Annotated in this window: 53 protein-coding genes and 3 tRNA genes (2 of these 56 cut by a window edge); 37 read left to right on the forward strand and 19 right to left on the reverse strand. The window is 65.9% G+C overall.

Annotated elements, in window-relative coordinates:
- The 9 genes from HG421_RS06840 to truD all read left to right on the forward strand — a co-directional run.
- A protein-coding gene (locus HG421_RS06840) for a hypothetical protein (protein ID WP_169705775.1) crosses the window boundary here: on the forward strand, positions 1-22 show its end. Its footprint begins 221 nt before the window's first position; 22 of the gene's 243 nt are visible here — the last part of the coding sequence; its start codon lies beyond the left edge, outside the window; the stop codon is at positions 20-22.
- Between the two features lie 172 nt (positions 23-194).
- Positions 195-1859 carry a CTP synthase gene (locus HG421_RS06845; RefSeq protein WP_169705776.1) on the forward strand — a complete coding sequence of 555 codons (1665 nt, stop codon included), beginning with the start codon at positions 195-197 and terminating at the stop codon, positions 1857-1859.
- A gap of 372 nt (positions 1860-2231) precedes the next feature.
- On the forward strand, positions 2232-3062 hold the full coding sequence (gene kdsA, locus HG421_RS06850; RefSeq protein ID WP_050911562.1) for a 3-deoxy-8-phosphooctulonate synthase: 831 nt from the start codon (positions 2232-2234) through the stop codon (positions 3060-3062).
- Positions 3059-3421 carry a hypothetical protein gene (locus HG421_RS06855; protein ID WP_211161792.1) on the forward strand — a complete coding sequence of 121 codons (363 nt, stop codon included), beginning with the start codon at positions 3059-3061 and terminating at the stop codon, positions 3419-3421. The genes kdsA and HG421_RS06855 overlap by 4 nt, the downstream gene beginning before the upstream one ends.
- A gap of 125 nt (positions 3422-3546) precedes the next feature.
- Complete coding sequence (gene eno / locus HG421_RS06860; RefSeq protein WP_169705777.1) at positions 3547-4839, forward strand: phosphopyruvate hydratase; 1293 nt, start codon at positions 3547-3549, stop codon at positions 4837-4839.
- A gap of 3 nt (positions 4840-4842) precedes the next feature.
- Complete coding sequence (ftsB, locus tag HG421_RS06865; protein WP_169705778.1) at positions 4843-5208, forward strand: cell division protein FtsB; 366 nt, start codon at positions 4843-4845, stop codon at positions 5206-5208.
- Entirely contained in the window at positions 5205-6005 is an 801-nt protein-coding gene (ispD, locus tag HG421_RS06870; protein ID WP_169705779.1) for a 2-C-methyl-D-erythritol 4-phosphate cytidylyltransferase, read from the forward strand. Before ftsB ends, ispD begins: the two co-directional genes overlap by 4 nt.
- A gap of 3 nt (positions 6006-6008) precedes the next feature.
- Positions 6009-6500: a 2-C-methyl-D-erythritol 2,4-cyclodiphosphate synthase gene (gene ispF / locus HG421_RS06875; RefSeq protein WP_169705780.1), complete on the forward strand. Its 492-nt coding sequence runs from the start codon at positions 6009-6011 to the stop codon at positions 6498-6500.
- Positions 6501-6602: 102 nt separating this feature from the next.
- Positions 6603-7712 carry a tRNA pseudouridine(13) synthase TruD gene (gene truD / locus HG421_RS06880; RefSeq protein WP_169705781.1) on the forward strand — a complete coding sequence of 370 codons (1110 nt, stop codon included), beginning with the start codon at positions 6603-6605 and terminating at the stop codon, positions 7710-7712.
- A gap of 111 nt (positions 7713-7823) precedes the next feature.
- Here truD and HG421_RS06885 read toward each other — a convergent pair whose 3' ends face one another.
- Positions 7824-8363 carry a Smr/MutS family protein gene (locus HG421_RS06885; protein WP_169705782.1) on the reverse strand — a complete coding sequence of 180 codons (540 nt, stop codon included), beginning with the start codon at positions 8361-8363 and terminating at the stop codon, positions 7824-7826.
- Positions 8364-8462: 99 nt separating this feature from the next.
- On the opposite strand from HG421_RS06885, the gene surE reads away from it, so the two are divergent.
- The 4 genes from surE to HG421_RS06905 are packed head-to-tail and all read left to right on the forward strand — an operon-like array spanning position 8463 to position 11325.
- Positions 8463-9242, forward strand: a complete 780-nt coding sequence (gene surE, locus HG421_RS06890) for a 5'/3'-nucleotidase SurE (protein ID WP_169705783.1) — start codon at positions 8463-8465, stop codon at positions 9240-9242.
- Entirely contained in the window at positions 9239-9916 is a 678-nt protein-coding gene (locus HG421_RS06895) for a protein-L-isoaspartate(D-aspartate) O-methyltransferase (RefSeq protein WP_169705784.1), read from the forward strand. The genes surE and HG421_RS06895 overlap by 4 nt, the downstream gene beginning before the upstream one ends.
- Positions 9917-9934: 18 nt before the next feature.
- A complete protein-coding gene (locus HG421_RS06900) occupies positions 9935-10549 on the forward strand; it encodes a YqaA family protein (RefSeq protein ID WP_169705785.1) in 615 nt (204 codons plus the stop codon).
- The gene (locus HG421_RS06905) at positions 10546-11325 is read left to right on the forward strand and encodes a peptidoglycan DD-metalloendopeptidase family protein (protein WP_169705786.1); all 780 of its coding nucleotides are present in this window, start codon (positions 10546-10548) and stop codon (positions 11323-11325) included. The genes HG421_RS06900 and HG421_RS06905 overlap by 4 nt, the downstream gene beginning before the upstream one ends.
- Positions 11326-11586: 261 nt before the next feature.
- Here the strand turns inward: HG421_RS06905 and HG421_RS06910 are convergent, their stop codons facing one another.
- Together HG421_RS06910 and yhbY are read right to left on the reverse strand one after the other, a co-directional pair.
- Positions 11587-11961: an Mth938-like domain-containing protein gene (locus HG421_RS06910; RefSeq protein WP_169705787.1), complete on the reverse strand. Its 375-nt coding sequence runs from the start codon at positions 11959-11961 to the stop codon at positions 11587-11589.
- Positions 11962-11977: 16 nt separating this feature from the next.
- The gene (gene yhbY, locus HG421_RS06915; protein ID WP_169705788.1) at positions 11978-12283 is read right to left on the reverse strand and encodes a ribosome assembly RNA-binding protein YhbY; all 306 of its coding nucleotides are present in this window, start codon (positions 12281-12283) and stop codon (positions 11978-11980) included.
- 65 nt (positions 12284-12348) lie between these two features.
- On the opposite strand from yhbY, the gene rlmE reads away from it, so the two are divergent.
- The 16 genes from rlmE to HG421_RS06995 all read left to right on the forward strand — a co-directional run bounded on the left by rlmE (position 12349) and on the right by HG421_RS06995 (position 32704).
- Positions 12349-12981, forward strand: coding sequence for a 23S rRNA (uridine(2552)-2'-O)-methyltransferase RlmE (gene rlmE / locus HG421_RS06920; RefSeq protein WP_057678235.1), 633 nt, complete (start codon positions 12349-12351; stop codon positions 12979-12981).
- A gap of 61 nt (positions 12982-13042) precedes the next feature.
- A complete protein-coding gene (ftsH, locus tag HG421_RS06925) occupies positions 13043-14983 on the forward strand; it encodes an ATP-dependent zinc metalloprotease FtsH (protein ID WP_169705789.1) in 1941 nt (646 codons plus the stop codon).
- A 357-nt stretch (positions 14984-15340) separates the two neighbouring features.
- Positions 15341-16243, forward strand: coding sequence for a dihydropteroate synthase (folP, locus tag HG421_RS06930; protein WP_169705790.1), 903 nt, complete (start codon positions 15341-15343; stop codon positions 16241-16243).
- Positions 16243-17226: a tRNA (adenosine(37)-N6)-dimethylallyltransferase MiaA gene (gene miaA, locus HG421_RS06935; RefSeq protein ID WP_169705791.1), complete on the forward strand. Its 984-nt coding sequence runs from the start codon at positions 16243-16245 to the stop codon at positions 17224-17226. The genes folP and miaA overlap by 1 nt, the downstream gene beginning before the upstream one ends.
- A 77-nt stretch (positions 17227-17303) precedes the next feature.
- On the forward strand, positions 17304-17582 hold the full coding sequence (hfq, locus tag HG421_RS06940) for an RNA chaperone Hfq (RefSeq protein ID WP_005915027.1): 279 nt from the start codon (positions 17304-17306) through the stop codon (positions 17580-17582).
- 11 nt (positions 17583-17593) lie between these two features.
- Positions 17594-18913, forward strand: a complete 1320-nt coding sequence (hflX, locus tag HG421_RS06945) for a ribosome rescue GTPase HflX (protein WP_169705792.1) — start codon at positions 17594-17596, stop codon at positions 18911-18913.
- Between the two features lie 78 nt (positions 18914-18991).
- On the forward strand, positions 18992-19486 hold the full coding sequence (locus tag HG421_RS06950) for a CinA family protein (RefSeq protein WP_169705793.1): 495 nt from the start codon (positions 18992-18994) through the stop codon (positions 19484-19486).
- 222 nt (positions 19487-19708) lie between these two features.
- A complete protein-coding gene (locus tag HG421_RS06955; RefSeq protein WP_169705794.1) occupies positions 19709-22258 on the forward strand; it encodes a TonB-dependent receptor in 2550 nt (849 codons plus the stop codon).
- A gap of 423 nt (positions 22259-22681) precedes the next feature.
- Positions 22682-24358 (forward strand): 2-polyprenylphenol 6-hydroxylase, encoded by a 1677-nt coding sequence (ubiB, locus tag HG421_RS06960; RefSeq protein WP_169705795.1) that lies wholly within the window; start codon positions 22682-22684, stop codon positions 24356-24358.
- Between the two features lie 87 nt (positions 24359-24445).
- A complete protein-coding gene (lexA, locus tag HG421_RS06965; protein ID WP_169708112.1) occupies positions 24446-25087 on the forward strand; it encodes a transcriptional repressor LexA in 642 nt (213 codons plus the stop codon).
- A gap of 172 nt (positions 25088-25259) precedes the next feature.
- Positions 25260-26294: a recombinase RecA gene (gene recA, locus HG421_RS06970; protein ID WP_169705796.1), complete on the forward strand. Its 1035-nt coding sequence runs from the start codon at positions 25260-25262 to the stop codon at positions 26292-26294.
- Between the two features lie 253 nt (positions 26295-26547).
- Positions 26548-27036 carry a recombination regulator RecX gene (recX, locus tag HG421_RS06975; RefSeq protein ID WP_169705797.1) on the forward strand — a complete coding sequence of 163 codons (489 nt, stop codon included), beginning with the start codon at positions 26548-26550 and terminating at the stop codon, positions 27034-27036.
- A gap of 101 nt (positions 27037-27137) precedes the next feature.
- A complete protein-coding gene (alaS, locus tag HG421_RS06980) occupies positions 27138-29786 on the forward strand; it encodes an alanine--tRNA ligase (protein ID WP_169705798.1) in 2649 nt (882 codons plus the stop codon).
- 139 nt (positions 29787-29925) lie between these two features.
- Positions 29926-30138 (forward strand): carbon storage regulator CsrA, encoded by a 213-nt coding sequence (gene csrA, locus HG421_RS06985; RefSeq protein ID WP_003481884.1) that lies wholly within the window; start codon positions 29926-29928, stop codon positions 30136-30138.
- Positions 30139-30221: 83 nt separating this feature from the next.
- Positions 30222-30314 (forward strand) — tRNA-Ser (locus HG421_RS06990).
- A 452-nt stretch (positions 30315-30766) separates the two neighbouring features.
- The gene (locus tag HG421_RS06995) at positions 30767-32704 is read left to right on the forward strand and encodes a methyl-accepting chemotaxis protein (protein ID WP_211161829.1); all 1938 of its coding nucleotides are present in this window, start codon (positions 30767-30769) and stop codon (positions 32702-32704) included.
- A 120-nt stretch (positions 32705-32824) separates the two neighbouring features.
- On the opposite strand, the gene HG421_RS07000 is transcribed toward HG421_RS06995, so the two are convergent.
- Positions 32825-33526 (reverse strand): pirin family protein, encoded by a 702-nt coding sequence (locus HG421_RS07000; RefSeq protein ID WP_169705800.1) that lies wholly within the window; start codon positions 33524-33526, stop codon positions 32825-32827.
- Between the two features lie 135 nt (positions 33527-33661).
- Between HG421_RS07000 and HG421_RS07005 the strand changes: the two genes are divergently transcribed.
- Together HG421_RS07005 and HG421_RS07010 are read left to right on the forward strand one after the other, a co-directional pair.
- Complete coding sequence (locus tag HG421_RS07005) at positions 33662-34606, forward strand: LysR family transcriptional regulator (protein ID WP_169705801.1); 945 nt, start codon at positions 33662-33664, stop codon at positions 34604-34606.
- Positions 34607-34650: 44 nt separating this feature from the next.
- Positions 34651-35643, forward strand: coding sequence for a DedA family protein/thiosulfate sulfurtransferase GlpE (locus tag HG421_RS07010; RefSeq protein ID WP_169705802.1), 993 nt, complete (start codon positions 34651-34653; stop codon positions 35641-35643).
- Between the two features lie 160 nt (positions 35644-35803).
- Here the strand turns inward: HG421_RS07010 and HG421_RS07015 are convergent.
- The 10 genes from HG421_RS07015 to HG421_RS07060 all read right to left on the reverse strand — a co-directional run bounded on the left by HG421_RS07015 (position 35804) and on the right by HG421_RS07060 (position 41972).
- A tRNA-Arg gene (locus tag HG421_RS07015) sits at positions 35804-35880 on the reverse strand.
- Between the two features lie 97 nt (positions 35881-35977).
- Positions 35978-36054 (reverse strand) — tRNA-Arg (locus tag HG421_RS07020).
- 40 nt (positions 36055-36094) lie between these two features.
- Entirely contained in the window at positions 36095-36976 is an 882-nt protein-coding gene (locus HG421_RS07025) for an alpha/beta hydrolase family protein (RefSeq protein ID WP_169705803.1), read from the reverse strand.
- On the reverse strand, positions 36973-37782 hold the full coding sequence (gene thiD / locus HG421_RS07030) for a bifunctional hydroxymethylpyrimidine kinase/phosphomethylpyrimidine kinase (RefSeq protein WP_169705804.1): 810 nt from the start codon (positions 37780-37782) through the stop codon (positions 36973-36975). Before thiD ends, HG421_RS07025 begins: the two co-directional genes overlap by 4 nt.
- A gap of 36 nt (positions 37783-37818) precedes the next feature.
- Complete coding sequence (locus HG421_RS07035) at positions 37819-38490, reverse strand: YoaK family protein (protein WP_169705805.1); 672 nt, start codon at positions 38488-38490, stop codon at positions 37819-37821.
- 6 nt (positions 38491-38496) lie between these two features.
- Positions 38497-38979, reverse strand: coding sequence for a hypothetical protein (locus tag HG421_RS07040; RefSeq protein ID WP_169705806.1), 483 nt, complete (start codon positions 38977-38979; stop codon positions 38497-38499).
- A complete protein-coding gene (locus tag HG421_RS07045; RefSeq protein ID WP_169705807.1) occupies positions 38979-40376 on the reverse strand; it encodes a PhoH family protein in 1398 nt (465 codons plus the stop codon). Before HG421_RS07045 ends, HG421_RS07040 begins: the two co-directional genes overlap by 1 nt.
- Before the next feature lie 82 nt (positions 40377-40458).
- On the reverse strand, positions 40459-40941 hold the full coding sequence (locus HG421_RS07050) for a peroxiredoxin (protein ID WP_169705808.1): 483 nt from the start codon (positions 40939-40941) through the stop codon (positions 40459-40461).
- 39 nt (positions 40942-40980) lie between these two features.
- Complete coding sequence (locus HG421_RS07055) at positions 40981-41331, reverse strand: ribonuclease E inhibitor RraB (RefSeq protein WP_169705809.1); 351 nt, start codon at positions 41329-41331, stop codon at positions 40981-40983.
- A gap of 14 nt (positions 41332-41345) precedes the next feature.
- Positions 41346-41972, reverse strand: coding sequence for a glycine cleavage system protein R (locus HG421_RS07060; RefSeq protein ID WP_011036914.1), 627 nt, complete (start codon positions 41970-41972; stop codon positions 41346-41348).
- A 93-nt stretch (positions 41973-42065) separates the two neighbouring features.
- On the opposite strand from HG421_RS07060, the gene dapA reads away from it, so the two are divergent.
- Together dapA and HG421_RS07070 are read left to right on the forward strand one after the other, a co-directional pair.
- Positions 42066-42974, forward strand: coding sequence for a 4-hydroxy-tetrahydrodipicolinate synthase (gene dapA, locus HG421_RS07065; RefSeq protein WP_169705810.1), 909 nt, complete (start codon positions 42066-42068; stop codon positions 42972-42974).
- Between the two features lie 16 nt (positions 42975-42990).
- A complete protein-coding gene (locus HG421_RS07070; protein ID WP_169705811.1) occupies positions 42991-43509 on the forward strand; it encodes a hypothetical protein in 519 nt (172 codons plus the stop codon).
- A 107-nt stretch (positions 43510-43616) separates the two neighbouring features.
- On the opposite strand, the gene fdxA is transcribed toward HG421_RS07070, so the two are convergent.
- The 5 genes from fdxA to HG421_RS07095 all read right to left on the reverse strand — a co-directional run bounded on the left by fdxA (position 43617) and on the right by HG421_RS07095 (position 47981).
- The gene (fdxA, locus tag HG421_RS07075) at positions 43617-43940 is read right to left on the reverse strand and encodes a ferredoxin FdxA (RefSeq protein ID WP_006453280.1); all 324 of its coding nucleotides are present in this window, start codon (positions 43938-43940) and stop codon (positions 43617-43619) included.
- A gap of 483 nt (positions 43941-44423) precedes the next feature.
- Entirely contained in the window at positions 44424-45302 is an 879-nt protein-coding gene (locus HG421_RS07080; protein ID WP_169705812.1) for a 2-dehydro-3-deoxygalactonokinase, read from the reverse strand.
- Positions 45299-46210, reverse strand: coding sequence for an SMP-30/gluconolactonase/LRE family protein (locus HG421_RS07085; protein ID WP_169705813.1), 912 nt, complete (start codon positions 46208-46210; stop codon positions 45299-45301). Before HG421_RS07085 ends, HG421_RS07080 begins: the two co-directional genes overlap by 4 nt.
- On the reverse strand, positions 46204-47352 hold the full coding sequence (gene dgoD / locus HG421_RS07090) for a galactonate dehydratase (protein WP_169705814.1): 1149 nt from the start codon (positions 47350-47352) through the stop codon (positions 46204-46206). Before dgoD ends, HG421_RS07085 begins: the two co-directional genes overlap by 7 nt.
- A complete protein-coding gene (locus tag HG421_RS07095; RefSeq protein WP_169705815.1) occupies positions 47349-47981 on the reverse strand; it encodes a 2-dehydro-3-deoxy-6-phosphogalactonate aldolase in 633 nt (210 codons plus the stop codon). The genes dgoD and HG421_RS07095 overlap by 4 nt, the downstream gene beginning before the upstream one ends.
- Before the next feature lie 415 nt (positions 47982-48396).
- Between HG421_RS07095 and HG421_RS07100 the strand changes: the two genes are divergently transcribed.
- From HG421_RS07100 to HG421_RS07115, 4 genes are all read left to right on the forward strand, one after another.
- Positions 48397-49368 carry a LysR family transcriptional regulator gene (locus HG421_RS07100; protein WP_169705816.1) on the forward strand — a complete coding sequence of 324 codons (972 nt, stop codon included), beginning with the start codon at positions 48397-48399 and terminating at the stop codon, positions 49366-49368.
- A 256-nt stretch (positions 49369-49624) separates the two neighbouring features.
- On the forward strand, positions 49625-52552 hold the full coding sequence (locus HG421_RS07105; protein ID WP_169705817.1) for a TonB-dependent receptor: 2928 nt from the start codon (positions 49625-49627) through the stop codon (positions 52550-52552).
- 333 nt (positions 52553-52885) lie between these two features.
- Entirely contained in the window at positions 52886-55609 is a 2724-nt protein-coding gene (locus HG421_RS07110) for a TonB-dependent receptor (protein WP_169705818.1), read from the forward strand.
- Positions 55610-55720: 111 nt separating this feature from the next.
- Positions 55721-57119 carry the 5' portion of a cellulase gene (locus tag HG421_RS07115; protein ID WP_169705819.1) on the forward strand. 860 nt of this gene lie beyond the right edge of the window, so 1399 of the gene's 2259 nt are visible here — the first part of the coding sequence; the start codon lies at positions 55721-55723; its stop codon lies off the right edge, out of view.

Raw genomic sequence — 57119 nt, forward strand, 5'->3', positions numbered from 1 at the left:
AGAGGAAAAGCCGGCGCGCTGAGCCTCGCGCACCGGCAGCTCGCAGCATGGACGCCCCGGCTCAGGCCGGGGCGTCTGCATTTGCGCATGGTTGCAGCCACTCTTGCCGCGCGGGATGACCTCGTCATCACGCAACCCTTGGGCATTGGCCCATCACCCGTTAAACTATGGCTTTCCGGGAGGCCTTGAGCCCCATGACTCCCCTGATTTTCGTAACAGGCGGTGTAGTGTCCTCGCTAGGCAAGGGCATCGCCGCTGCTTCGCTTGCGTCCATTCTTGAAGCGCGTGGCCTGAAAGTCACGATGATGAAGCTGGACCCGTACATCAACGTGGACCCGGGCACGATGAGCCCGTTCCAGCATGGCGAGGTCTACGTCACCGATGACGGTGCCGAAACCGACCTGGACCTTGGCCACTACGAGCGCTACGTGCGCACGCGGCTGTCGCGCAAGAACTCGGTCACCACCGGCCGGATCTACGAGAACGTGATCCGCAAGGAGCGCCGCGGCGACTACCTGGGCGCTACCGTGCAGGTGATTCCGCATATCACCGACGAGATCCGCCGCTGCATCGATGAGGCCACGGCCGGCTTCGACGTGGCGCTGATCGAGATCGGCGGCACCGTCGGCGACATCGAATCGCTGCCGTTCCTGGAGGCGATCCGCCAGGTGCGCACCGAGCGCGGCGCCGAGAAGGCCATGTTCATGCATCTCACCCTGGTGCCGTATATCGCGGCGGCCGGTGAGCTGAAGACCAAGCCCACCCAGCATTCGGTGAAGGAACTGCGCTCGATCGGTATCCAGCCGGACGTGCTGCTGTGCCGTTCCGAACAGGCGGTGCCGGATTCGGAGCGTCGCAAGATCGCGCTGTTCACCAATGTGTCCGAGCGCGCGGTGATCAGCTGCCCGGACATCGACGTGCTGTATGGCATGCCGCTGGAACTGCTGCGCCAGGGTCTGGACGAACTGGTCATCGACCAGTTCAAGTTGCGCGACAAGGTGGCCGCGGCCGATCTGTCCGAATGGGCGGCGGTGGTGGATGCGGTCAAGCACCCGCTGGATGAAGTCACCATTGCGGTGGTCGGCAAGTACGTCGACCACCAGGACGCGTACAAGTCGGTGGCCGAAGCGCTGCGTCACGGCGGATTGCGCCAGCGCACCAAGGTCAACTTGAAGTGGCTGGAAGCCCAGGACCTGGAAGGTAGCGACATGGCGGCCTTGCAGGACATCGACGGCATTCTGGTACCGGGCGGCTTCGGCGATCGTGGCTTCGAAGGCAAGGTGCTGACCTCCAAGTTTGCGCGTGAGCACAAGGTGCCGTACTTCGGCATCTGCTACGGCATGCAGGCGGCGGTAGTGGACTATGCGCGCCACGTGGCCGACCTGGACGCGGCCAACAGCACCGAGAACGATCGCCAGTCGCCGCATCCGGTGATCGGCCTGATCACCGAATGGCGCACCGCCACCGGCGAAGTCGAAAAGCGCGACGAAAAATCCGACCTGGGCGGCACCATGCGGCTGGGCCTGCAGGAGCAGCGGCTCAAGCCGGGCACGCTGGCACGCGAGGTCTATGGCAAGGACGTGGTGGCCGAGCGTCATCGTCACCGCTATGAGTTCAACAATCGCTACCGCACCCAGCTGGAAGACGCCGGTCTGGTGATTTCCGGCAAGTCGATGGACGACACGCTGGTGGAAGTGGTGGAACTGCCGCGCGATGCGCACCCGTGGTTCCTGGCCTGCCAGGCGCATCCGGAGTTCCTGTCCACGCCGCGCGACGGGCATCCGCTGTTCATCGGCTTCGTGCGCGCCGCGCGCGAGAAAAAGGCCGGCGGCAAGTTGCTCAAGGAAGCGCGTGCGTGAGTTGCTTCTCCCATCGGGACCTCGGTCCCCTTCATGGGGAGAAGGTGCCCCGAAGGGCGGATGAGGGGGCGCCGCAACGCACTGGAAGATGGCAGCCATGACGAACGCGTCGCTACGCGCCAGCCAAGGCAAACCATCATGCTTCAGCCGTGCTTCGCAACCGCACCCTCACCCCAACCCCTCTCCCGACGGGAGAGGGGCTCAGATCATGGCGACTCCCTTCTCCCGTCGGGAAGGTGGCGCGAAGCGCCGGATGAGGGTACGGGCGAAGCCTCATGTGCCCAAATCATTCAACTATTACGTGCCAGTCTTACCCTCACCCCAACCCCTCTCCCGATGGGAGAGGGGCTTCAATCGAAATAAGGTGACCTGATGAAACTGTGTGACTTTGAAGTCGGCCTCGACCAGCCGCTGTTCCTGATTGCAGGCCCGTGCGTGATCGAGTCGATGCAGTTGCAGCTCGATGTCGCCGGCAAGCTCAAGGAGATCACCGGCAAGCTCGGGATCAACTTCATCTTCAAGTCGAGCTTCGACAAGGCCAACCGCACCTCGGGCACCAGCTTTCGCGGCCCCGGCCTGGAAGAAGGCTTGAAGGTACTGGACGCGGTGAAGCAGCAGATCGGCGTGCCGGTGCTCACCGATGTGCACGAATACACCCCGATGAACGAAGTGGCCGCGGTGGTCGATGTGCTGCAGACCCCGGCGTTCCTGGTGCGCCAGACCGACTTCATCAAGAACGTCTGCGCCGCCGGCAAGCCGGTGAACATCAAGAAGGGCCAGTTCCTGGCGCCGTGGGACATGAAGCCGGTGGTGGACAAGGCCAAGTCCACCGGCAACGAGCAGATCATGGTCTGCGAGCGCGGCGCTTCGTTCGGCTACAACAACCTGGTCAGCGACATGCGCTCGTTGAGCGTGATGCGCGACACCGGTTGCCCGGTCGTGTTCGACGCCACCCATTCGGTGCAGTTGCCGGGCGGGCAGGGCAGCAGCTCCGGTGGCCAGCGCGAGTTCGTGCCGGTGCTGGCGCGCGCCGCCGTGGCAGTGGGTATTTCCGGGCTGTTTGCCGAAACCCATCCGGATCCGTCCAAGGCGCTGTCCGATGGTCCCAATGCGTGGCCGCTCGATCGCATGGAAGAACTGCTGGAAACGCTGATGGAACTGGATGCAGTGACCAAGAAGCACGGGTTCGCGCGCTTCGCATGAGGTCCGATCCGTCGGCGTTGGCGGCATCGCGGCGCCAACGCCGGCACTGGCGGCACTGGCCCTGGGGCTGGATGGCGCTAGCTCTGTCGCTCGCTGCATGGGCCTGCCTGGCCGTCATGGCCTTGCTGGTGACCGCCAGCATCGGCATGCCGGGCGACGGCAATCAGGCGATGCAGGCCACGCGCATTCCGATGTTTGTCACGCTGTTGGTGGGCGCGCTGGTGTCCGTGGGCGGTCTTGCGGCCAGCCCGGTCGCGTTCTCGCTGCGTCGCCAGCCTGGCGCTGCCGCCATGGGCTTGGCGTTGCTGATGCTCCTGCTCCTGCTGTTTTGCCTCTCGCTGCTGGGCCTGAAGGCCTAGCTGCACAGTCCTGCCGGCCAGGCACGCATCGAGCCCCTGCGATTTGGCAATGGCGCGGTGTGCAGCGATAATCCGGCAGCTTGTTTCCGGTGTACTTCCCCCCTTACTGGTAACCGAACGGACCTATGACCACTATCGCCAAGATCCTCGCCCGCGAAATCCTCGATTCCCGCGGCAATCCCACGCTGGAGGCGGAAGTCACGCTGGCAGACGGCTCGTTCGGTCGTGCGGCCGTCCCCTCGGGCGCCTCGACCGGCACCAAGGAAGCGGTGGAACTGCGCGATGGCGACAAGACCCGTTACCTGGGCAAGGGCGTGCGTCATGCAGTGGACAACGTCAACGGCACCATCGCCGAGACGCTGAAAAACTTCGACGCCGCCGACCAGCAGGGCCTGGACCGTCGCCTGATCGATCTGGACGGCACCGAGAACAAGGGCCGCCTGGGCGCCAATGCGCTGCTGGGCGTCTCGCTCGCCGCCGCGCATGCGGTGGCCGCCTCGCGCAAGCAGCCGTTGTGGCAGTACCTGTCCACCATTACCGAATCGGATGTGTCGCTGCCGGTGCCGATGATGAACATCATCAACGGTGGTGCGCATGCTGACAACAATGTCGATTTCCAGGAGTTCATGGTGCTGCCGGTTGGCTGCGGCTCGTTCTCCGAAGCGCTGCGCGCCGGCACCGAAATCTTCCATTCGCTCAAGTCGGTGCTCAAGGGCCATGGCCTGAGCACGGCGGTGGGCGACGAAGGCGGCTTTGCGCCGGACTTCCGCAGCAACGTCGAAGCGCTGGACACCATCCTCGAAGCGATCGGCAAGGCCGGCTACACCGCCGGTGAAGACATCCTGCTGGGCCTGGACGTGGCCTCCAGCGAGTTCTACGACAACGGCAAGTACAACCTGGTCGGCGAGAACAAGCGCCTGACCAGCGAGCAGTTCATCGACTTCCTGGCCGACTGGGTCGCGCAGTACCCGATCATCAGCATCGAAGACGGCCTGGCCGAAGACGACTGGGCTGGCTGGAAGCTGCTGACCGAGCGCGTCGGCAAGAAGGTGCAGCTGGTGGGCGACGATCTGTTCGTCACCAACCCGAAGATCTTCAAGCAGGGCATCGACTCGGGCACCGCCAATGCGATCCTGATCAAGGTCAACCAGATCGGCACGCTGACCGAAACGCTGGAAGCCATCGCCATGGCGCACGCAGCCAACTACGCCTCCATCGTCTCGCACCGTTCCGGCGAAACCGAAGACACCACCATCGCCGACATCGCCGTGGCCACCACCGCCACCCAGATCAAGACCGGCTCGCTGTGCCGCAGCGACCGCGTGGCCAAGTACAACCAGCTGCTGCGCATCGAGCAGGCGCTGGGCTCCGGCGCGCGTTACGCCGGCCGCGACGCGTTCGTTTCGATCAAGCGATAAGCCGTGCGCAACTGGCGCTGGCTACTGCTGGTGCTGGCGGTGCTGCTGGCTTGGCTGCAGTACCGCTTCTGGTTCGGGCCCGGGAATTCCGGCGAAGTCATGATGCTGGAAGCCCAGGTCGCGCATCAGACACAGGACAACGAAGGTCTGCGCCAACGCAACCAGGCGTTGGCAGCAGAGGTGAAGGATTTGAAGGATGGCGAGGCGGCAATCGAGGAACGCGCACGCAGCGAGCTGGGCATGATCAAGCCGGGCGAGACGTTCTATCGCGTGGTCGAGGATGCACCGCTGCCGTCGCCTGCAGCGGCCGAGGTTGCGGCTCCTGCGCAGCAAGCGCCGGCCTCCGACGACCCGGTGGATCACCCATGACCGGCTCGATCTGGGCCATCGTGCCTGCCGCCGGACGCGGCACCCGGTTTGGTGGGTCCACGCCCAAGCAATACCTGCACGCGGCCGGGCAGCCGCTGATGGCCTACACCCTGGCGGCACTGGCCGCACACCCGGCCGTGGCTGGCATCCTCGTGGCGATCGCTGCCGACGATGGCGATTGGCCGGGCTGGACGGCGGTGCAGTCCAAGCCGGTGCTGACCTGCCTCGGCGGTGCGACGCGCGCTGCCTCCGTGCTGGCCGGCTTGCTGGCATTGCCCGACAGCGCACGCGCGGACGATTTCGTGTTGGTGCATGATGCGGCGCGCCCGAATCTGGCATTGGCCGATCTGGACCGGTTGCTGGAAATCGGCCGCGGCGACCCGGTGGGCGCCATTCTGGCCGCACCGGTGCGCGACACGCTCAAGCGTGCCGGCGACGATGGCGGCATCGATGGCACCGAGCCACGCGAACGTCTATGGCGCGCGCTCACTCCGCAGCTGTTTCGCCGGCATCAACTGATCCGCGGCCTCACCGAGGCCTCGGCCGCCGGGGTGGACGTGACCGACGAGGCAATGGCGATGGAGCGGCTGGGATTGCGCCCCCTGCTGGTGGAAGGGGCCGAAGACAACTTCAAGGTCACCACGCCGGCGGATCTGGCGCGTTTCGAGTTCGAGCTGGTCAACCGGGACGCGGGACCCGGGACGCGGGACCCGGAAAGCGCACATCCGCAGTCCTCCGTTTTCGCCTCTGCTTTCCCGGGTCCCCGGTCCCGGGTCCCCGGTCCCGAAGAGATCTGACCCATGTCCTTCAATTTCCGCATCGGCCAGGGATACGACGTCCATGCGTTCGGCCCTGGCGACCACGTGATGCTAGGCGGCGTGCGCGTGGCGCATAGTCACGGCGTGCTTGCACACAGCGACGGCGACGTGGTGCTGCACGCGTTGTGCGACGCCATGCTGGGCGCGCTGGCGCTGGGCGACATCGGCCAGCATTTTCCGCCCAGCGATGCGCGCTGGAAGGATGCCGACAGTGCGCAATTCCTGCAGCATTGCGATCAGTTGCTGCGTGAGCGCGGCTGGCGGGTCGGCAATGCCGATATCACCGTGATCTGCGAACGGCCCAAGGTCGGCCCCCATGCGCTGGCGATGCGCGAACGTATTGCCGGTTTGCTGGCGATCGAACCCGATGCGGTCAGCATCAAGGCCACCACCAGCGAAAAGCTCGGCTTCACCGGTCGCGGCGAAGGCATTGCTGCACAGGCGGCGGTGCTGCTGGGCAAGATCGCTGCCTGATCCAATCCTGCCTGCCGGGCATGTCCGGCGGGCGAGGCGACATTCCGCGCCGAGCCATCGGCCCACAGCGCACGATGCGTCGGCGCGAAGGCGAACCACAGCATGAGCCAGACCCCTGTTCTTCCCCGCGCGCATGGCGCGGCCGTGTTGCGTGCCGCCATGCGCAGCACGCCGGACGACTTCCAGGTGGATGAGTTGCCGGCATTCGAGCCTTCCGGCGAAGGCGAACATCTGTTGCTCACCATCCGCAAGCGTGGCCAGAACACCGCTTATGTCGCCAAGGCGCTTGCGCGTTGGGCCGGTATCGCCGAAATGGGGGTGAGTTACGCCGGCCTGAAGGACCGCCACGCAGTCACCACGCAGCGTTTCAGCGTGCACCTGCCCAGGCGCGTGGCCCCGGATCTGGCCACGCTCGACGACGCGCAACTGCAGGTGATCGACCACACCTGGCACAACCGCAAGCTGCAACGCGGCGCATTGCTGGGCAACCGCTTCGTGCTGACCCTGCGCCAGGTGCAGGGCGAGCGCGAGGCCATCGAGCAACGCCTGCAGGCGATCGCGGCGCGCGGCATTCCCAACTGGTTCGGCGAACAGCGCTTCGGCCGCGACGGCGGCAACGTGGCCTCGGCGCTGGCGATGTTCGGCCATGTGCAGTACGCCGACGGCAGCCTGGCGCCGGCGCCGCCATCGAAACGGCGGCTGCGCAACGACCAGCGCTCGATCCTGCTGTCGGCGGCGCGCTCGGCGCTGTTCAATCGCGTGCTGGCCGCACGCGTGCAACAGGGCAGTTGGGACAGCGCGCTGGAGGGTGAGGCCTGGATGCTGGATGGCTCGCGCAGCGTATTCGGTCCCGAGCCGTGGAGCGAGGTGCTGGCCGAGCGGCTGGCACGGTTCGACATCCATCCCAGCGGCCCGTTGTGGGGCGCTGGCGAGCTGCGCTCCACCGGTCAGGCGGCCGCAGTGGAGCAGGGCGCGCTGGCGGATGCGCAATCGCAGGCGCTGCGGCAGGGCCTGGAGGCTGCAGGATTGAAGCAGGAACGCCGCGCATTGCGTTTGCGTCCGCAGGACCTTGGCTACCGCTGGCTGGACGCGCAGACGTTGCAGGTGGACTTCGCACTGCCGCCGGGCTGCTATGCCACCGCCGTGCTGTGGGAGTTGGGAGAAGTCAGCGACGAAGGCCGTGCCGCGCCGCAGTCGGGTTCCGACGCCTGAGCATCATTCGTTGTGGCAGCTGCCCTGACTAGCCGCCTCGGCCGCCACTGGGATTGTCGGTAACGCCTTTCGCAGCCAGGGCCGCTCCTACAGAGGGCCGCGATGCCGCGACTACGCGCGCGCCAACAACACCAGTAAAGCCCCGGTCCCGCCTTGCGTTGGCGGCGCGGAATGAAACGCCAGCACGTCGTTGCGCTGGCGTAGCAAGCGGTCCATCAGGTTCTTCAACACCGGCGCGCCATTGTCCGATTGCAGGCCCTTGCCATGGATGATGCGCACGCAGCCATGTTCGTGCGCATGCGCCTCGAGCAGGAACTGGCGCAGCAAGGCCTCGGCCTGGGCGGCGGTTGCGCCATGCAGATCCAGTTCGTCCTGCACCGAGAACTGCCCGCGCTTGAGGCGCTGGAACAGCCGGGCAGGCAGCGTGTCGCGCCGATAGCTGGCGATATCGCCGGATTCCAGCGGGCCGCTGTCGCGCAGCAGGCGGGCGAATTCGGTGTGCGCCTCTGCATCGTCGCGCTCGGCCATGCGCGCGCGCGGCTTCGGGCGCGGCTTGGCGTTGGCCGGCGGCGCGACCTCGCGGATCGGCTGGACCGCGCCAATGGCGGCGCGGAACAGCGCGCCGTCGTCTTCGTCTTCGGGATGCGACATGGGTACAGCGTACCCGTTCCAACCCCAGACGCACGCGAAGATCAAGCGCGAAGCACGTGGACGCATCCGGTATCATGGTCGGGTTTTCCGAGGAGTCCCATGCGCGTACTGGTTAGCAACGACGACGGTGTCGACGCCCCCGGCATCCAGATCCTGGCCGAGGCACTGCGTGGTGCCGGCCATGAAGTGATGGTGGTCGCGCCCGATCGCGACCGCTCCGGCGCCAGCAATTCGCTGACGCTGGACGTGCCGATCCGCACCCGCCGCATCGACGCGCAGACCTGCGCGGTGGCCGGCACGCCAACCGACTGCGTGCATCTGGCGCTGACCGGCATGCTGGATGACGAACCGGATATCGTGGTCTCCGGCATCAACAACTCCGCCAATCTGGGCGACGACGTGATCTATTCCGGCACCGTCTCCGCCGCGATGGAGGGCCGCTTCCTGGGCTTGCCTGCCGTGGCGGTGTCGCTGGTCACGCAGAATCACCAAGCGCACAACTACGAAACCGCCGCACGCGCAGCCGTGGAAATCGTTGCGCGGCTGAAGGCCGACCCGCTGCCGGCCGACACCATCCTCAACGTCAACGTGCCGGATCTGCCCTGGTCGGATGTGCTCGGTTTCGAGGTCACCCGGCTCGGCAACCGCCACCGCTCCGAACCCTGCGTGCCGCAGCGCGACCCGCGCGGCCGCACCGTGTACTGGATCGGCCCGGCCGGTCCCGAGCAGGATGCCGGCGCCGGCACCGACTTCCATGCCGTGCGCACCGGGCGGATTTCGATCACCCCGATCCATGTCGATCTCACCCGCTACCAGGCGCTGGAGACCGTGGCCGGCTGGGTCGGCGGTCTGACCGCGGCGCTGGACGGCCCGGCATGACGCCCAGGCTGCGCCTGCAACCGGAGTCGGTGGGGATCGGCATGACCTCGCAACGCGTGCGCGACCGCCTGGTCGAGCGCCTGCGCGAGGCTGGCATCCAGGACGAAGCCACGCTCAATGCGATGCGCACCGTGCCGCGGCATCTGTTCATCGATGAAGCGCTGGCCTCGCGCGCCTACGAAGACACCGCGCTGCCGATCGGCCATGGCCAGACCATTTCCCAGCCCTGGGTGGTGGCGCGCATGACCGAAGCGGTGCTGCAGGTGGCGCCGACCAAGGTGCTCGAAGTGGGCACCGGTTCCGGCTACCAGGGCGCGGTCCTCGCCGCCTTGGGGCTGGAGGTCTATACGGTCGAGCGCATCGGCGATCTGCTGCGGCAGGCGCGCAAGCGCTTCCGTCACCTGGGCATGAATGTGCGCAGCAAGCATGACGACGGCCGCATCGGCTGGCCCGAGCATGGCCCGTACGATGCCATCGTGGTGACCGCCGCCGCGCCGGCGCTGGTCGACGCGCTGGTCGATCAGCTCGCTGTCGGGGGGCGGCTGGTCGCCCCGGTCGGTGGTGCGTCCTCGCAGTCGCTGGTGCAACTCACCCGCGCTGCCGACGGTGCGATCGAGCAGAAGGTTCTGGCCCCGGTCACGTTCGTCCCGCTGTTGTCGGGCATGCTGGATTGACCCCATGAGAGTTCCACGATGAAGATTTTCGGGCCGTTGTACGACGTGGCCATCCGTTGGTCGCGCCATCGCCGCGCACCAGCGCTGCTGACCGGCCTCAGCTTCGTGGAGGGCTTCATCTTTCCGGTGCCGCCGGAAGTGATGCTGGCGCCGATGTCGCTGGCCGAGCCCAAGCGCTCGCTCTGGTTCGCCACCTTGAGCCTGATCGGCTCGCTGTGCGGCGCGCTGGTCGGCTACCTGCTGGGGCATTTCGCGTTTGCCGCGCTGCAGCCGCTGATCGAGTGGCTGGGCTGGAGCACGAAGATCCAGGCGCAGATCGAGATCCTGCGCGTGCTGGTGGCCGACTCACCCTGGAAGGCATTCTGGGCGTTGGTGCTGGTGGGCTTCACCCCGATTCCGCTGAAGATCTTCACCTGGGCCTCGGGCGTGGTCGGCGTGCCGATCCTGCCGTTCATCGCCAGCATGCTGGTGGGGCGCGGCAAGCGCGTGTACCTGGTGGGCGGCGCCATCCGCCTGGGCGGCGCACGTGCCGAGGCCGCCTTGCACAAGTGGATCGAGCCGCTGGGCTGGGTGGCGATGGCAGCGCTCGTGGCCGGCGCCGGCTGGCTGGTATGGAAGACAACGAACGGATGAGCAAGACGCAGATGAATTCGGTACGCAAGACAGCAGTCGTGCTCATGGTCGCCATCGGGTTGACCGCCTGCAGCAGTGCCACGGTGGTGCGTTCGCCCGGTGCTGGCGGCGGTTCTGCGTCGTCGCGCCCTGCGGCAGCGCCGCGTCCGTCGGTGCCACGCCCCGGTGCCACCGTCACCGTGCAGCGCGGCGACACCCTGTATGCGATCTCGCGCCGCACCAATATCACGGCCGCCGACCTGGCGGCCTGGAATGGCCTGTCGTCTCCCAACACGATCTATCCGGGCCAGACCCTCAAGCTGTATCCCGGCGGGGCAAGCAAGCTTGGCAGCAGTGCTCCGGCGGCCGGCGGTACCGTGGTCCCGGCGCGTCCGGCGGCACCGGTCGCCGCGCCGGTCAGCAGCGGTTTTTCATGGCGCTGGCCCGCCGATGGCGTGGTGGTCGGTACGTTCGTGAGCGGAGAAACCACCAAGCAGGGCGTGGATATCGCCGGCGCCAGCGGCCAGGCGGTGCGCGCCGCCGCCGACGGTGTGGTGGTGTACTCCGGTGCCGGCCTGGTCGGCTACGGCGAGCTGATCATCATCAAGCACAACGACCAGTGGCTGTCGGCCTACGGCCACAACCGCAAGCGCCTGCTCAACGAAGGCCAGAACGTCAAGGCCGGCCAGCAGATCGCCGAAATGGGCCGCAGCGGCGCCGCGCGCGACATGCTGCACTTCGAGATCCGCTACAACGGCAAGCCGGTGGATCCGTTGCTGTATTTGCCGAAAAAGTGAATTGGGAATGGGGAATGGGGAATGGGGAATCGCAACAGCGTTGGGCTGGTCGGTAATTTGAAGATCTGCGAATACTGCAGCTAAGCGATTGGTCGGGCGTGTACTTGACAGTAGGAGCTCAGTCCAGCTTGCTTTTCCCGATTCCCGATTCCCGATTCCCGATTCCCGATTCCCGATTCCCGATTCCCGATTCCCGATTCCCGATTCCCGATTCCCGATTCCCGATTCCCGATTCCCGATTCCCGAATCCCGAATCCCGAATCAGCCAGGCAAGATCATCGCCAACGCCACCCGGCGGCCTTCGCTGGCCAGCACGTTGTAGGTGCGGGCAGCGGCGGCGTTGGTCATCGCTTCCAGGCCGATGCCGCGGGTCAGGCAGGCCGCCATCACCTGGGCATTGGGAAATTGCTGGCGGTCGCCAGTGCCCAGCAGGATCACGGCCGGGGCCAGCGCCAGGATCGCATCCATATGGCTGGCCTGCAGATGCGCCAGGTCCTGCACTGGCCAGTGGTCGACCAGTTCGTCCGGCATCAGGACGAAGCTGTGGTGCAGGATCTGCTCGTTCACCTTGGCATGGCGGCCATCGGCCGCGCGCAAGGCATAGGTGTAATCGGGGTGTTCCTGACTCAAAGGCATGAAGTCACTCGCAGGTTCAGCCGCGTGGCAGCACGATCTGGCGCTTTTCCTTGCTGGGGCGGTACAGGATGGCGATGTGGCCGATCCGCTGCACCAGGGCGCTGCCGGTCTGTTCGACCAGTTCGGCGATCAATGCATCGCGGGTCTCACGGTCCTCGGAAGCCACCTTCACCTTGATCAGTTCGTGGCGCTCGAGCACGTCCTCGAGTTCGGCCACAAATGCCGGCGTGACCCCTTTGCCGCCGGTCTGCAGCAGGGCCTTGAGGCCGTGGGCCTGGCCGCGCAGGAAACGGTTCTGGGCGGAGGTGAGAACGATGGACATGCAGGATCGAAGGGCAGCAAAGGGTGTTCAGGGTATCATGGCGGCCCGTTCGGACCCCTTTGCCAATGCCTTCCCGCAGTAAAAGCAGCCAGCGCTGGCTCAAGGAACACTTCGCCGACCCTTACGTGAAGAAGGCCCAGGCCGAAGGCATGCGTTCGCGCGCGGCCTACAAGCTGGAAGAGCTGCTGCAGCGCGATCGCCTGCTCAAGCCCGGCATGGTGGTGGTGGACCTGGGTGCCGCACCGGGCGGCTGGTCACAGCAGGTGCGCAAGTCCATGGGCGACAGCGGCCGGGTGGTGGCGCTGGACATCCTGGACATGCCCGCCCTGGCCGGCGTGGAGTTCCTTCACGGCGACTTCAGGGAGCAGGCCGTCCTATCGCAGTTCGAAGCCATGCTGGGCGATGTGCCGGTGGACCTTGTGCTGTCGGATATGGCCCCCAATAAGAGTGGCATGGATGCGGTCGACCAACCGCGGATGATGCACCTGGCGGAACTGGCGATGGAATTTGCCGACACCCACCTCAAACCGGGCGGGGCGTTCCTGATCAAGTTGTTCCAGGGTGTGGGGTCCGACGACTACATTCGCGAGCTTCGCCGCCGCTATGACAAGGTGACGATCCGCAAGCCGGCGGCCTCGCGCAAGCGCTCCCCGGAAGTTTATGCGCTCGGTCAGGGCAAGCGTGTCCAGATCAAGTAAGCTGCCAATGACCACCGTGTTTCAAGAATTGAAAGAGTAGAGGGCACCGGAGCCAATGAGGATGAACGACTTGACCAAGAATCTGCTGCTATGGGTGGTCGTCGCGGTTGTGCTGATGGTCGTCTTCCAGAGCTTCTCGCCGCGGATGGCGGGCGGTGTCGGCGCCGACTCGATCACCTATACCCAGTTCCTGAAGGAAGTGGACTCCGGGCGCGTCAAGTCGGTGGATTACACCGATGAGACCAACCTGGCCGTCAACGCGATCCGCTTCAAGCGCACCGACGGCAGCGAAGCCACCGTCTACGGTCCGCGCGACGACAAGCTGGTCGACGTGCTGTACAGCAAGAACATCGAAATGACCCGGCAAAAGCCGTCCACCGGCCCCGGGTTCTGGTCGTTGGTGCTGAATTTTCTGCCGGTCATCCTGATCATCGGCTTCTGGCTGTTCATCATGCGCCAGATGCAGGGCGGTGGTGGCGGTGCCAAGGGTGCGATGAGCTTCGGCAAGTCGCGCGCCAAGCTGCAGGGCGAAGACCAGATCAAGATCACCTTTGCCGACGTTGCCGGTTGCGACGAAGCGAAGGAAGAAGTCGGCGAATTGGTGGACTTCCTGCGCGACCCGACCAAGTTCACCAAGCTGGGTGGCAAGATTCCGCGCGGCGTATTGATGGTGGGTCCGCCGGGTACCGGCAAGACCCTGCTCGCCAAGGCGATCGCCGGCGAGGCCAAGGTGCCGTTCTTCAGCATCTCCGGTTCCGACTTCGTCGAAATGTTCGTCGGCGTTGGTGCCAGCCGTGTGCGCGACATGTTCGAGCAGGCCAAGAAGCACGCGCCGTGCATCATCTTCATCGACGAAATCGATGCGGTGGGCCGTCATCGCGGTGCCGGTCTTGGTGGCGGCCATGACGAGCGCGAGCAGACCCTGAACCAGTTGCTGGTCGAGATGGACGGTTTCGAAGGCGGCGAAGGCGTGATCGTGATCGCGGCGACCAATCGCCCCGACGTGCTGGATCCGGCGCTGCTGCGTCCGGGCCGTTTCGATCGCCAGGTCGTGGTCGGCCTGCCGGACGTCAAGGGCCGCGAACAGATCCTGCGCGTGCACATGCGCAAGCTACCGCTGGCCGACGACGTGGTGCCGATGGTCATCGCCCGCGGTACCCCGGGCTTCTCCGGCGCCGATCTGGCCAACCTGTGCAACGAGGCGGCGCTGTTTGCCGCGCGCGGCGGCGAGAAGGAAGTCCGCATGGATCACTTCGACCGTGCCCGCGACAAGATCCTGATGGGCGCCGAGCGTCGCTCGATGGCCATGAGCGAAGACGAAAAGACCCTCACCGCGTATCACGAGGCGGGCCACGCCATCGTCGGCCGCCTGGTGCCGGAGCACGATCCGGTCTACAAGGTCACCATCATTCCGCGCGGCCGCGCGCTGGGCGTGACGATGTATCTGCCGGAAGGCGATCGCTACTCGATGAACCGCGTGGCAATCGAGTCTCAGCTGTGCTCGCTGTACGGCGGCCGCGTTGCCGAAGAGCTGATCTTCGGCGGCGACAAGGTCACCACCGGTGCGTCCAACGACATCGAGCGTGCTACCAAGATGGCGCGTAACATGGTCACCAAGTGGGGCCTGTCCGACGAGCTTGGCCCGGTGGCCTATGGCGAGGAGGAGGATGAGGTGTTCCTGGGCCGTTCGGTGACCCAGCACAAGAACGTCTCCGACGAGACCGCGCGCAAGATCGACGAAGTCGTGCGTTCGATCCTGGACAAGGCCTACAGCAAGACCAAGACCATCCTCACCGAAAATCTGGACAAGCTGCACGCGATGTCGCAGTTGTTGCTGCAATACGAGACCATCGACGTGCCGCAGATCGACGCCATCATGGAAGGCCGCGAGCCGCCGCCGCCGGCGGGTTGGGGCAAGTCCGACAAGGACGGTGGCAACAACAACGACAAGGGCAGCCCGCGTCCGTTGCCGCCGATCGCAGGCCCGGCCGAGCAGCTGTAGCTGCAAGCTGACCAGCATGAGGTAACAAGCGTCGGGGCCAGGAAGCGATTCCTGGCCCCGATGCGTTGCGGCGTCGGGCCGGGTTGGAGTGCCTGGCAAGGGCGGCGGCGGAGAAAGCCTTGCAGGCTGCGATCCGCATGCGATGCTCGTCCGGTTGGTCGACCCCAGAAGCGCAAGATGTCAGCCGCTGCGCGCTACGCGGCAATGGCTCGGCATTTGCGGCTCACCGCACCGCAGGTCGGCGGCCACGACGTGGCAAGGCTGCCATTTCCATCGATATCACCATCGATACACTGCAACGCGCGCAAGCACGCTACGCCCCCCATCTTTCCGTACAACCGATTCAGGAGCTTTCCGATGTTCGACACCGCCCTCAAGCTGGATTGCGCCGGTCGCAGCCTGCGGCTGGACGCGCCGCAGGTGATGGGCATCGTCAATGTCACGCCCGACTCGTTCTCGGATGGGGGCCAGCATGCGAGCTGCGATGCGGCCATTGCCCACGCGCTGCGACTGGTGGAGCAGGGCGCGGCGGTGCTGGATATCGGAGGCGAATCCACCCGTCCCGGGGCAGCGCCGGTGTCGCTGGAGGACGAACTGCAGCGCGTGATTCCAGTGATCCAGGCATTGGCGCAGCAGACGACGGTGCCGATCAGCATCGATACGTTCAAACCGGAGGTCATGCGTGCGGCCGTCGCGGCGGGCGCTGGCATGATCAACGATGTCTACGCGCTGCGGTCGCCGGGCGCGCTGCAGGCTGCGGCAGAGTTGCAGGTGCCGGTGGTGTTGATGCACGCGCGCAACGCGCCGCATGCGATGGAGCAGGCGCCGCACTACGACGACGTGGTGGGGGAGGTGCATCGGTTCCTCGCCGAGCGCATCTTCGCCGCGGAGATGGCCGGAATCGACAAGCGTCGGCTGGTGCTCGACCCGGGGTTCGGTTTTGACAAGACCACCGCGCACAACCTCACCCTGCTGGCGCAGTTGCAGCGCTTGCAGGAGTTCGGTTTGCCGGTGCTGGCGGGGCTGTCGCGCAAACGCAGCATCGGCGAATTGACCGGGCGCGAGGCGGCCGCAGAGCGGGTACACGGTTCGGTGGCAGCGCATCTGATCGCCGCCCAGCACAAGGCGCTGTTGTTGCGCGTGCACGACGTGGCCGCGACCGTGGATGCGCTGAAGGTCTGGAGCGCGGTCGCTGCGATCCCGGTGCCAAAGGTGTCGGCGCCGGTTGCGCCGACGATCCGCTGGCCGGACGAGGACTGATGCCAGCCGACCACCGCCCGCTGGCGATCGCGCTGATGGGCCCCACCGCCAGTGGCAAGACCGCGCTGGCGCTGGAGGTGGCGCAGCGCTGGAATGGCGAGATCGTCAGCGTCGATTCGGCACTGGTCTATCGCGGGCTGGATATCGGTGCGGCCAAGCCGGATGTGGCGATGCGCACGGCGGTGCCGCACCATCTGATCGACCTGCGCGATCCCTGGCAGACCTATTCGGCCGCCGAGTTCGCCAGCGATGCGCGGCGCGCGATCGACGACATCCTTGCGCGCGGCAAGCTGCCGATCCTGGCGGGCGGCACCGGCCTGTATTTCCGTGCGCTGCTGGAGGGGCTTTCGCAACTGCCCGAAGCCGACCCGGCGGTACGCGCGGTAATTGCAGCGCAGGCCGAGCAGTTCGGATGGGCCGCCCTGCATGCGCAGCTGGCGCAGATCGATCCCGTCGCCGCGTCGCGCATTCATGCCACCGACCCGCAGCGCATCCAGCGTGCGCTGGAGGTGTATCGCATCAGTGGCCGGCCCATCAGCTACTGGCAGGGCCTGCCGGCACCGCCGCGCTTGCCGGTGCGGGTGCTGAAGCTGATCCTGGCCCCGCGCGAACGGGCCGTGCTGCATGCGCGTATCGCGCAACGGCTGGAGCAGATGCTGGCGCAGGGGTTTCTCGGTGAGGTGGAAGCCCTGCGGGCGCTGCCGCAGATGCGTGCGGTGGCTGCACCGCTGGATCTGCCGGCAGTCCGCGCGGTGGGCTACCGCCAGGCCTGGGAGTATCTGGACGGTGCCGGCAGCCTGGCCGAGTTCCGCGACAAGGCGGTGCAGGCGACCCGGCAACTGGCCAAGCGGCAGCTCACCTGGCTCCGCGGCGAGCTCGACGCGCGCTGGTTCGACCCGGAGCGTGACCGAAATCAATTGGAGGGTGCACTTGTCGGCTTCCTCGCCCATCGTCCCCCTGTACGGCAGGCTTCAGGCGTGTAACATCCCGTTTCCGGGACCGGCTGGGGATGGCAGGTGTCGACCGGGACAATAAGAACAATAATGAAGAGGAGTTTTCGATGGCTAAGGGGCAATCTTTGCAGGACCCATTCCTCAATGCGCTGCGGCGCGAGCGGGTGCCGGTCTCTGTCTATCTGGTCAACGGCATCAAGCTGCAGGGCACGATCGAGTCGTTCGACCAGTTCGTGGTCCTGCTACGCAACACCGTGAGTCAGATGGTGTACAAGCACGCCATCTCCACGGTCGTGCCGGCGCGCAATGTGCGCGTGGGGCCTGGTGGTGGGTATGTGCAATCCAATGAAGGCAATCAGGCGGAAGATGACGACGTCGAGCAGTAATGGAGTAGTGCGTGTTTGATCGCTCACGCAAGGGTGAACACGCGTTGTTGATTCAGACCCACTCCGGTGGGCCTGCCGAAGAAGATGTGCTGGAGGAGTTCGCCGACCTTGCAAAGTCGGCGGGCGCCACGGTGGCGGCGACGCTCACCGCACGCATCGACAAACCCAGCCCGTCGACCCTGATCGGCAGTGGCAAGCTGGAAGAGGTCAAGGCGGCTGCCGAGGCCACCGGCGCGGATCTGGTGCTGGTCAACCACACCTTGTCGCCCGGCCAGGAACGCAACCTGGAGCGCTATCTGGAGCGGCGCGTGATCGACCGCACCGGGTTGATCCTGGATATCTTCGCGCAGCGAGCGCGCAGCCACGAAGGTAAGTTGCAGGTGGAACTGGCGCAGCTGCGGCATATGGCCACACGCCTGGTGCGCGGCTGGACCCACCTCGAGCGCCAGCGCGGTGGTGCGATCGGCCTGCGCGGCCCCGGTGAAACCCAGCTGGAAACCGACCGCCGCCTGCTGCAGAAGCGGGTGGAGCAGTTGCAGAAGCGACTGGAAAAGGTCGAGGTGCAGCGCAACCAGATGCGTCGCGCGCGGCTGCGTAGCGAGCTGCCGCGCATTGCGCTGGTTGGCTATACCAATGCCGGCAAGTCCACACTGTTCAATGCGTTGACCGGCGCCGATGCGTATGCGGCCGATCAGCTGTTCGCCACGCTCGATCCCACCGTGCGACGCATCGCACTGCCGGGCGGCAGCGCGGTCCTGGCCGATACGGTCGGCTTCGTGCGCGATCTGCCGCACGAACTGGTGGCCGCGTTCCGTTCGACCCTGTCCGAGGCACGCGAGGCCGATCTGCTGTTGCATATCGTCGACGCCGCCGACCCACTGCGCGAAGAGCGCATCCTGCAGGTGGACGAGGTATTGCATGCGGTGGGTGCCGGCGATCTCCCGCAGCTGCTGGTGTTCAACAAGATCGACAGGATCGAAGGCGCACAAGTGCGGCACGATGCCCAGGACGGCATTCCCGATCCGGCACGCCGCGAGCGCGTATGGATTTCCGCACGCGATGGCCGCGGGCTGGAAGCGCTACAACACGCGCTCGGCCAGCGCCTGGATCTGCGCCATGTGACCGGGCAACTGCGGCTGCCGCCCTCGGCCGGCCGCCTGCGCTCGAAGTTGCATCAGTTGGAAGTGGTGCGCGACGAGCAGGTCGATGAACAGGGCTGGCTGCTCGAGGTCGATCTGCCGATGGTCGAGGCCGAGCGTCTGGCCGCGGGCGACGATGGTGCGCCGCTGCGGGCAATGTTGCCGGACCGCCGCGAAGACTGGGAAACCTGATCGCTGCGCCCGGCTGGCAGGGAGACAGCACGCACAAATTCGGATAAAAGTGACCGCTGCCCATTCCTGATCCCCGCAATGACGTCTCCCACCGATCACGATCTGCTGCAGCTTGCCCATTCCCTGAGCACGCAGTTGCGCGCGGCGCGCGAGCGTCTGGTGACGGCGGAAAGCTGTACTGGTGGCTGGATCGCCAAGGCCATGACCGATATCGCCGGTTCCTCGGACTGGTTCGATTGCGGCATGGTGGCCTACAGCTACGAGGCGAAACAGGCCCTGTTGCGGGTGCGCCCGCAGACTCTGGAAGTGCATGGCGCAGTCAGTCGGGAAACGGTGATCGAAATGGTGTCCGGCGCCCTGGTCACCTCCGGTGGCAGCATCGCAGTGGCAGTGACCGGTATCGCCGGCCCGGGCGGTGGCAGCGAGGACAAGCCGGTGGGCACCGTGTGGATCGGCTGGAAGCGACGCGGCGGGTATGCATCGGCGCAACTGTTCCAGTTCGACGGCGACCGCGATGCCGTGCGTCGTCAGACGGTGGTGGCTGCGCTGCATGGATTGAGTGCGTTGCTGTAGGGCGGCCAGCAGAACGCGGCAAAGAGTCGTCGGAGTTGTCCGTCGCTGAGCCGGCCTGGTGCATGGCTCGCATGCGCATTGCGGTGCGGTCGGGTTCGCCATGCGCACGGCGCGTTCGGCTCCTTGCACTGCGCGTGCAGTGCAGTTGAATGATGATGGACCCTCATGCGCGCATGCAGTGCCAGTGGCACTGCCCTGGTCGCGCCTTCATCGGGGAACCTCATGAATCTGCAGCAGCAACCTCGCGCCGTGTTGGCGCTCGCCCTGTTCATGGCGCTGCCTGCGCCTTGCCTGCATGCACAGGCCGCCTCGTCCGCAGAGCAGTCCGCTACGCTGCCTTCCGAACCTGCCACCCTGGCGGCGCTGACGGTCACCGCGCAAAAACGCGAGGAAGCGCTACAGAACGTGCCGGTCGTGGTGTCGGTATTGCCCGAGCAACTGCTGCAGGACAGTGGCGTGCACGACATCAAGGAACTTCAGGTGCTGGTACCTGGCCTGATCGTGACCAGTTCGCAAAGCGCGGCGCAGACCACCGCGCGCATTCGCGGGATCGGCACGGTGGGCGACAACGCCGGGCTGGAATCGTCGGTGGGCGTGGTCATCGACGGCGTTGCGCGTGCGCGCAATGGCGTGGGTTTCGCCGATCTGGGGGAGCTGGAACGCATCGAGGTGCTGAAGGGGCCGCAAGGCACGGTGTTCGGCAAGAACACCTCGGCCGGGGTCATCAATGTGGTCACGCGCCGGCCCAGTTTCACCCGCAGCGCCGATGCCGAGCTGACGGCCGGCAACTATGGCGCGCTGGGGGTGGCCGGCGCGTTCAACGACGCCCTGAGCGAAACCGCTGCGTTGCGTGTCTACGCGGCCCGACGGCAGCGCGACGGCTTCGAGCAGGTGGTGACCGGGGCCGGCCCGCGCACGGCCACCGATGACGGCGACCAGAACCTGCGCACCGCACGCGTGCAGGTGTTGTGGGAGCCGAGCCCCGATCTGGAGATCAACCTGGCAGCCGATGCCACCACCCGCAAGGAAAACTGCTGCGTCACCGTCACCACCGAGCGCGGCCCCACCGCCGCCTTGATCGATGCGCTGGCGCCGGGCGGGCAGGGCACCAGCCCGCGCGCCGAGCCGCAACGCCGGCGTGCCTACAGCAACCGCGGCACGGCGCAGGACATTCACGACAAGGGCGTGTCGGCGCAGGTCGATTGGACCACGCCCTGGCTCGACGATGCGGTGCTGACCTCGATCACCGCACTGCGCGACTGGAAGTCGGTCAATGGCCTGGACTTCGACTATGGCGCGGCCGACATCTTGTATCGCGACGCGCGCGAGAACGAGATGCTCACCAAGTTCAGGACCTTCAGCCAGGAACTGCGCTTTGCCGGTTCCACCGAACGCGTGGACTGGCTGCTGGGCGCGTTCTATGCCGATGAAACCCTGCATCGCAACGAATCCTATCGCTTCGGTGATGCGTACGAACCGTACCTCTCCAGCGTCCTGCTGGCGCGCATCAATCCGGCCTTGGCCGCACGTGCCGATGCGCCGCGTTTTCTCGCCGATGCCACCGGCCTGCCGACGGGAACCCTGTTTCGCGGCCAGGGCAGTCAGGACCGCTTTCGGCAGGACGGCACCAGCGCGGCACTGTTCACCAACAACACCTGGCACGCCACCGACGCGCTGGATGTGGTGGTCGGCCTGCGCTACACCTACGAACACAAGGCGCTGCGATCGGCCTTCGCCAATCCAGACGCAAGCCCGGCCTGCGCCCGCTATTTCGCGCCGAACGGGCAGGTCGACCCGGCGGCGCTGCGGCGCATCGGCGCGGCGCTCACCGCACGTGGCGTGCCTGCCGCCGCCGTGCCGGCCATCGCGCCGCAGGTGATCGGTTTCACCTGCCTGCCCTGGGCCAACGTGGCCCATGCCGGACGCCTGACCGAACAGCGCCGCACCGAACGCGAGTGGTCCGGCACCGCCAAGCTGGCGTATCGCTGGAACGATGCGCTGATGACGTACGTGTCGGCAGCGCGTGGCTACAAGGCCGGTGGATTCAATCTGGATCGCGTGCAATCGTCCGACGGCCTGTCCAGCGGCGTGCAGGGCATCGTGCCGGTGGACGATACCTCGTTCCCGGGCGAGTTCGTCGACAGCTATGAACTCGGCGCGAAGAGCACCTGGCTGGGCGGCAACCTGCTGGTGAACGCAGCGCTGTTCTACCAGGAATTCAGCGATTTCCAGCTCAACAATTTCCTCGGCACCAGCTTCGTGGTGCGCTCCATTCCCACCGTGGTGTCGCGTGGCATCGACACCGACGTTCTCTGGCAGGGCGCGATACCCGGCCTGATGGTGCAAGGCGGGCTCAGCTATGCAGACACCACGTATGGCAACGACCCGTTGCCGGATGCAGAGCTGGCCTTGTTGCCCGGCAGCCGGCTGAGTTTTGCGCCGCGCTGGTCGGCCAATCTGTCGGCGACCTACGAACACGCGGTGGGCAACCGATTGACCGGTCGCGTCAATGTCGGCGCCAAATACACCTCCGAGTACAACGCCGGTTCGGATCTGGATCCGCAGAAGGCGCAACCGGGCTACACCTTGCTCAACGCACGCGTAGGCATCGGCGCCACCGACAAACGCTGGCTGCTGGAGGCATGGGCCGAAAATCTGGGCAACGAAACCTATCGGCAGATCGTGATCGACACCCCGCTGCAGGCTGGCTCGTGGAATGCATTTTTGGGTGCGCCGCGCACTTACGGGCTGACATTGCGCTTGCGTTATTGAGCAGGTGTGCCGCCTGTTCGCCACGCATGCACTGCAACTGCGTCAGCGTGTGGCCCACTCTGCGCTGAGGACGCATCGGGCCGGGGCGCGACATCGGCGGATGGATCGGCTACAAACACGGTCTCACTGCTGACGCTGCGTGCCGATGTTTCCGTTTTCTGCTGTCGTGAACACCGCCTCGCCTTCCCTGATTCCCTGTGACCGGTTAGGCGCGTCTGCGTCGCGTGGTTTAGATGCGACAGCGCGGCCTGTTGCGCGTCATGGCCTGGTCTTGGGGCTGCGCGACCCTGATGCATCTTCCAGGCCGCACGGGGGCGTTCATGGCATGTCGCGGTGGAGCTTGCTGATCGCGCGCCTCGCCCTGGTCGTGCAACCAGGCTGCGGGCAGCCTCGGGTCCATGCGCCCCAGCAGGCGGTGCGCTGATGTGGGAAGCGCTTGGCACGGTTCGTGATCTGGGGCGGCTGCAGGAAATCGCCTCCGTCCTGATCCGCTACGGGTTTGGCGATGTCGTGCGCCGCATCGGGCTGGCCGATGTGCTCGATCGCGCCGGCAGGTTGCTGCACTGGAACAACGTCGAAGGCCGCCTGCGCATGTCCGCCGCGCTGCGCGTGCGGCGCGCCCTGGAGGAACTCGGCCCTACCTTCGTCAAACTGGGGCAAGTGCTGGCCACGCGCGTAGACCTGCTGCCGCCGGACTGGATCGAGGAGCTCAGCGAACTGCAGAACGCGGTGCCGGCCTTGCCGTTCGATCAAATACGGCCGCAACTGGTCGCCGCGCTGGGGGCGGAACCGGAGAGCGTGTTCGCCCGGCTGGACGAGCAGCCCTTGGCGGCCGCGTCGCTGGCGCAGACCCACCGCGCCTGGTTGGCCGACGGCACGCCGGTGGTGCTGAAAATCCGCCGCCCCGGCATCGGCGACACCATCGACGCAGATCTGCGCCTGCTCGCGCGGCTGGCCGACATCGTCGAAACCCGCGCTCCGGACCTCAAACGCTATCGCCCAGCCGAAGTGGTGCAGCAATTCACCGTCTCGCTGCGGCGCGAGCTGGATTTCGCTGCCGAGGGCCGCAACGCCGAACGTATCGCTGCCAACTTCACGCACGATGCGCAGGTGGTGGTGCCGGCGGTGTATTGGGAGTGGACCTGCGACGCGCTCAACGTGCAGGAATTCATCGACGGCATTCCCGGCCGCGACATGCTGGCGGTGGATGCCGCAGGCCTGGATCGCCAGGCATTGGCGCGCACCGGAGCCGGCATCGTGCTGAAGATGGTGTTGCAGGACGGCTGCTTCCATGCCGACCCGCACCCGGGCAACATTTTCTATCTGCGCGACGGCCGCATCGCCATCATCGATTTCGGCATGGTCGGGCGGGTGTCCGAGCAGCGCCGTTTCCAGGTCGCGCAGTTGCTGCACGGCATGGTGAGCTACGACGCCGAAGCGGTCATCGATGTGTTGCTGGAATGGGCCGGCACCAGTGTGGACATCGACGAGGCGCGCCTGCAGCAGGACATCGGTGCATTCGTCGACGAGTACCGCGGCGTGCCGCTGAAGGAGTTGCGCATCGGCGCGATGCTCGGCGATGTCACCGCCATCCTGCGCGACCACGGGCTCACGCTGCCGTCGGATCTGGCGCTGATGATCAAGGCGTTTCTCACCCTCGAAGGCATGGGGCGCCAGCTCGACCCGGAGTTCGACATGGCCACCGAAGCGCGGCCGTATCTCGAACGCGCGGTGCTGCAACGCTACGCGCCCAGCGCCATGCTGCGACGCAGCCGCCGTACCGTGACCGGAGCAATCGATCTGATCGGCGACCTGCCGCGCGATCTCAAGCGCCTGATCCAGGCGGCGCGTCGCGGCAAACTGCAATTGCATGTGGAGACGCGCGCCCTGCGCGAGTTCGGCGAGCAGGTCGATCGCGCCGCCAATCGGCTCACCATGGGGATCGTGACCGCGGCCCTGGTGATCGGTTCGTCGATCGTGATGAACAGCGTTGGTGGCAGCGCCAGCCGCTGGCTGCTCGGCCTGGGCGTGGGCGGCTTCATCGGCGCCGGCCTGTGCGGCATCTGGATCCTGTTTTCGATCTGGCGCAGCCGGCGCTAGCCAGGGGTATCCGCTCGGCGTCGGGTTGAATGCGCAGAAGCAAGAAAGGGATTGCACACCGCCCTGTTAGTAGTAATACTACTAACCATGGACCTGACCGATACCCAGCACGCCATCCTCGCCCTGATCGCAGAGCGCATCGACGCCGATGGCGTCCCGCCCTCGCAGACGGAGATCGCCCGTGCGTTCGGCTTCAAGGGCGTACGCGCGGCGCAGTATCACCTCGAGGCCCTGGAGCAGGCCGGCGCGATCCGCCGTGTGCCGGGGCAGGCGCGCGGCATTCGCCTGGTCGGGCAGGGCGCGCAGGCGCGCACGTCGGCGGTGAGCGCACCGGAGCATGACGATGTGCTGCGGTTGCCGGTGCTGGGCCGCGTGGCGGCGGGCCTGCCGATCGGCGCCGACATCGGCTCGGACGACTTCGTGGTACTGGATCGGGTGTTCTTCTCGCCATCGCCGGACTATCTGCTCAAGGTGCAGGGCGATTCCATGCGCGATGAAGGTATCTTCAACGGCGACCTGATCGGCGTGCACCGCACCCGCGATGCGCGCTCCGGGCAGATCGTGGTGGCCCGGATCGATGAGGAGATCACGGTCAAGCTGCTGAAGATCGGCAAGGACCGCATCCGGTTGCTGCCGCGCAACCCGGACTATGCCCCGATCGAAGTGCAGCCAGATCAGGATTTCGCCATCGAAGGCCTGTATTGCGGGCTGCTGAGGCCCAATCGTTGAGGGCTGTGCCGATGCCTGCGCTGGTCGTTTCCCCAGCCGGCATCGCCGTCTTTTCCGCTGCCCTGGACTGGATCGCATCGTTAATCTGAGTGTGTCGCCTGCAGTCTCAGCCTGTGCGATACACCGCCGCTACATTGGCTCCACACCGAAATCACTGACAAGGATCACCCAGATGGATGAGAACAAGAAGCGCGCCCTTTCCGCCGCACTGAGCCAGATCGAAAAGCAATTCGGCAAGGGCTCGGTCATGCGCATGGGCGACCGCGTGATCGAGGCGGTCGAAGTCATTCCGACCGGCTCGCTGATGCTGGACATCGCACTGGGGATCGGCGGTCTGCCGAAGGGCCGCGTGGTGGAAATCTACGGCCCGGAATCCTCGGGCAAGACCACCCTGACCCTGCAGGCGATTGCCGAATGCCAGAAGAAGGGCGGCACTGCGGCCTTCATCGACGCCGAGCACGCGCTGGATCCGATCTACGCCGCCAAGTTGGGTGTCAACGTCGACGATCTGCTGCTGTCGCAACCGGATACCGGTGAGCAGGCGCTGGAAATCGCCGACATGCTGGTGCGCTCGGGCTCGATTGACATCGTGGTGGTCGACTCGGTTGCCGCGCTGACGCCGAAGGCGGAAATCGAAGGCGAGATGGGCGATCAGCTGCCGGGCCTGCAGGCCCGCCTGATGAGCCAGGCGCTGCGCAAGCTCACTGGCAACATCAAGCGCTCCAATACGCTGGTGGTATTCATCAACCAGTTGCGCATGAAGATCGGCGTCATGATGCCGGGTCAGAGCCCGGAAGTGACCACCGGCGGCAATGCCCTGAAGTTCTACGCCTCGGTCCGCCTGGACATCCGCCGCATCGGCGCGATCAAGAAGGGCGACGAGATCATCGGCAACCAGACCAAGATCAAGGTGGTCAAGAACAAGCTGGCGCCTCCGTTCAAGCAGGTCGTCACCGAAATCCTCTACGGCGAAGGCATCAGCCGCGAGGGCGAGCTGATCGACATGGGCGTGGAAGCCAAGCTGGTGGACAAGGCCGGTGCCTGGTACAGCTACGGCGACGAGCGTATCGGCCAGGGCAAGGACAACGCGCGTGGCTACCTGCGTGACAACCCGCAGGTGGCGGCCAAGCTCGAGGCCGAGCTGCGCGAGAAGTTCCAGCCCGCCGAGGCGCCGCGCGAAGAAGGCGACGACGCCGAGAAGGAATAAGCAGTCTTGGTGGCCGGGCACGCTGGCGACGGCTGGCGCGACCGGGGTGCTGCAACGCGTTGTTCTCCAGGAAGGAGTGGCGGCCTCAGCTGCTCTGCTTCTGACGGATGCGATTCGTTGATGTCGTTTCAGGTTTTTCTATCGCGGGAACGGCGGAGTCAGTGCCGTCGCGTCTGGCGGTAGATCTATCGAGGGCCAGGAGGGCAGGCGCCAGGGACGGCGCATTGATGCAGAAGTCGAGGGACACATCACGATGGACGAGCAAGAGCCCGCTCCCAAGCGGGGCCGCCGGTTCAAGGAGCAGACGCCGGTCCAACGCGCACTGGGGTTGCTGGTGCGGCGCGAGCACTCGCGCAAGGAATTGAATCGCAAGCTGCTGGCGCGCGGAATCGAGCCGGACGCCGCGCAGGCGGCCGTAGAACGCCTGGCGAGCGAGGGCTGGCAAGACGACACGCGTTTCGCCGCCTCGGTCGTGCGAAACAGGGCCAGTTCGGGCTATGGCCCTTTGCACATCCGTGCAGAACTCGGCACCCACGGCCTGGACAGCGAGGCCATCAGCGCCGCGATGGCGACGTTTGAGGGCGATTGGACCGAAAATGCGCGCGACCTGGTCCGCCGTCGGTTCGGCGAACAGGGGCCGGTGGATCTGCCTCAGCGGCGCAAGGCCGCCGATCTGCTGGCCCGGCGGGGTTTCGACGGCAATAGCATTCGCGGCGCCACGCGCTTCGACCTTGAGGACTGAGGGCGTCAGGCCTGCTACCCTTGGTGGTTTCAGGTTGTTCCGCTCCTCTGCGCCCACATCTCATTGGGTGACCGGGACTGCCGCCCGCCCAATGCCAGCACATGAACGCACCTGCCAAATTCAGCACTTCCCAGATCCGTAGCGACTTCCTTGCGTTCTTCGAGGGCAAGGGTCACACCATCGTGCCGTCCGCACCGCTGGTGCCGGGCAACGACCCGACCCTGCTGTTCACCAATTCGGGCATGGTCCAGTTCAAGGACGTCTTTCTTGGCGCCGAGAAGCGCAGCTATGTGCGGGCCGCGGACGTGCAGCGCTGCCTGCGTGCCGGCGGCAAGCACAACGACCTGGATTCGGTGGGTTACACCGCACGTCACCACACCTTCTTCGAGATGCTGGGCAACTGGTCGTTCGGCGATTACTTCAAGAAGGACGCCATCGCCTGGGCCTGGGAGCTGCTGACCCAGGTCTGGAAGCTGCCGGCCGACCGCTTGCTGGTCACCGTCTACCATACCGACGAAGAGGCCTTCGCGCTGTGGCGCGACATGATCGGCATTCCCGAAAGCCGCATCGTGCGCATCGGCGACAACAAGGGCGCGCCGTACGCCTCGGACAATTTCTGGCAGATGGCCGACACCGGCCCCTGCGGCCCCTGCACCGAGATCTTCTTCGATCATGGCGACCATATCGCCGGTGGCCCGCCGGGCTCTCCGGACGAAGATGGCGACCGTTTCATCGAGATCTGGAACCTGGTCTTCATGCAGTTCGATCGCCAGCCCGACGGCACCCTGGTGCCGTTGCCGGCGCCGTGCGTGGATACCGGCATGGGGCTGGAGCGGCTGGCCGCGATCCTGCAGCACGTCCACACCAACTACGAGATCGACCTGTTCCAGAGCCTGATCGGCAAGGCCAGTGCGCTGACCGGCGTCGGCGATCTGGAAAACAAGTCGCTGCGGGTCATTGCCGATCACATCCGCGCCTGTTCGTTCCTGATCGTCGATGGCGTGCTGCCGTCCAACGAAGGGCGAGGCTACGTGCTGCGCCGGATCATCCGGCGTGCGCTGCGGCATGGCTGGATGCTGGGCGTGCGCCAGCCGTTCTTCAGCAAGATGGTGCCCACCCTGGTCGAGCTGATGGGCGAAGCCTATCCCGAACTGGTGGTGGCCAAGGACACCGTCGCCCGCGCCCTGTTGGCCGAGGAGGAGCGCTTTGCCGAGACGCTGGACGCCGGCATGAAGATCTTCGACGACGTGGCCGCGCGGTCGCAGGACGTCATTCCGGGTGAAGATGCGTTCCGTCTCTACGATACCTATGGGTTTCCGGTTGATCTGACCGCCGATATCGCGCGCGAACGCGGCATGCGCGTGGATATGGAGGGCTTCGAATTCGCCATGGAGCGCCAGCGTGAAACCGCCCGTGCCGCAGGCAAGTTCGGTGGCGGCGTTGCGTTGCCGGCCGACCTGGTCGCCACCATGTCGCCGACCGTGTTCCTGGGTTACGAGGCGCATGACGCCGACACGCTCAAGGTCGTCGCGCTGCTCAAGCAGGGCCGGCCGGTCGAGCGTGCCGAGGCCGGCGACGAGGTCATCGTGTTCACCGATCGCACCCCGTTCTATGCCGAGTCCGGCGGTCAGGTCGGCGACAGCGGGCAATTGAGCAATACCGATGTGTCGATCGACGTCACCGACACCCAGAAGTTCGCCGGCCAGTTCCATGGCCACGTGGGGCGCATCACCGAAGGCGCGCTTGCGCTGGGCGATGTGCTGGCGGGCGGCATCGACGTACAGCGCCGTGGCAAGACCATTCTCAACCACTCGGCCACGCACCTGCTGCATGCTGCGTTGCGCGAGGTGCTGGGCACGCATGTGCAGCAGAAGGGTTCGTTGGTGGCGCCGGACCGGCTGCGTTTCGACTTCTCGCATTTCCAGCCGATCACGGCCGACGAACTGGCGGTGATCGAACGCAAGGTCAATGCTGAGGTGCGCACCAACCACAGCGTGGAAGTGCACAACATGGCCATGCAGGAAGCACTGGATTTCGGTGCGATGGCACTGTTCGGCGAGAAGTACGGCGAGCGCGTGCGCGTGCTGAAGATGGGCGGTTATTCGACCGAGCTGTGTGGCGGCACGCATGTGAGCCGCACCGGCGACATCGGTCTGTTCAAGATCACTTCCGAAGGCGGCGTGTCCTCGGGCGTGCGTCGCATCGAAGCGGTGACCGGGCAGGGTGCACTGGATTACGTTGCCGACCAGGAGCGGCGTTTGTCCGAGGCAGCCGGCCTGCTGGGCGGCAATGCCGGCGAAGTGGTCGACAAGGTGCGTGCGCTGACCGAGCGTCAGAAACGCCTGGAGCGTGAACTGGAATCGCTGAAGGCCAAGTTGGCCTCCGGCGCGACTGCCGATCTCGGCGCCGGTGCCGTCGATGTGGCCGGGGTCAAGGTCATTGCCGTGCGTCTGGAAGGATTCGATGCAAAGGCCTTGCGCGAAGCGATGGACCGCCTGAAGCAGCAACTGGGCGACTCGGTGATCGTGCTGGCCGGTGCATCGGCGGGCAAGGTCGCCCTGGTTGCCGGCGTGAATGGAAGCCCAACTGGCAAGGTGAAGGCAGGGGAACTCCTCGGCCATATCGCCAGTCAGATCGGGGGCAAGGGCGGTGGCCGTCCGGATCTCGCCCAGGGTGGTGGCGAGGACGGGCCCGCCCTTGCGACCGCTCTCGACGGTGTCCCCTCCTGGGTCAAGCAACACTTGGGCTGAACACTTGTCCTGCTATGCCTTGCTGGCTAGCAGGATGTCCCGCTACCATTTCTGGTCTATTCCCTTTACGTAGGGCGCGTCTCATTCAGGAGGCCGTCGATGCTGGTGGGAAACCCACCGGTTCCAGGAGATTTGCAAAATGTTGATCCTCACTCGCCGGGTAGGCGAAACCTTGATGATCGGCGACTCGGTCACTGTTACCGTGCTCGGCGTCAAGGGTAATCAGGTGCGTATTGGCATCACCGCACCGAAGGATGTTGCTGTGCACCGCGAAGAAATTTACCAGCGCATCCAGCGTGGGGACGAGCCGGTGGCTTCCGGCGCGCATCACGGCGACGATTCCTCGAATTGATCGTCATAGAGGGTTTACGTTAGCCCCTCTTACCCGGTATTCTTCGCGGCCTGCCACGGACATCGCGGCAGGACGCAAAAACTGGAGCGATGCCCGAGTGGCTGAAGGGGCTCCCCTGCTAAGGGAGTATAGGGTCAAAAGCTCTATCGAGGGTTCGAATCCCTCTCGCTCCGCCAGTGTTCCAGACGCCCGCAAATCATCGATTTGCGGGCGTTTTCATTTCAGGTGTTTGCTGTTCGATTCGGAATGCCGTCGGCAGCGACCTGATTTCGGAGGAACTGACAGTGCGTCCAGATGAGGCGGCGTTGCGCTGCGTTCTCGCGCGTTGATCAAACGACGAACTTGTCTGGGCGCGATGCAGCGCTCCAGCCTGGCCGCGTATTTGTCGCAGGCCGATGCGGGCCGGCGACGGGCTGCCCGGTGTGCGATAAGCCATCTGCTCTGCGCCATCGTCGTATGCGTTCTGTGCGATGCGGCGGGAGCATGAACTTCGCGCGTCGTGAGAAGCGGGTCTGAATCATGCGCTGATGCGTTGGGCGAACAGGATCAAGTTCTGTGCAGATGTGTCGCTAAGGACGTGACCCATCTTTCGGATTTCGTCGTGATGCGCCTACCGTTGCTTGGACGCCTGTTCTCTTCCTCGAGTCGCGGTCTGCAGCACAAGGCCAATGCGGTGGACCGGGTGATGGCGGTGATCGAATTCGATCTGGAGGGGCGCATCCTGGATGCGAACCAGAACTTCCTGTCGTTGATGGGATACCGGCTGGAGGAGGTGGTCGGCCAGCATCACCGCATGTTCGTGACCCCAAACGACCGCGACAGCGAAAGCTATCGCCAGTTCTGGGACGCGTTGCGCCGCGGCGACTTCAATGCCGGGCGCTTCTGCCGGCTGGACAAGCGCGGCCGCGAGGTCTGGATCAATGCCTCCTACAACCCCTTGCTCGATCGCGCGGGCAAGGCGTATTGCGTGGTGAAGTACGCCACCGACATCACCGAGCAGGTGCGCCAGACCGCCGATTTCGAAGGGCGGATCGACGCGATCGACAAGGTGATGGCCGTGATCGAGTTCTCGCTCGATGGCACGGTGCTCGATGCCAACCAGAATTTCCTGCAGGTCATGGGGTACCGGCTGGAGGAGATCCGCGGCAAGCACCATGGCATGTTCGTGGATGCGGTCACGCGTCAGTCCGCGACGTATCGCGCGTTCTGGGAATCGCTCGGGCGCGGCGCGTTCGACGCCGGCCGCTACAAGCGCGTCGGCAAGAATGGCCAGGACGTCTGGATCCAGGCCTCCTACAACCCGGTGCTCGACGAGCACGGGCGGCCATACAAGGTGGTCAAGTACGCCACCGACGTGACTCGCCAGGTGATCGAGTCGGCCGATGCGGATGGTCGCATCCAGGCCATCGACAAGGTGATGGGGGTGATCGAGTTCGATCTGGATGGCCGGGTGCTGACGGCCAACGACAACTTCCTGGCGATCCTGGGCTATACGCCGGAGGAGGCGATCGGCCAGCATCACGGGATCTTTGTCGATGCGGCCTTTCGCGCGTCGGAGGACTACCGGCATTTCTGGGCGAAACTGGCGCGTGGCCAGTTCGACGCCGGGCGTTACCGCCGCCTGCGCAAGGATGGCAGCCCGGTGTGGATCCAGGCGTCCTACAACCCGATCCTGGATGTCTCCGGGCGGCCGTACAAGGTGGTCAAGTACGCTACCGATGTGACCGATCAGGTGCGCTCGGCCGAGCGCATGCGCGACCTCATACGGCAGACCATGAGCATTGCGCAGAACGTGCAGCGCGAATCGCACCATATTTCCGTCAGCAACCAGGAGCTGGTCAAGCGCGCGTCTGCGCAGTCCGGCGCGGTGGCGCAGACTTCCAATACCATCGATCAGCTGGCCGCCACCGTGCGCACCAACTCCGAGAACGCCGGCTCGGCGCAGCGCATGGCCGAAGAGTCTGCGGCAGTGGCGCGACGCGGTGCCGATGTCATCGCCGGAGTGGTGCAGACCACCGCCGGCATTCGTTCGGCCACCGATCGGATCGGGCAGATCATCGAGGTCATCGACGGCATCGCCTTCCAGACCAATATCCTGGCGCTCAATGCGGCCGTGGAGGCCGCGCGTGCCGGCGAACAGGGGCGCGGGTTTGCGGTCGTGGCCACCGAAGTGCGCAGCCTGGCGCAGCGCTGCAGCGTCTCGGCCAGGGAGATCCGCTCGTTGATCGACAATGCGACCGACCAGGTGGGCGATGGCTCGCGGCTGGCCGAGCAGGCCGGTGTGGTAATGCAGGATCTGGTGACGTCGGTGCTGCGCGTCACCGCGACGGTGGAGCAGATCGCCGCTGCCAGCCATGAGCAGGCGCAGGATATTTCCACCGCCAACACTGCCTTGCAATCGATCGGCGTGCAGGCACGCGACCAGGCGCAGATGGTGGACGACCTGGCGCGCTCGGCGCGCGTGCTGGAGGCCGATGCCGATGCGTTGTTCGCGCTGGTCAACGGCGATGCCGGGGGCGCCGTGCCGGATGCCTTGGCGCAGCAGGTCCGCCCACAGGCTGCGTAACGCATCGCAGCCAGGCATGGCGCCGCCGCAACACAACAAGACGGCGCCTCACCGAAGCAAGGCGCCGCCTGTTTGCTACTTCCCCACCTGTCGGCGAGGGGGGCGTGCGCGTCTGTCCGGTTACTTGGGCAGGTCGAACACCAGCACTTCGGCATCGCGGGCGTCGGCCAGGACGATCTCCGGTTCGCCGATGACCTGCACCGCATCGCCGGCAGACAACGCCTGCCCGTTGACGGTGAGGCTGCCGCGGGCCACTTGCACGTAGCCGATGCGGCCTTCCGCCAGCGGTTGCTGCAGGCGGACGTTGCCATCGAGGATCGACGCATACAGCCGTGCATCCTGATGCAGGCGCAGCGAGCCATCGTCACCGCCTGGCGAGGCGATCAGGCGCAGCTGGTTGCGCTTGCTGTCGGTATCGAAGTGCTTTTCTTCGTAGCTCGGCTCGATCCCGGCGCGTTCGGGCATCACCCAGATCTGCAGGAAGTGCACCGGCTCGCTGGCCGAGTGATTGAACTCGCTATGGGTGACGCCGCTGCCGGCGCTCATGCGCTGCACATCGCCGTAGTGCAGGACCGACCCGGTGCCCATGCTGTCCTTGTGTTCCAGCGCACCGCCCAGGACGTAGGAAATGATCTCCATGTCGCGGTGGGCGTGCGTGCCGAAGCCTTCGCCCGGGGTCACCTTGTCTTCGTTGATCACCCGCAGCGGGCCGATGCCCATGTGGCGCGGGTCGTGGTAGCTGGCGAAGGAGAAGGTATGGCGTGAGGACAGCCAGCCATGCTCGGCGCGGCCACGGGTTTCGCTCTTGCGGACATTCAACATGCTGCTCTCCTTGGTAGATTCGAATTGGCGCCGGGGTGTGAATCGGTGTGCCAGCGGCTTGATGCGTAGTCTCCGCCTCTGCGCGAGGAAGAAAAAGCGAGTAGATTTGGCCGCTATCATCGAAAAAATCGAACAATGAAGATCAGCCTGGAAGCCTTGCAGATCCTGGACGCGATCGACCGCCGTGGGTCATTTGCCGCCGCCGCCAAGGTGTTGTTCAAGGTGCCCTCGACCATCTCCTACACGGTGGCCAAGCTGGAAGAGGATCTGGGCGTGCAGCTGTTCGAGCGCTTCGGGCCGAAGGCGACCCCCACCCAGGCCGGGCGCGAACTGCTGCGCGAAGGCCGCCACCTGCTGCGTGCGGCGCAGGAGCTGGAAGTGCGGGTGCGGCGGGTGGCCTCGGGCTGGGAATCGGACTTTGCGATCGGGCTGGATGCGATCCTGCCTGCGGCCCTGCTGCAGCCGCAGATCCTGGCCTTCTACCAGGTGGCCGACAGCACGCGGCTACGGGTGCTGAGCGAATCGCTATCAGGCGGTTGGGAGGCCTTGCTGGACCGGCGGGTGGACCTGATCGTGGCGGCAGGAGAGGGGCCAAGCGGCGGCGGCTATGTCGCCGAGCCGATCGGCAGCGTGCGGTTCGTGTTTGCCGTGGCGGCCGGCCATCCGTTGGCGGGCGCCCACCTGCCGGGGCCGGCCGAGCTGGCCGACCACCGCGCGATCGCGGTGGCCGATTCGGCGCGGCGGTTGCTGCCGCGTACCGTGGGCCTGTTGTCCGGGCGCGATGTGCTGACCGTGCCGGACATGCACACCAAGCTGCTGCTGCAACTGGCCGGTGTGGGTTATGGCTTCCTGCCCGAGCCGTACGCGCGCGGTGCGTTGCAGGATGGCCGCTTGCAGGAGGTGCCGGTGGAGACGCGCAAGGCCGATGAAACCTTTTACCTGGCATGGCGGCCGGGCGAGGAGGGCGAGGCCCTGAACTGGTGGCGCCAGGCGTTGCGTAGCGAGGGGCTGTTCGAGCGCTGGTCGCAGTCGCTGGCCGAAACGTATCGTTCCGTTGCCGCCGGGCAGTCGCGCGGCTAGGCAAGCGCGGATAATGCCCGCTTGCCGTCGCGCAGGATCCCCGCATGCAAGGCTTGATCGAACAGTACGGATTGGCACTGGTGTTCGCCAACGTGCTGGCGTTGTCGCTCGGGCTGCCGGTCCCGGCACTGCCGACCTTGGTGCTGGTGGGCGCAGGCTACGCGCTGGCGGGTGGCAGCGATGCCTGGCTGGCAGGCCTGGCGGCGTGGGGTGTGTCGGTGCTGGCAAGCCTGCTGGGTGATCTGGCCTGGTATCTGGCCGGCCGCCGCTTCGGCAACCGCACCTTGCAGTCGCTGTGCCGCCTGTCGTTGTCGCGCGACACCTGCATGAAGCAGACCGAGCGATTCTTCTCGCGCTGGGGCGTGCGCGTGCTGGCGGTGGCCAAGTTCGTGCCCGGGCTGTCGATGGTGTCGGTGCCGATGGCCGGTGCCAGCCAGGTGCGGCTGGCGGCGTTTGTGCGCTACGACGCGTTCGGCGCCGCGTTGTGGGCGCTGGCCGGCCTGAGCCTGGGGGCGCTGTTCGCCGATCAGGTGCAGGACGTGCTGGCGTTCCTGTCCGAGCTGGGGTCCGGTGCGGTGGTGGTGCTGGTGGCGCTGCTGGCCTGCTACGTCGGCTGGCGCTGGTGGCGGCGGCATACCTTGCTGCGGTCGCTGGAACAGGCGCGCATTGCGGTGGACGAACTGCTGCCGTTGCTGGACGGCGATGAGCAGCAGCGCCCCACGGTGCTGGACATTCGTGCGCCGGGGTACCGCGATCTGCAGCCGTACACGATTCCCGGCGCCGTGTTTGCCGACGAGCGACAGCTTGCGCAGATCCTTGCCAGCGTGCCGCGCGAACGTGCGGTGGTGATCTATTGCGCTTGCCCGGGCGAAGTGTCTGCCGCGTGGCTGGCCGGGCGCATGCGTGCGCGTGGTTATCGCGATGTGCGGCCGTTGCTGGGTGGTTTGGATGCATGGCACGCCGCCGGCTATCCGGTGACCTCGTTGCTGCCGGTGGTGGTGTCCGCAGACTTGGATGCGCGAGGGGCAACGGTCTGATCGCTGGTGCGTGTGTCTGAGTGGCGCGGCGATCAGCAACGGATCGTCGTGCGATCTGCGCGGGTGGTGCGATCGCCGACGACACTGCCGGCATCGGTAAATCAAGGTCAGGACGACAGGCAAAAAAAAAGACCAGCAAGCTGGTCGTTTTCTTCAAGATTGGTGCGCCCGGAGAGATTCGAACTCCCGACCGCCTGGTTCGTAGCCAGGTACTCTATCCAACTGAGCTACGGGCGCATATCTTGTTGTTGTCTTGCGCATCCGATGCAGTGCAAGCGGACGTTCAACTGAAAAACAGCGGGTCGATGCTGTCTTTTCGTACTTCTTCTGAAGATGGTGCGCCCGGAGAGATTCGAACTCCCGACCGCCTGGTTCGTAGCCAGGTACTCTATCCAACTGAGCTACGGGCGCCTCGTCAGGAGCGGAATTATGCGGATGCCCGCACGGGTCGTCAATCCCTTTGTGACATACACGCGTCGTCGACCGCGTCGCGCTGCGTGCCTCGCAGCGCCGCAGCCACTGCGGCGGGCGCTTTCATCCAGGCGAAATGATCGCTGCGCACGCCCAGTTGCGCATCGTCCAGCGGCTGCACATTGGCCGGTGCATGCGGCATCTTGCGCAGCAATGCCTGCAGCGCCGCAGGCGGGCCGAAGGGATCGCGGGCGAAGGTCACCGCCGTGATCGGCATGGTGAGCGCACCCAGCGCGCGTTCCAGATCCCACGCGGTGCCGGCCGCGCGATAGCGATTGCTGCGACCGACCCGGGCCCAGTCGGCGATCAGGCTGCGTGCCTCGGTGCCGGCAAAGCGCAGCGAGCGTCCGTGCAGCACGCCTTGCATGCGTGCCAGCCAGGGCAGGAGGCGATACGCCAATGGCAACCAGTAGCGCATGGGGCGCGGAAACTGTCGCCAGTACGGCGAGCCGCTGGCGACCAGCCATAGCTGCGCGACGCGCGCCGGCTGCAAGGCTGCATGGCAGCAGGCCAGCTGCCCGCCAAGGCTGTGGCCGCCGACGATGTGGGGATGCTGCGGATCGTGCAGCGCCATCAGCGCATGGCTGGCCGGAATATCCTCGGCCAGCAAGCTGCGAAAGCCCCAGTCGTGCTGGCGCGATGGGCGCAGCGTGCTGCTGCCGTTGCCGCGCCATTCGTGCAGATACACCGCGATGCCGGCAGACGCCAGCGCTGTTGCGAATGGCAGGTAATGCCGTGCTGCCACGCCCAGTGCCGGCAGCCACAGCAGCGAGGCGACCGGCTGCACCGGCGCGCAGCGCATCACCTGCCAGCGATGTCCATCTTCCGCGCTGACGCTCAAACTGTCGCTGTGCACGTTCATGCGCCGGGTGCGGCACCGACGTGGTCGAGCACCAGTACATCGCCGCGGCCTGGGCGCTGGCCGATGCGGATCGCGCGCGCCACGTAATCGATGCCCGCTTCGCAGGCATTGAGCAGCGACAGGCCCTGGCACAGCTGTGCGGCGATCGCCGCCGACAGGCTGCAGCCGGTGCCATGCGCATCCACCTGCAGGCGCGGATGCAGGAACACGTCCTGGGTGACGCCGTCATCGAAGCGGTCGATCACGCGCGCGCCTTCGAGCAGATGGCCCCCCTTGAGCAAGACCGCCTGTGCGCCGAGGTCGAGCAGGGCTGCGGTGGCATGCTCGGCCGCATCGGCATCGTCGATGCGGCGGCCGGTCAGCAGCTCGGCTTCCGGCGTATTGGGCGTGATCAGCGTTGCCAGCGGCAGCAGGCGGCTGCGTAGCGCGTCCAGCGCGGCGTCCTCGAGCAGGCGTGCGCCACTGGTGGACACCATCACCGGGTCCAGCACCACGAACGGCGGGCGATGCGCCTGGAGCAGGTCGGCCACGCAATGGATGACCTCGGCGTTGGCCAGCATGCCCAGCTTGACCGCCTGGATCTGGAAATCGTCGAAACAGGCCTGCACCTGCGCCTGCAGGAAGGCGACCGGCGGAATGTGCACCGCAGTCACTGCGCGGGTGTGTTGCGCGGTCAGCGCCGTGATGGCAGACAGGCCATGCACGCGATGCGCGGCGAAGGTCTTCAGATCGGCCTGGATACCGGCACCACCGCCGGAATCGGAGCCTGCGATGGTCAATGCGGACAGCGTGCTGGGCGTGGTCATGCGCCGATTCTGCACTCCTATCCGGAGATGTGCGCATCATCCTGTGCGCCAGCGACGCCATTGCAGGTAGCCGATATAGCCGGCACCGGTCAGGCCAGTGAGGCCGGCCGGCAGGTAGAGCGTGTCGTACCGCCAGCGCTGGAACAGCACAGTGCCGAGGATGCTGCCGCCGAGAAAGCCGCCGATGATCAACCCGCTCAGCGTCAGTCGCCGCACTTGCAGCGGGCGCCTGCGCAGCAGGTGCCCCAGGCCGATGCCCAGATCGGTGAACATGCCGCTCAAATGCGTGGTGCGGACCGCTGCGCCGCTGAAGGTGGTCGCCATCGCATTCTGCAGACCGCAGGCGCCTGCAGCGCACAGTACGCCGCCGACATGATGCAGCTTGAACAGCGCAATGGCGGCCAGCAACAGCAATGCCTCGATCAGCAGTGCCGCGCCGTAGCGCTGTCCAAGCCTCAAGGCATCGTCCTGGATGATCAGGCCGCTGAGCATGGCGCCTACGCAGAAGGCGATCAGGATGCCCCAGAGAAAGCCGGTGTCAGGCGCGCTGCCTCGCGCCAGGGCCACGCCGAGCAGGCTGGTGGTGCCGGTGAGGTGGCTGACCACCTGATGCTCCGAACCCAGGTAGCCGACCACATTGACCATGCCGGCCACGCCTGACAACGCCACCGCGCAGATCCAGACCCAGCGCGGCAGCAGCAGGCCCATCGCGCCTCAGAGGCTGGCGTTGATGGCGATTTCCGAAAACGCCCCGGTCTGCGGGTCGTACAGCGCGCCCCAGAACGCGCTGCCACCGTCGCAGACCCGGATCGCCTCCCGGGCCGGCTTGACCGGCGGATCATCGGGCAGCTTGAAGGCGTTGATGTAGATCAACTGCTGGCCCTGGATCACCACCCCCACGTACTGGCGGTCGTACTCGCGCGGTTCGGCAATGGTCGGGGTCAGCGCATCCTGGCGCGACTCCAGCAGTTCGATCTGCTGCTGGCTGGGCGCCCAGTAGCCGCTGATGCGTCCGGGCTGGCGGGCGGGGCTGTCGCGCGAGCAGGTGTCCAGCACCTGCTCGGCGATGCTCTGGCGGCTGATGATCCAGGACTGCCCGCTCTTGAGGTTGGTCGGCACCGTCGATGGTGCCTGGGTGGTCGCGCAGCCTGCCAGCGCGAGCACTGCAAGGACAGTGGCGCCGCGCAGGGTGCGCATCACAGCACCTCCGAAGCGAAGTCGGCCAGACGCGAGCGTTCGCCACGGCGCAGCGTGATGTGTGCGCTGTGCGGCCAGGCCTTGAAGCGGTCCACCGCGTAGGTCAGGCCGGAGGTGGTCTCGGTGAGGTAGGGCGTGTCGATCTGCTCGACGTTGCCCAGGCACACGATCTTGGTGCCGGGGCCGGCGCGGGTGATCAGCGTCTTCATCTGCTTCGGGGTGAGGTTCTGCGCCTCGTCCAGGATCAGATAGCGCGACAGGAAGGTGCGCCCGCGCATGAAGTTCATCGAGCGGATCTTGATGCGACTGGCAAGCAGGTCGTTGGTGGCCGCGCGGCCCCACGAGCCGCCTTCCTGGTTGTGGGTGAGCACTTCCAGGTTGTCGGTCAGCGCGCCCATCCACGGGGTCATCTTTTCTTCTTCGGTGCCGGGCAAAAAGCCGATGTCCTCGCCCACGCTGACGGTGGCGCGGGTCATGATGATTTCGCGGTAGCGCTGCTGGTCCATGGTCTGGGCCAGGCCGGCAGCCAGCGCCAGCAAGGTCTTGCCGGTGCCGGCGGTGCCCAGCAACGTGACGAAATCGATCTCCGGATCCATCAGCGCATTGAGCGCGAAATTCTGCTCGCGGTTGCGCGCGGCGATGCCCCACACCGCGTGCTGGGTGTGGCGGAAGTCGTCGACCAGGCACAGCGTGGCCTTGCCGCCGCCGACCCGCGCCACCCGCAGTTCCACCTCGTCGTCGCCGGGCAGGTACAGGTACTGATTGGGATACCAGTCCTCGTCCTCGGCCAGCACGATCTCGTAATGGGTGCGACCGCGCTCGTTCCAGCTGCGCAGGTCTTGGTTGTGCTTCTGCCAGAAATCTTCCGGCAGTTCGATCGCACCGGTGAACAGCAGGCTGAAATCGTCCAGCGCACGGTCGTTCTGGTAGTCCTCGGCGACCAGGCCGCTGATATAGGCCTTGATGCGCAGGTTGATGTCCTTGGACACCAGGATGACCGGCACATCCGGATTTTCTTCGCGCAGCGCCAGCACCGAGGCCAGGATCTTGTTGTCCGGGAGCATCGCGCCGAAGGTGCGGCCCGGATCGATCGGCTTGATCTGGAAAAACAGCCGGCCGATCGCGGCCTGGCCCTTGAGCTGGATGCCCTGCGGATGGCTCAGCAGGATGCCGGCCTGGATCTGCTCGGCGTTGGTGTTTTCCAGCAATTCGTCCAGGAAGCGGCTGACCTGGCGCGCGTTGCGGCTGACTTCGGAGGTGCCCTTCTTGGCGTTGTCCAGCTCCTCGATCACCTGCATCGGCAGGAACACATCGTGTTCCTCGAACTTGAACAGCGCGGTGGGATCGTGCATCAGCACGTTGGTGTCCAGCACGTAGATGCGCTTGCCTCGGGTCATTGGGTCTTCCAGGTGATGGAGCAGGGGCGAGCCATCACGCCTGCCGGGGCAGGGTGATGGAGGACGCGGGAAGCGAGGGGTGTCACTGCTTGGCGTGCGCCTTCAACGCGGCCAGCACGGCGTCGGCATGGCCGGCCACCTTGACCTTGCGCCATTGCTGCACGATGCGCCCCTCGGGCGAGAGCAGGAAGGTGCTGCGCTCGATGCCGAGCACCTGCTTGCCGTACATGTTCTTTTCCTTGATCACGTCGAAGGCGCGGCACAGGGCCTCGTCGCCATCGCTGACCAGCGGAAAGGCAAATCCCTGCTTGGCGCAGAAGGTGTCGTGCGACTTCACCGAGTCGCGCGAGACGCCCAGCACGGCGGCGCCGGCCTTCTTGAACTGTGGCAGCAATGCGTTGAAGTCCAGGCCTTCGGTGGTGCAGCCGGGAGTGCTGTCCTTGGGATAGAAGTAGATCACCAGCCACTTGCCGGCGTGGTCGCGCAGGCTGGTCTGGGTGCCGCCGGACAAGGCCAGCGGCAGGTCGAGGGTTGCGGCAGGAAGTTCGGTTGCAGCGTCGGTCATCGTTGCTCGGCCTGAAGGGGAGAGGCGGTCGGCGGCCGATCAGGCCGGTCCGACGTCCATCCCATCATAAGCAGCCACATGGAAGCGTTTGGCAAGTGCGTCGAACTGCGCATTGCGCTGATTCAGCGACTCCAGCGTGTGATGCTCGCGCTTGTCCACGTGCAGGAAATACGACTCCTCATCGTCGCCGTCGTCTTCGTCGCGTTCGCCGAGGAAGATGTCGATGACGCGATAGCCGTCCTGGGTCAGTTGCTCGGCGAGCTTCTGCAGTGGCTCCTGCGCAGGATCGGCGAAGAAATATTCCCAGCGCAGCGGGCCGTCCAGATTCCAGTCGGTCTCGGAGCGGATGTGGTCGAACATCTGTTTCAGCGCGGACATGGCGATGGCCATGGCGAACTCCTGCCTCAGAACTTCATCGGGTCCATGATCGCGTCGAGATTGAGGTGATCACAGAATTCCAGGAAATCATCGCGCAAGGCGGCGATGTGCATGTTGGCCGGCACGCCGATGGTCACCTGCGCCGAGAACATCTCCGCGCCGGTCTGCATCGCGCGGTAGCGGGTGCTCTGCAGGTTTTCGATGGTGATGCCCTGGCGGTCGAAGAAGTCGGCCAGCTGGAACAGGATGCCGGGCTTGTCGGCGGCGATGACCTCGACGATGTACGGCAGCAGGTTGGACTGCGCCTGCTTGGGGCCGGTGCGGTACCACACCAGCTTCAGGCCTTCTTCGCGTTCGAGGCGGGTCAGCATGGCTTCGAGCTTGGCGACCGAATCCCAGGAGCCGGTGGCCAGTGCGGTGACCGAGACGTCGCGCCCCACCGTGGCCAGGCGGGCGTCCACGAGATTGCAGCCGCTGTCGGCGATGCGGCGGGTGACGGGCAACAGGGGGGACTCCGGATGCGTCGTGTAGGCGTTGATCAGGAGGTGGTTTTCGGTCGGCGAAGGCCGGGGAGTCGAGTCGGTCAAAGGGGCTTCCGGCATTGCATCAGGCTGAATGGCCGCCCGGGCAGGCGCCCTGGCGGTGACCAGCATACTTGCCCGTGCTTTCGCGCCGCAAGTAACATGCAGGTGGTCTCAACCCGCGCCCGCGCGGGCCTCCCCACGTCACGTAAGAGCAGCAGAATCTTGTCCCTTTCCGGCATCATCACCGCGCTGGCGACCCCCTTCGGTCCCGACGGCGCACTCGACCTGGATGCCTGGCGGCGGCTGCTGGAGCAGCAGCTGCATGGCGGTGTGCAGGGAATCGTGGTCGCCGGCTCCACCGGCGAAGCCGCCGCCCTGAGCGACGACGAATACGACACGTTGCTGCGCGCAGCGGTGGCCCAGGTGGCCGGCCGCGTGCCGGTGCTGGCCGGTACCGGCCTGTCCGGTACCGCCAAGACCATCGCGCAGACGCGCCGGGCCGCGGCGCTGGGCGCGCAGTACGCGCTGGTGGTGACACCGCCGTACGTGCGCCCGACCCAGGCCGGGTTGAAAGCGCATTTCGAGGCGGTCGCCGATCAGGGCGGGCTGCCGGTGGTGCTGTACAACGTGCCCGGCCGTACCGGCTGCGACCTGCTGCCGGAGACGGTGGCCGAGCTGGTCGATCACCCCAACATCGTCGGCATCAAGGAAGCACGCAGCGAGTCCGAGCGGGTGGCCGCGCTCCTCGCACTGCGCAGCGACAGTTTCGTGGTGCTCAGTGGAGACGACGGCAGCGCCGCAGAGTCGATGTTGTCCGGCGCTGCCGGGCTGATTTCGGTGGCCTCCAATGCCTTGCCGTCCGCGTATCGGCGCCTGTGCGAGCTGGCGCGCAACGGCCAGCGCGAAGCGGCCCTGGCCTGGGACGCGCGACTGAGCGAGTACCACAGCTTCTGCGGGATCGAATCCAATCCCATCCCGGTCAAGGCGCTGTTGCAGCGCGCCGGGATCGGGCACGGCCTGCGCCTGCCGCTGCTGCCACTTTCTGCGGCGCACCAGCCCGCCGCCGACCGCCTTGCCGCCGACGCCGTTGCGTTGGAAGCGCTTTCCAGCCGCGAAATGCTCGCGGCCTGACCCAGGAGATTTATCGATGCGTCATTCCGTTTCCCCCGTCCGCGTGCTGTCGCTCGCGTTGCTGGCGACCGCCACTGTCGCTGCCACGAGCGGTTGCAGCTGGTTCCATAAGGGCGCGCGCGGCGACTATGCGCTGGCGCCGGAAGCCCGTCCGCTGGAAGTGCCGCCGGACCTGAACCTGCCCGACACCTCCGGTGCGATGAAGGTACCGACCCTGGCCTCCACCACGCAGCAGAACACCAACACGCCGCCGTCGGCGAGCGCCAACAGCGGTTTCACCGTGCCGGGCGAGCGCGACGAGGTATTCGCCAAGGTGGGCGCGGCACTGGCCGATATTCCGGGCCTGACCATCGCCAGCAAGGCGCAGATGCTGGGCTCCTACGACGTCAGCTACGAGGGTTCCAGCTTCCTGGTGCGCGTGGTCAAGGTCGAGGCGGGCAGCTATGTGTCGGCGGTGGATCCGCGCGGCATGCCGGCCACGGCGGCAGCGCCGGTGGCGGTGATCTCCTCGCTGAAGAGCAAGCTCGGCGGCTGAGTGGTTACAGCACGGCCGGACAGCAAAACGGGCGCTTCAGGCGCCCGTTCTGTTTTGCAGTGCTTGCGGTGGGGGGCTGGCGGAGTGCGCGCTCGCCGACGGCGGCCTCAGCGCTGCAGCAGCGGCAGCTTGTTCGGCTTGCCATCCCATTCGGCGGCATCGGGCAGCGGTTCCTGCCGCACGGTTAGCACCGGCCAGGCCTTGGCAAGCTCGGCATTGAGCGCAACGAAGCCTTCCTGGCCAGCCGGTACGTCGTCTTCCGGATAGATCGCGTTGGCCGGGCATTCCGGCTCGCACAGGGTGCAGTCGATGCACTCGTCCGGGTCGATGACCAGAAAGTTCGGGCCGACGTGGAAGCAATCCACCGGGCAGACCTCGACGCAGTCGGTGTATTTGCACTTGATGCAGTTTTCGGTGACAACAAAAGGCATGGCGGAATCCGGCGTTTAGCCTGTCAATTCTAAAGCAGTCGGGGGACGGCTGTGGAGTTGGTGATCTTTGGGAGTGGCACGCGATTTTTCGGTGCGGCAGCTGCGTACCGTCCTGCGCAGGTGGTGCCTGTCGGTTGGTGAGGTTGGCTGGCGGCGGTGTGCGCCTTGAGCGGTATTGGGTGAGTTCGTCGAGTTGGCTGTCTGCCGCCGTACCCTCGCCCCAACCCCCGCTCTGCGCCCCGGCCCGCGCCCGCGGCGCTGGCGCTCCAAGGCACACGCGCCAGTGGCGCGTAAGCCGTGCCTTCTCGCCCCGCAGGGAGAGGGGCCTTTATTCCTTCTCCCATCGGGAGAAGGTGGCGCGCTAGCGCCGGATGAGGGTACGGGCGAAGCCTCGTGCAGCTGGAAAACACGGTGGCTACCTCCGTACCCTCACCCCAACCCCTCTCCCGTAGGAGAGGGGCTTCTTGTTCCTGGTTTTTTCGGTCAGACCAGTCCGCGCTGCCTGGCCAGCGCGAACAACCCTGCCGCTGCCAGGTCTTCCGGATGCAGCTGGCTTTGGACGCCCAGATGCTGCAGCGCCAGCGCGTAGCGCTGCGCCAGCGCGGGGCTACCGACCAGGTGCACGGTGGCGTGCGTGCCGCGGTGCTCGCGCAGTTCGTGGCCGATCAACAGGCCGGACAGGTACGAGGGCAGGGCCTGTGCGCTGAGGCGATCGAACAAGCCCAGCGTGCGGGTGCCGAACAGGTGATGGCTCAGCCCGCCCGGTTCGGCGCTGCGCTCGATGCCAAGCAGGAACGCGGGCGCGTCGAGCTCGGCGTGGGCGTCGGGGATCAGCTTGCCGAGAATGCTGTGCTGGCAGAGCACTGCATACAGTTCGCCGGTCATGACGGTGGCGAAGTCGGTCAGCTGGCCGTTGGCGAGTGTGGCCCATTTGCTGTGCGTGCCCGGCAGGCAGGCCACGTGGTCGCCCTGGCCCAGGCTGGCGAGCAGGCCGGCCAGCTGTGTCTCCTCGCCGCGCATCACGTCGGGCACGCCGGTCCGCTCGCCGGTGCTGACGCCGGGCACGAACCACAGTGTGCGGCCGGGCAGCAGGTCGTCGTAGCGGCGCATGGCCGCTGCCAGGGCCGCAGTGTCGGCCGGGCAGGGCAGGTAGGCCTGTTCGACCCAGCCATTGCGGCTGCCGATCATGCCCGACAGCAGGACCGGGCCCTCCCAGTCAGCGATCAATGCGCTCAGCACGTCGGCGAAGCGTCCCTGGCAGGCGAGGATGCCGTCGTTGCCGCGGCGTTGCTCCAGCACGGTGCCGGTCGCGTCGAGCAGGTAGGCGCGCAGGCTGCTGGTCCCCCAGTCGATGGCGATCATGCGCTGGCCACCCGGCTTTCGGGCAGGCCGGCGATGGCGAGGTCGCACACGAACAGGCTGCCGGCTTCGGGCATGCGCGCGAGTTCTTCGGCGCTATGGTCCAGGCGCGAGGAGATCACATGCAGGCGATCCAGCGCCGCGCCGCCGAACGCGCTGCAGGTGGGGTGCTTGATCGGCAATTGCACGATGCGCTCCACGCTGCCGTCGGGGCGGTAACGCACCACGCGGCAGGCGCGCCATTGCGCATTCCACAGATGGCCTTCGCTGTCGATGATCGAGCCATCCGGTTCGGCGTCGTCGCGATCCAGGGTGGTGAACACGCGCGTGTTGCTGGTCTGCGCCGTCTCCGGGTCGTAATCGCAGCACAGGATCTGCGGGCGCACCGAATCGCAGTAATACAAGGTGCGGCCGTCGAGGCTGAAGCAGATCGAGTTGGGAATGGACACGCCCGGCAACGGCAGCGCACGCAAGCCGTGCCGCAGCGAAAACTGGTAGAACGCGCCGCGCGCAGCCTTGCTGTCGTGTTCGTCCATGGTGCCGAACACCAGGTTGCCATGCCGGTCGACGCGGCCATCGTTGCTGCGGGTGAGCGGGTTGTCCGCCTCCACATCGGCCAATTTTTCGAATGGCAGCGCGTCGGCGTCGGTGGTGTCCGGATCGACCACTCCCACTGCCTTGGCCAATGCGACCAGCACGCGGCCATCGTCCATCAGGCCCAGGCAGCCCGGGCGATCGGGCAGTGTCCAGTAGCGCGATTGCGCCGTGGCCGGATGATGTCGCCACAGGCGCTTTTCAACGATGTCGACCCAGTACAGCGCCTGGCGCTGTTCGCACCACAGCACGCCTTCGCCGTGCGTGCAGCGGCTATCGACCGCCAAAACGGCGGTGTGCTCGGGCGTGCTCACCATTCGGCGATGCTGCCATCGGCATGGCGCCACACCGGGTTGCGCCAGTCCGGCGGGTTTTCGTTTGCGCGCTTGAGCATGTCTTCGTCGATCTCCACACCGAGCCCGGGCTTGGGCAGGGCGGCGATACTGCCATCGACACACTGAAAATCGTCTTTATTGACGACGTAATCGAGCAGGTCGGCGCCTTCGTTGTAGTGGATGCCGATGCTCTGTTCCTGCAGCACCGCGTTGTGCGAGACGAAGTCCACGTGCAGGCAGGCGGCCAGCGCGATCGGGCCGAGCGGGCAGTGCGGGGCGAAGCCGACGTCGTAGGCCTCGGCCATCGCGGCGATCTTGACGCACTCGGTGATGCCGCCGGCATGCGAGAGATCCGGCTGCACCATGCCGATGCCGCCGGCGCACAGCACGTTCTTGAATTCGAAGCGCGAGAACATGCGCTCGCCGGCGGCCAGCGGAATCGAGGTGCTCGCGGCCAGGCGCGGGTAATACTCGGCCTGTTCGGCCAGCACCGGTTCTTCGACGAACAGCGGCTTGAACGGTTCCAGTTCGCGCAGCAGTGCCTTGGCCATCGGCGCGCCGACGCGGCCATGGAAGTCGATGCCGAAATCGATGGCGTTGCCGAAGGTTTCGCGGATTTCGGCCACCTTGACCACCGCCGCATCGACCGCGCGCGCGCTGTCGATGAGCTTCATTTCCTCGGTACCGTTGAACTTGAAGGTGTCAAAGCCCAAGGCGCGGTAGTCGGTGATCTGCTGGATGATGGCGCCGGGGCGGTCGCCGCCGACCCAGCGGTAGGTCTTCATGCGATCGCGCACCAGCCCGCCCAGCAGCTCGTACACCGGTACGCCCAGTGCCTTGCCCTTGATGTCCCATAGCGCCTGATCGATACCGGCGATGGCGCTCATCAGGATGGCGCCGCCGCGATAGAAGCCGGCGCGGTACATGGTCTGCCACAGGTCGTTGATGCGTGCCGGATCCTTGCCGATCACATAGCCGGCCAGTTCGTGCACGGCCGCTTCCACGCTGCGCGCGCGGCCTTCGATGACCGGCTCGCCCCAACCGGTGATGCCCTCGTCGGTTTCGACCTTGAGGAACAGCCAGCGCGGTGCAGCGTGGTAGGTGGTGAGGCGGGTGATCTTCATCCTTGCAGTTCCTGGTAGGCCTGCACGAACGCGCGTGCATGCGTCTGGGTTGTTTCGAGGGATTGGCCGGGTTTGTACAGTTCGCCGCCGATGCCGGCACCGGCAGCGCCCTGGGCCATGAAGCCGGCCAGGGTCTGTGGGCTGACGCCGCCGACCACGTAGACCGGGATGTGGGTGGGCAGCACCGAGCGCAGGGCGCGCACATGTGCCGCGCCATAGGTGGCCGCCGGGAACAGTTTGAGGATGGTGGCACCGGCGTCGATGGCGTCGAAGGCCTCGCTGGCGGTGGCAAAGCCGGCCACCACGGTCAGCCCGCGCGCCACTGCATGGCGGATCAGGCTGGGGCGCGTATTCGGGGTGACGATGAAGCGCGCACCGATGTCGGCCAGGATGTCCACGTCTTCGTTGCGCAGCACGGTGCCGGCACCGATCCAAGCGCGCTGGCCATAGGTCTGCTGGGCCAGGGCGATGCTCTGCTCCCAGCGCGGCGAATTGAGCGGAATCTCGATCGCATCGAAGCCGGCGTCGATCAGCGCGCCGACGTGGTCAAGCGTTTCTTCCGGGGTAATGCCGCGCAGGATGGCGACCAGGGGCAGGGCGAACAGGCTGGCGGTGGTGTCTGAGGTCATGCGGTTACTCGCGATAGAGCGGAAAGCGGCCGTTGGCGACTGGGTGGCCGGCAACGTCGGGGGAGCTTGCGCAACTGCGCAGGCGACAGGTCGCCGCCAATGCGCAATCCGGGGAGAAAAACGAAGTGCGGTGGCAGCGCCGCGATGCAATGCCGATGGGCACGCCCGGGCATGCACAAGCATGCCGCTACGGCTCGCAAGTGGCCGGCATAGTGCGGTCATCGTCGTCCACCTCCGCGTTCATGGCGTGCGTGTCAGCGCCTGATCGAGGCGGGTCACGTCTGTTCTGGCCGCGCCCGGGAGGTAGGGGCTCCTGCTGCGGCGAGCGCTAGCCTCGCGCGGTGAGATATGTGCGGCAAATGAAATTTTCGGCATATTCTATTCCTCCGATGAATACACGGCCGCAACCGCACCCATGGCAAATTCCGGTACTCCCTGGTTCAACGCAGCTCGCCTGAAAACCCGTCAGCTGCTGCTGCTGCTGCATCTGCACGAACAACGCTCGGTGCTGCGCGCGGCCGAGGCCGCCAGCATGACGCAACCGGCCGCCTCCAAGCTGCTGGCCGAGATGGAGGACATGCTGGGAGTGAAGCTGTTCGAGCGGCATGCCCGTGGGGTCGAGCCGACCTGGTACGGGCATGTGCTGATCCGGCGCGCACGCGCGGCGATGTCGGAAATCGGCCGTGCCCAGGAAGAAATTGCGGCGTTGCGTGCCGGGCGGATGGGGCAGGCATCGATCGGCACCGTGGTCAACCCGGGGACCAACCTGGTGCCGCAAGCCATTGCCGAGGTCAAGCGCGAGTTTCCGGACATCCTGGTGCGGGTGGAGATGGACTACAGCCGTCCGCTGGTGGCCAAGTTGCTGGATGGCCAGCTGGACATCGTGATTGGCCGCATCCTGGGGCCGGAAGGGGTGGGCGAGCTGGAGTTCGAGCCGCTGGCCGACGAGCCGCATTCGGTGATCGCCCGCGCCGGCCACCCGCTCGCCAGCCGCGCCGGCCTGCAGCATGCGGACCTGGTGCGACACGGCTGGATCCTGCCGCCGGCCGACAGCGTGCTGCGCGCGCGGCTGGACTCGATGTTCATGGAGCACGGCGTGCAGACGCCGACCAATGCCATCGAAACATCCTCGCTGCCGGTGACCTCCACGCTGCTGCGCGGCACCGACATGCTGACCGCCTTGCCGGTGGAGTCGGTGGCGCCGCTGATCCAGGCCAAGCTGCTGACCGTGCTGCCGATCGAGCTGGGCGTGCGGATGGAGTCGTTCGGCATCATCCGTCGGCGCGATTACATCCTCCCGCCGGGTGCCGAGCGCATTTTGCAGGCGCTGCGCACCACCGCCAGGCGGCTGTACCCGGCCCTGCGCGGGCCGGAATCCCTTGCTTAACAGACTCTTCCATTTCTATTCCGTGGGGTAATACCAGCCTGTGAATTTTTCATTGGCTGGCGCTAGACCGTGCGCCTATATCTGTGCGCCAGATCGCACGCTGAAGCGCACGTGAAGTCGGGCAGGTGATCGGCGGCCAAGCCGCCTTGCAGCAGTGAGAGGAACGGGCGCCAGCGCCTGTCCCGCACGATCACGTGGCGCGCCTTGCGCCGCGACAACCAGTCTTCAGTCGTCTTGCGTCCTGGGAGGGATTCAGATGTCCAAGTTTTCAAGCCATGCCCCGGCAGGAACGGGCGTGCGCGCGCGTTGTATGCCGTTGCGTCGTTCGGCCATGGCCATCAGCATCGGGCTGCTGCTCGCTGCGCCGGCGTATGCCCAACAGGCCGCGTCCCAGCAGAACGCACCCTCAGGCAACGCCAGCAGCGCGGTCGATCTGGACACGGTGGAGGTGCGCGGCGTGCGCGCCAGCCTGATCAAGTCGCAAACGATCAAGCGAGACGCCGCGCAGATCGTGGATTCGGTCAGTGCCGAAGACATCGGCGCGCTGCCTGACCGCAGCGTCACCGAAACCCTGCAGCGCGTCAGCGGTGTGACCATCGACCACTTCGCCGCACGCAGCGACCCCGATCACTTTTCGGCCGAAGGCAGCGGCGTGATGATCCGCGGCCTGACCCAGGTGCGCGGCGAGCTCAACGGCCGCGACATCTTCAGCGCCGCCAGCGGCCGTGGCCTGAGCTTCGAAGACGTGCCGGCCGAACTGATGGCCGGCGTGGACGTGTACAAGAATCCTTCGGCGGAAATCATCGAAGGCGGTCTGGGCGGTACGGTCAACCTGCGCACGCGCATGCCGTTCGACAACCCGGGCCGCATCGTCGGCGGCAATGTCGACGTCAACTACGGCGACATGAGCAAGAAGTACAAGCCGTCGGCGTCGTTCCTGTTCAGCGACCGCTGGCAGACCGGTATCGGCGAGATGGGCTTCATGATCGACATCGCCCATTCGGAACTGGCGACCCGCTCGGACGGCATCCAGGTCGAGCCGTATGTGCGCCGTACCGACGATGCAGTGCTGGCCGGCAGCGGCCGCAGCGAAGTGTTCGTGCCGGGTGGGGTCAACTGGCGCCAGCTGGATTTCGAACGCAAGCGCGACGGTATCGCGGCTGCGTTCCAGTGGCGGCCCAGCGACCAGACCGAGATCTATGCGCAATACCTGCGCTCGCGCTACGACATGAACTGGCAGGAGCGCGCGGCGTTCTTCAACGACAGCAACAACAGCATCAGCCCGGCGCCGGGGACAACCTTCCAGTACGACCAGGACGGCGTGTTCCAGCGCGGTTCGCCGGTGTCCAACTCCTGGCGCGGCCTGCTGACCGGCGACGGCGTGCGCTTCAATACCGACAACCGCTATTCGGACCAGCAGACCACCACCTCCGACCTGTCGGTGGGTTTCACCCATTACTTCAACGACAACCTGCAGATCAAGGGCGATGTGCAGCTGGTGCAGTCGGAAAACGACCAGCTGGACTTCACCGTGTTCAGCGCGACCTATCTGCCTGGCCTGACCTATGACGTCTCGGGCAAGTATCCGACCGTACAGATCGCCAACCAGGGCTTTACCCAGGATCCGTCCAACTACTTCTGGGCGGCAGCCATGGATCACCTGGGCAACAATCGTGGCCGCCAGCTGTCCACCCGTGTGGACCTGGAATACACCTTCCAGGACAGCAGCTGGCTGCGCTTTGCGCGCTTCGGCATGCGCGCCACCGACCGCAACCAGATCAACAAGAACTCCGGCTACAACTGGGGCGTGCTGTCGGACAACTGGGCGGCCATCCCCGGTAGCGCCAATGGCCTGGCCAACATGTCGCAGTACCTGCCGAACGAGTCCTCGCAGTTCACCTTCTCCAACTTCTTCCGCGGCGGCGTGAACGTGCCGACCACCTTGATCGTGCCCAATGGCGGGCTGGTCCGGAACTACGGACGCGCATCGGATCTGCTGCAGCAGCAGATCGTGGCGCTGCGCGGGTGGGGCTGGGCACCGGATACCTATCAGCCGCAGGACACCAACCGGCAGTTCGAGCGTACCCAGGCCGCCTATGCGGCCCTGTACTTCGGCAACGAGGAAGCGCTGGGGGTGCCGGTGGACGGCAACGTCGGCGTGCGGATCGTGCAGACCAAGACCCAGGCCGAAGGCTTCGGTCAATTCCAGGATCTGTCCGGCCTGAACGTGTCGCCCGAGCTGCAGGCGCGCTACACCGGCCAGTATTTCGACAACAACTCGCAGGGCAGCTACACCAACGTGCTGCCCAGCCTGAACCTGCGCGCGCGTTTCACCGACAGCCTGCAATGGCGCTTTGCCGCATCCAAGGCGATGGCACGCCCGGATTACACCCAGCTGCAGCCGTATGTGCTGCTGAACGTGGAAACCGACGACGCCGGCAACGCCACCAACTTCGTCGGGACTGCGGGCAACCCGACCCTCAAGCCGATGCGGGCCAATCAGTTCGACACCGCGCTGGAGTGGTACTTCGACACCAGCGACATGCTCTATACGACGCTGTTCTACAAGAAGGTCAAGGACTACTTCTCCACCCAGACCCGCGCCGAGACCTACGACAACCGCCAGTGGCTGGTGACCCGGCCGTACAACACCGACGAAGGCACCATCCGTGGCGCCGAAGTGGGCTACACGCAGTTCTTCGACAGCCTGCCGGGCTGGATGAGCGGCTTCGGCGTCAATGCCAACTTCACCTTCGTCGACAGCAAGGGCGGCGCCAATACCGCCATCGATCCTTACACCCGGACCACCGTGGAGGGTGTCGACCTGCCGCTGGAAGGCCTGTCGCGGCGCAGCTACAACCTGGCCGGCATCTACGAGAAGGGGCCGTGGTCGTTGCGCCTGGCCTACAACTGGCGCTCGCGCTACCTGTTGACCACCAGCGACGCGGCGACCCGCCTGCCGACCTGGGCCGACGACTATGGTCAGCTCGATGGCTCGTTCTTCTACCGCTTCAACGCGCATCTGCAGCTGGGCATGCAGGCCAACAACCTGACCAACACCGAGACCAAGGTGTTGATGGGGCCGACCTCGTATGCCGATGGCGAAGTGGATACCCGGTTGTACACGCGCAGTCGGTTCGTCAACGACCGGCGCTATTCGCTGGTGCTGCGCATGAACTGGTGAGTGCGCGCTGTCACGCCTCGACTGTGAAGCGAGTTGCGCAGTCGAGGCCGTTTTCTGCCGACTGGTAGGGATGGCCCGTAATGCCGGCCCGCCAGGTTTTACGCAATTGCTATAGTTTTAACGAATAGCTTTCCAGGAATATTTCATTGGTGTGGCATGACGACCGCACCCTATGCTCCCGCCGCAGCCGCAGGTCTGCCCGCCAGGGCGACCACCCATCCGCACTGCCGGCAACGGCCGGATGGCAGATGCGGGCCAGCAACAACGACGGGCAGGGCGTTCGCGCACCGGTCCGCTAAAACAAGAAGTGCATGCGTCCTGGGAGGGAGCACCATGTCAGTGCAACATCGCCACATTCCGGCAGGCCGGGCTGTGGGTCAGCGTTCGATCCGTGATTTCCGCCGCTCGGTGATGGCCATCAGTGTGGCCACGCTGCTGAGCGCGCAGGCCTATGCGCAGGATGCGACCACCACCGCTGCACCGGCGTCGGATGCAACCACCCAGCAGCTGGACACGGTGCAGGTCACCGGTACCCGCAGCAGCGTCACCAAGGCGCAGCTGGTCAAGCAGAACGCCGAGCAGATCGTCGATTCCATCGTCGCCGAAGACATCGGCAAGCTGCCCGACAACAACGTCGCCGAAGCGCTGCAGCGCATTTCCGGCATCCAGATCTCGCGCAACTACGGCGAAGGCAGCTCGATCGCCATTCGCGGCCTGACCCAGGTGCGCACCGAGCTCAATGGCCGCGATATCTTCACCGCCAACGACGGCCGTGGCCTGAGCTTCGAAGACGTGTCGGCCGAACTGCTCGGCGGCGTCAACGTGTACAAGAACCCGTCGGCCGACATGATCGAAGGTGGCCTGGGCGGCACCGTCGACCTGCGTACGCGCCTGCCGTTCGACTATGAAGGCCGCAAGATCGCCGGCAGCGTGCAGTACAACCATTACGACCTGGCCGACGACGGCAAGCCGGCGTTCTCGGGCCTGTTCAGCGACCGCTGGCAGACCGGCATCGGCGAGATCGGCATCCTGGTGAACTACTCGCAGCAGAAGAGCCCGTTCCGCCAGGACACCATCTCGATCGAGCCGTGGTACACCCAGACCGATCTGCCGGGCTACGAAGGCCAGGGCGTGTCGGTGCCGCACGGCGCCGGCATCAACACCACCGTCGGCGAGCGCGAGCGCAAGACCGGCGCCTTTGCGATGCAGTGGCGTCCGAACGATGATGTCGAGGTCTATACGCAGGTGCTGCGGTCGGACTACGACTTCAGCTGGCACGATTACTCGTTCTTCGCGCTGACTGGCGCCAACCCGATGCAGGGCTTGCCCGGCATCCAGGTCAACAGCCGCAACGAGTTCGTCAACGGCTCGTTCCAGAACGTGCCGACCGAATCCAACACCAGCCTGACCGAGCGCCACTCGGTGACCACCGATTACTCGCTGGGCGCCAAGTGGACGGTCAACGAAAAGCTGATCCTGAGCACCGACTTCCAGTACGTCGATGCCACCACCAAGGGCACGCGCTACATCATCGCCACCGGGCAGGACACCAGCCCGCAGTTCAACGTCGACTTCCGTGGCGATCTGCCGCGCCTGTCGGTGACCGACGCCAGCGGCGCGGAAGGCTATCTGGCCGACGTCAACAACTATGACGGCTGGCGCTGGCACCTGGACAACAAGGACGACAACACCGGCACCGAGTTCGCCTGGCGTTCGGACATGGATCTGGCGTTCGACAGCGATTTCGTGCGCAGCTTCAAGGCCGGCGTGCGTTATACCGACCGCGATGCCGAGACCAAGGGCAACGTGTGGCGCTTCATGTGCATCAACGATTGCTCGGGCACGCCGTTCTCGCAGTTCCCCAGCATCGGTCTGGTGGCCAACCCGATCACCGACTTCTTCCGCGGTGAGAGCAGCACCTTCGGTCGCACGCTGACCGCGTCGGACGCGGCGGTGGCGAACTACGAGCAGAGCCTGGCCACCTTCGGTGCCAGCCCGCTGGAATTTGCGCCCAACAACATCAACACCCAGAACGAGAAGACCTACGCCGCCTACGGCGTGCTGCGCTTCGGCGTGGACGGCGATATCCCGTTCGACGGCAACATCGGCGTGCGCGTGGTGCGCACCGAAGTCGGCTCACGCGGCGTACGCACCGGCACCGACGCTGAAGGCGGCGGCCTGATCCCGGTGGATGCGCAGCAGACCTACACCGACGTGTTGCCGAGCTTGAACCTGCGCTGGATGCTGAGCGATCAGTTGCAGTGGCGGTTTGCGGCCTCGCGTGGCATCTCGCGTCCCACCTTCGACAAGCTCAACCCGAACCTGAGCCTGAGCACCGGCACCTCGTCCAGCGGCGCCTCGACCTTCACCGGCACCGCAGGTAATCCGAGCCTGGAAGCGGTCAAGGCCGACCAGTTCGACACCGCGCTGGAGTGGTACTTCGGCCAGGGCTCGATGATGTACGGCACCGTGTTCTACAAGAAGGTGGAAGGCTTCATCGCCAATGCCGTCTTCAACGAGGTCTACGACGGCCAGGTGTGGCAGATCACCCGCCCGGTCAACGGCGATGCCGGCAAGATCCGTGGTGCCGAACTGGGCTACACGCAGTTCTTCGACTTCCTGCCGGGCTGGTTGAGCGGCTTCGGCCTGCAGACCAACTACACCTATGTCGACAGCGAGGCGCCCAGCCCCACCGCCACCGACACCAACGGCCAGTCGTTGACGGTGCCGCTGGAAGGACTGTCCAAGAACAGCTACAACGCGATCCTCAGCTACGAAAACAAGCGCTTCCAGGGCCGTGTGGCCTACAACTGGCGCAGCGACTGGCTGGTGACCACCGCGGGCAACGGCACCGGCAACCTGCCGGTCTACAACAAGGGCTTCGGCCAGCTGGATGCCTCGCTGCGTTTCAACATCAATGATGTGTGGTCGATTTCGCTGGATGGCGTGAATCTGCTCGATACCCGTCGCGAGAGCTACCTGGGTGTCGAGTCGCGCTACCGCGACTTCGTGATCAACGATCGTCGGTATGGCCTGACCTTGCGGGCCAGCCTGTAGAACGCGCCGTAGGAAGTGCGTCTCCGGTCCGGCGAGCTGTGCAGGCAGCTCGTCGGGCCGGTGTTTTTCCTATCGATGGCGCTGCCATCGATCGCGAGGGGAGCCGGAGGAATGATCGCCATGATCGATCCGCCTACTAAGCGCCGCTTTTGCGCAGCACACGCGTGGCTGAAGGCTGTTTGCCTGACGCTGGTGTTGCCCTTCATGACGCCCCACGTGTCTGCGGCCGAGCCCGGCACGCCAGGGCCGTATCAGTGGCGCAGTGTCGCCATCGGCGGTGGCGGCTTCGTCACCGGCGTGCTGTTCCATCCCGCCGAGCGCGATCTTGCCTACGCACGCACCGATGTCGGTGGCGCGTATCGCTGGGATGCGCGGGCGCAGCAGTGGATTGCCCTGACCGACTGGCTGGGTGCGGACGACTGGAACCTGATGGGGATCGATGCATTCGCCATCGACCCCGCCAATCCCGAGGCCATCTATCTGGCAGCGGGCACCTACATGCACGAGCGCGCCGGCAATGCGGCGGTGCTGCGCTCGTTCGACCGCGGCCGCAGCTTCGAGCGCGCCGACCTGCCGTTCAAGCTGGGCGGCAATCAGCTCGGCCGCGCCAACGGCGAGCGGCTGGCGGTGGACCCGCACGATGGCCGTGTGCTGTTGCTGGGTTCACGTGATGCAGGCCTGTGGCGCAGCGACGATCGCGGCGCGCACTGGGCGCGGGTGGAAGGATTTCCTGCCGATGCATTGGCCGGTGCCACCGCGCGCAACCATGTCGGACGCGACCAGGCGGTGGGGATCGCCTTCGTCGTGTTCGACGCCGCCAGCGGCCGCGCCGGCAGTCCGACACCACGCATCTATGTGGGCGTTTCCACCGCGCAAACCAGTCTGTATGTCTCCGACGATGCCGGCCGCAGCTGGGTGGCAGTGGCCGGGCAACCTAGGGGGTTGCGTCCGAGTCACATGGTTGGTGGCAGCGACGGGCAGTGGTACCTGAGTTATGGCGATCAGCCTGGCCCGGATTTGATGGCCGGTGGTGCGCTGTGGAAGTACAGCCCGGCACAGCGGCGCTGGCGTGAGATCAGCCCGATTCCGCAGCCGGCCAACGGCGATGGTTTCGGCTGGGGCGCGGTGGCGGTGGACCCGCGGCAGCCGCAGGTCATCCTGGCCAGCACCTTCCGCCGCCGCACGCCGCGCGACGAGCTGTTTCGCAGCGTCGATGGCGGCAAGCACTGGACGCCGCTGTTGGCCGATGCGGTGTTCGACCATGGCGCCGCACCGTGGACCGCGCAGGCAACGCCGCACTGGATGGGCGCGCTGGCGATCGATCCGTTCGACAGCAACCACGCGCTGTTCGTCACCGGCTACGGCATCTGGGCCTCGCGTAATCTGCGCGATTTCGCCGGCAAGCGGCAGCCATTGCAGTGGTGGTTCCAGGACCGCGGGCTGGAAGAAACCGTGCCGCTGGATCTGCTCAGCCCGATGGCCGGTGCGCATCTGCTCAGCGCGCTCGGCG

The sequence above is a fragment of the Xanthomonas campestris pv. badrii genome, assembly GCF_012848175.1.
Lineage (GTDB): Bacteria > Pseudomonadota > Gammaproteobacteria > Xanthomonadales > Xanthomonadaceae > Xanthomonas > Xanthomonas campestris_C.

Bases quoted from the DNA above. Each gene is read 5' to 3' on its own strand.
- HG421_RS06845 (WP_169705776.1), top strand. From the start codon at position 195: ATGACTCCCCTGATTTTCGTAACAGGCGGTGTAGTGTCCTCGCTAGGC.
- kdsA (WP_050911562.1), top strand. From the start codon at position 2,232: ATGAAACTGTGTGACTTTGAAGTCGGCCTCGACCAGCCGCTGTTCCTG.
- HG421_RS06855 (WP_211161792.1), top strand. From the start codon at position 3,059: ATGAGGTCCGATCCGTCGGCGTTGGCGGCATCGCGGCGCCAACGCCGG.
- eno (WP_169705777.1), top strand. From the start codon at position 3,547: ATGACCACTATCGCCAAGATCCTCGCCCGCGAAATCCTCGATTCCCGC.
- ispD (WP_169705779.1), top strand. From the start codon at position 5,205: ATGACCGGCTCGATCTGGGCCATCGTGCCTGCCGCCGGACGCGGCACC.
- ispF (WP_169705780.1), top strand. From the start codon at position 6,009: ATGTCCTTCAATTTCCGCATCGGCCAGGGATACGACGTCCATGCGTTC.
- truD (WP_169705781.1), top strand. From the start codon at position 6,603: ATGAGCCAGACCCCTGTTCTTCCCCGCGCGCATGGCGCGGCCGTGTTG.
- HG421_RS06885 (WP_169705782.1), bottom strand. From the start codon at position 8,363: ATGTCGCATCCCGAAGACGAAGACGACGGCGCGCTGTTCCGCGCCGCC.
- surE (WP_169705783.1), top strand. From the start codon at position 8,463: ATGCGCGTACTGGTTAGCAACGACGACGGTGTCGACGCCCCCGGCATC.
- HG421_RS06895 (WP_169705784.1), top strand. From the start codon at position 9,239: ATGACGCCCAGGCTGCGCCTGCAACCGGAGTCGGTGGGGATCGGCATG.
- HG421_RS06900 (WP_169705785.1), top strand. From the start codon at position 9,935: ATGAAGATTTTCGGGCCGTTGTACGACGTGGCCATCCGTTGGTCGCGC.
- HG421_RS06905 (WP_169705786.1), top strand. From the start codon at position 10,546: ATGAGCAAGACGCAGATGAATTCGGTACGCAAGACAGCAGTCGTGCTC.
- HG421_RS06910 (WP_169705787.1), bottom strand. From the start codon at position 11,961: ATGCCTTTGAGTCAGGAACACCCCGATTACACCTATGCCTTGCGCGCG.
- yhbY (WP_169705788.1), bottom strand. From the start codon at position 12,283: ATGTCCATCGTTCTCACCTCCGCCCAGAACCGTTTCCTGCGCGGCCAG.
- rlmE (WP_057678235.1), top strand. From the start codon at position 12,349: ATGCCTTCCCGCAGTAAAAGCAGCCAGCGCTGGCTCAAGGAACACTTC.
- ftsH (WP_169705789.1), top strand. From the start codon at position 13,043: ATGAACGACTTGACCAAGAATCTGCTGCTATGGGTGGTCGTCGCGGTT.
- folP (WP_169705790.1), top strand. From the start codon at position 15,341: ATGTTCGACACCGCCCTCAAGCTGGATTGCGCCGGTCGCAGCCTGCGG.
- miaA (WP_169705791.1), top strand. From the start codon at position 16,243: ATGCCAGCCGACCACCGCCCGCTGGCGATCGCGCTGATGGGCCCCACC.
- hfq (WP_005915027.1), top strand. From the start codon at position 17,304: ATGGCTAAGGGGCAATCTTTGCAGGACCCATTCCTCAATGCGCTGCGG.
- HG421_RS06950 (WP_169705793.1), top strand. From the start codon at position 18,992: ATGACGTCTCCCACCGATCACGATCTGCTGCAGCTTGCCCATTCCCTG.
- HG421_RS06955 (WP_169705794.1), top strand. From the start codon at position 19,709: ATGAATCTGCAGCAGCAACCTCGCGCCGTGTTGGCGCTCGCCCTGTTC.
- ubiB (WP_169705795.1), top strand. From the start codon at position 22,682: ATGTGGGAAGCGCTTGGCACGGTTCGTGATCTGGGGCGGCTGCAGGAA.
- lexA (WP_169708112.1), top strand. From the start codon at position 24,446: ATGGACCTGACCGATACCCAGCACGCCATCCTCGCCCTGATCGCAGAG.
- recA (WP_169705796.1), top strand. From the start codon at position 25,260: ATGGATGAGAACAAGAAGCGCGCCCTTTCCGCCGCACTGAGCCAGATC.
- recX (WP_169705797.1), top strand. From the start codon at position 26,548: ATGGACGAGCAAGAGCCCGCTCCCAAGCGGGGCCGCCGGTTCAAGGAG.
- alaS (WP_169705798.1), top strand. From the start codon at position 27,138: ATGAACGCACCTGCCAAATTCAGCACTTCCCAGATCCGTAGCGACTTC.
- csrA (WP_003481884.1), top strand. From the start codon at position 29,926: ATGTTGATCCTCACTCGCCGGGTAGGCGAAACCTTGATGATCGGCGAC.
- HG421_RS07000 (WP_169705800.1), bottom strand. From the start codon at position 33,526: ATGTTGAATGTCCGCAAGAGCGAAACCCGTGGCCGCGCCGAGCATGGC.
- HG421_RS07005 (WP_169705801.1), top strand. From the start codon at position 33,662: ATGAAGATCAGCCTGGAAGCCTTGCAGATCCTGGACGCGATCGACCGC.
- HG421_RS07010 (WP_169705802.1), top strand. From the start codon at position 34,651: ATGCAAGGCTTGATCGAACAGTACGGATTGGCACTGGTGTTCGCCAAC.
- HG421_RS07025 (WP_169705803.1), bottom strand. From the start codon at position 36,976: ATGAACGTGCACAGCGACAGTTTGAGCGTCAGCGCGGAAGATGGACAT.
- thiD (WP_169705804.1), bottom strand. From the start codon at position 37,782: ATGACCACGCCCAGCACGCTGTCCGCATTGACCATCGCAGGCTCCGAT.
- HG421_RS07035 (WP_169705805.1), bottom strand. From the start codon at position 38,490: ATGGGCCTGCTGCTGCCGCGCTGGGTCTGGATCTGCGCGGTGGCGTTG.
- HG421_RS07040 (WP_169705806.1), bottom strand. From the start codon at position 38,979: ATGCGCACCCTGCGCGGCGCCACTGTCCTTGCAGTGCTCGCGCTGGCA.
- HG421_RS07045 (WP_169705807.1), bottom strand. From the start codon at position 40,376: ATGACCCGAGGCAAGCGCATCTACGTGCTGGACACCAACGTGCTGATG.
- HG421_RS07050 (WP_169705808.1), bottom strand. From the start codon at position 40,941: ATGACCGACGCTGCAACCGAACTTCCTGCCGCAACCCTCGACCTGCCG.
- HG421_RS07055 (WP_169705809.1), bottom strand. From the start codon at position 41,331: ATGGCCATCGCCATGTCCGCGCTGAAACAGATGTTCGACCACATCCGC.
- HG421_RS07060 (WP_011036914.1), bottom strand. From the start codon at position 41,972: ATGCTGGTCACCGCCAGGGCGCCTGCCCGGGCGGCCATTCAGCCTGAT.
- HG421_RS07070 (WP_169705811.1), top strand. From the start codon at position 42,991: ATGCGTCATTCCGTTTCCCCCGTCCGCGTGCTGTCGCTCGCGTTGCTG.
- fdxA (WP_006453280.1), bottom strand. From the start codon at position 43,940: ATGCCTTTTGTTGTCACCGAAAACTGCATCAAGTGCAAATACACCGAC.
- HG421_RS07080 (WP_169705812.1), bottom strand. From the start codon at position 45,302: ATGATCGCCATCGACTGGGGGACCAGCAGCCTGCGCGCCTACCTGCTC.
- HG421_RS07085 (WP_169705813.1), bottom strand. From the start codon at position 46,210: ATGGTGAGCACGCCCGAGCACACCGCCGTTTTGGCGGTCGATAGCCGC.
- dgoD (WP_169705814.1), bottom strand. From the start codon at position 47,352: ATGAAGATCACCCGCCTCACCACCTACCACGCTGCACCGCGCTGGCTG.
- HG421_RS07095 (WP_169705815.1), bottom strand. From the start codon at position 47,981: ATGACCTCAGACACCACCGCCAGCCTGTTCGCCCTGCCCCTGGTCGCC.
- HG421_RS07100 (WP_169705816.1), top strand. From the start codon at position 48,397: ATGGCAAATTCCGGTACTCCCTGGTTCAACGCAGCTCGCCTGAAAACC.
- HG421_RS07105 (WP_169705817.1), top strand. From the start codon at position 49,625: ATGTCCAAGTTTTCAAGCCATGCCCCGGCAGGAACGGGCGTGCGCGCG.
- HG421_RS07110 (WP_169705818.1), top strand. From the start codon at position 52,886: ATGTCAGTGCAACATCGCCACATTCCGGCAGGCCGGGCTGTGGGTCAG.